This window comes from Clostridium algoriphilum (assembly GCF_020443705.1).
GTDB lineage: Bacteria > Bacillota > Clostridia > Clostridiales > Clostridiaceae > Clostridium_AD > Clostridium_AD algoriphilum.
Genome location: NZ_JAIZZK010000025.1, coordinates 1 through 57,671 on the forward strand (window position 1 = coordinate 1; position 57,671 = coordinate 57,671).

General features: G+C 31.7%; 60 protein-coding genes, 1 rRNA gene, 1 pseudogene and 1 other annotated feature (1 of these 63 running past the window's edge). Of the genes and pseudogenes, 26 read left to right on the forward strand and 36 right to left on the reverse strand.

Annotated features, from left to right (window positions below; translation table 11 throughout):
* Both LGK95_RS15995 and LGK95_RS16000 read right to left on the reverse strand, forming a co-directional pair.
* Positions 1-93, reverse strand: a 16S ribosomal RNA gene (locus tag LGK95_RS15995); the annotation flags it as partial.
* A 425-nt stretch (positions 94-518) separates the two neighbouring features.
* Positions 519-749 (reverse strand): glutaredoxin family protein, encoded by a 231-nt coding sequence (locus LGK95_RS16000; protein ID WP_226125775.1) that lies wholly within the window; start codon positions 747-749, stop codon positions 519-521.
* Positions 750-1,069: 320 nt separating this feature from the next.
* Between LGK95_RS16000 and hydE the strand changes: the two genes are divergently transcribed.
* Positions 1,070-2,110, forward strand: coding sequence for a [FeFe] hydrogenase H-cluster radical SAM maturase HydE (gene hydE / locus LGK95_RS16005; protein WP_404814465.1), 1,041 nt, complete (start codon positions 1,070-1,072; stop codon positions 2,108-2,110).
* Between the two features lie 35 nt (positions 2,111-2,145).
* On the opposite strand, the gene LGK95_RS22480 is transcribed toward hydE, so the two are convergent.
* From LGK95_RS22480 to LGK95_RS16030, 6 genes are all read right to left on the reverse strand, one after another.
* Entirely contained in the window at positions 2,146-2,280 is a 135-nt protein-coding gene (locus LGK95_RS22480; RefSeq protein WP_264174585.1) for a hypothetical protein, read from the reverse strand.
* A 147-nt stretch (positions 2,281-2,427) separates the two neighbouring features.
* Positions 2,428-3,063, reverse strand: coding sequence for a flavodoxin family protein (locus tag LGK95_RS16010; protein ID WP_226125777.1), 636 nt, complete (start codon positions 3,061-3,063; stop codon positions 2,428-2,430).
* Positions 3,064-3,114: 51 nt separating this feature from the next.
* Positions 3,115-3,399 carry a putative quinol monooxygenase gene (locus LGK95_RS16015; protein WP_226125778.1) on the reverse strand — a complete coding sequence of 95 codons (285 nt, stop codon included), beginning with the start codon at positions 3,397-3,399 and terminating at the stop codon, positions 3,115-3,117.
* A gap of 76 nt (positions 3,400-3,475) precedes the next feature.
* Positions 3,476-4,258, reverse strand: a complete 783-nt coding sequence (locus LGK95_RS16020; protein WP_226125836.1) for a Cof-type HAD-IIB family hydrolase — start codon at positions 4,256-4,258, stop codon at positions 3,476-3,478.
* Positions 4,259-4,379: 121 nt separating this feature from the next.
* Entirely contained in the window at positions 4,380-6,260 is a 1,881-nt protein-coding gene (gene htpG, locus LGK95_RS16025) for a molecular chaperone HtpG (protein WP_226125779.1), read from the reverse strand.
* Positions 6,261-6,993: 733 nt separating this feature from the next.
* Positions 6,994-8,259: an aspartate-alanine antiporter-like transporter gene (locus tag LGK95_RS16030; RefSeq protein WP_226125780.1), complete on the reverse strand. Its 1,266-nt coding sequence runs from the start codon at positions 8,257-8,259 to the stop codon at positions 6,994-6,996.
* A gap of 517 nt (positions 8,260-8,776) precedes the next feature.
* Positions 8,777-9,082: a binding site (T-box leader), on the forward strand.
* 51 nt (positions 9,083-9,133) lie between these two features.
* Between LGK95_RS16030 and trpE the strand changes: the two genes are divergently transcribed.
* The 7 genes from trpE to trpA are packed head-to-tail and all read left to right on the forward strand — an operon-like array spanning position 9,134 to position 15,449.
* Positions 9,134-10,564, forward strand: coding sequence for an anthranilate synthase component I (gene trpE / locus LGK95_RS16035; protein ID WP_226125781.1), 1,431 nt, complete (start codon positions 9,134-9,136; stop codon positions 10,562-10,564).
* Positions 10,564-11,151: an anthranilate synthase component II gene (locus LGK95_RS16040; RefSeq protein WP_226125782.1), complete on the forward strand. Its 588-nt coding sequence runs from the start codon at positions 10,564-10,566 to the stop codon at positions 11,149-11,151. The genes trpE and LGK95_RS16040 overlap by 1 nt, the downstream gene beginning before the upstream one ends.
* Positions 11,132-12,133: an anthranilate phosphoribosyltransferase gene (gene trpD, locus LGK95_RS16045; RefSeq protein ID WP_226125783.1), complete on the forward strand. Its 1,002-nt coding sequence runs from the start codon at positions 11,132-11,134 to the stop codon at positions 12,131-12,133. Before LGK95_RS16040 ends, trpD begins: the two co-directional genes overlap by 20 nt.
* Positions 12,130-12,897 carry an indole-3-glycerol phosphate synthase TrpC gene (gene trpC, locus LGK95_RS16050; protein ID WP_226125784.1) on the forward strand — a complete coding sequence of 256 codons (768 nt, stop codon included), beginning with the start codon at positions 12,130-12,132 and terminating at the stop codon, positions 12,895-12,897. The genes trpD and trpC overlap by 4 nt, the downstream gene beginning before the upstream one ends.
* The gene (locus LGK95_RS16055; protein ID WP_226125785.1) at positions 12,890-13,486 is read left to right on the forward strand and encodes a phosphoribosylanthranilate isomerase; all 597 of its coding nucleotides are present in this window, start codon (positions 12,890-12,892) and stop codon (positions 13,484-13,486) included. The genes trpC and LGK95_RS16055 overlap by 8 nt, the downstream gene beginning before the upstream one ends.
* Positions 13,486-14,661 carry a tryptophan synthase subunit beta gene (trpB, locus tag LGK95_RS16060; RefSeq protein ID WP_226125786.1) on the forward strand — a complete coding sequence of 392 codons (1,176 nt, stop codon included), beginning with the start codon at positions 13,486-13,488 and terminating at the stop codon, positions 14,659-14,661. The genes LGK95_RS16055 and trpB overlap by 1 nt, the downstream gene beginning before the upstream one ends.
* Positions 14,658-15,449 (forward strand): tryptophan synthase subunit alpha, encoded by a 792-nt coding sequence (gene trpA / locus LGK95_RS16065; protein WP_226125787.1) that lies wholly within the window; start codon positions 14,658-14,660, stop codon positions 15,447-15,449. Before trpB ends, trpA begins: the two co-directional genes overlap by 4 nt.
* 113 nt (positions 15,450-15,562) lie before the next feature.
* Here trpA and LGK95_RS16070 read toward each other — a convergent pair whose 3' ends face one another.
* The 13 genes from LGK95_RS16070 to LGK95_RS16130 all read right to left on the reverse strand — a co-directional run bounded on the left by LGK95_RS16070 (position 15,563) and on the right by LGK95_RS16130 (position 26,308).
* On the reverse strand, positions 15,563-15,835 hold the full coding sequence (locus LGK95_RS16070; RefSeq protein WP_226125788.1) for a hypothetical protein: 273 nt from the start codon (positions 15,833-15,835) through the stop codon (positions 15,563-15,565).
* A complete protein-coding gene (locus LGK95_RS16075) occupies positions 15,835-16,122 on the reverse strand; it encodes a NifU family protein (RefSeq protein ID WP_226125789.1) in 288 nt (95 codons plus the stop codon). Before LGK95_RS16075 ends, LGK95_RS16070 begins: the two co-directional genes overlap by 1 nt.
* 312 nt (positions 16,123-16,434) lie before the next feature.
* On the reverse strand, positions 16,435-16,944 hold the full coding sequence (locus LGK95_RS16080; RefSeq protein ID WP_226125790.1) for a shikimate kinase: 510 nt from the start codon (positions 16,942-16,944) through the stop codon (positions 16,435-16,437).
* Between the two features lie 3 nt (positions 16,945-16,947).
* The gene (gene aroE / locus LGK95_RS16085; protein ID WP_226125791.1) at positions 16,948-17,772 is read right to left on the reverse strand and encodes a shikimate dehydrogenase; all 825 of its coding nucleotides are present in this window, start codon (positions 17,770-17,772) and stop codon (positions 16,948-16,950) included.
* A gap of 40 nt (positions 17,773-17,812) precedes the next feature.
* Positions 17,813-18,952 (reverse strand): prephenate dehydratase, encoded by a 1,140-nt coding sequence (pheA, locus tag LGK95_RS16090; RefSeq protein WP_226125792.1) that lies wholly within the window; start codon positions 18,950-18,952, stop codon positions 17,813-17,815.
* A gap of 12 nt (positions 18,953-18,964) precedes the next feature.
* Positions 18,965-20,035, reverse strand: a complete 1,071-nt coding sequence (aroC, locus tag LGK95_RS16095) for a chorismate synthase (RefSeq protein ID WP_226125793.1) — start codon at positions 20,033-20,035, stop codon at positions 18,965-18,967.
* The gene (aroA, locus tag LGK95_RS16100; RefSeq protein ID WP_226125794.1) at positions 20,016-21,323 is read right to left on the reverse strand and encodes a 3-phosphoshikimate 1-carboxyvinyltransferase; all 1,308 of its coding nucleotides are present in this window, start codon (positions 21,321-21,323) and stop codon (positions 20,016-20,018) included. Before aroA ends, aroC begins: the two co-directional genes overlap by 20 nt.
* A gap of 28 nt (positions 21,324-21,351) precedes the next feature.
* Positions 21,352-22,428 (reverse strand): 3-dehydroquinate synthase, encoded by a 1,077-nt coding sequence (gene aroB / locus LGK95_RS16105; protein WP_226125795.1) that lies wholly within the window; start codon positions 22,426-22,428, stop codon positions 21,352-21,354.
* Positions 22,421-23,281 carry a prephenate dehydrogenase gene (locus LGK95_RS16110; protein ID WP_226125796.1) on the reverse strand — a complete coding sequence of 287 codons (861 nt, stop codon included), beginning with the start codon at positions 23,279-23,281 and terminating at the stop codon, positions 22,421-22,423. The genes aroB and LGK95_RS16110 overlap by 8 nt, the downstream gene beginning before the upstream one ends.
* Positions 23,282-23,293: 12 nt before the next feature.
* Complete coding sequence (gene aroF / locus LGK95_RS16115) at positions 23,294-24,307, reverse strand: 3-deoxy-7-phosphoheptulonate synthase (protein ID WP_226125797.1); 1,014 nt, start codon at positions 24,305-24,307, stop codon at positions 23,294-23,296.
* A 171-nt stretch (positions 24,308-24,478) separates the two neighbouring features.
* Positions 24,479-24,646 (reverse strand): hypothetical protein, encoded by a 168-nt coding sequence (locus LGK95_RS16120; RefSeq protein WP_226125798.1) that lies wholly within the window; start codon positions 24,644-24,646, stop codon positions 24,479-24,481.
* Positions 24,647-24,850: 204 nt separating this feature from the next.
* A complete protein-coding gene (gene aroD, locus LGK95_RS16125) occupies positions 24,851-25,612 on the reverse strand; it encodes a type I 3-dehydroquinate dehydratase (protein ID WP_226125799.1) in 762 nt (253 codons plus the stop codon).
* A gap of 147 nt (positions 25,613-25,759) precedes the next feature.
* A complete protein-coding gene (locus LGK95_RS16130) occupies positions 25,760-26,308 on the reverse strand; it encodes a glycerol-3-phosphate responsive antiterminator (RefSeq protein WP_226125837.1) in 549 nt (182 codons plus the stop codon).
* Between the two features lie 323 nt (positions 26,309-26,631).
* Between LGK95_RS16130 and LGK95_RS16135 the strand changes: the two genes are divergently transcribed.
* From LGK95_RS16135 to LGK95_RS16155, 5 genes are all read left to right on the forward strand, one after another.
* Positions 26,632-28,071 (forward strand): NAD(P)/FAD-dependent oxidoreductase, encoded by a 1,440-nt coding sequence (locus LGK95_RS16135; RefSeq protein ID WP_226125800.1) that lies wholly within the window; start codon positions 26,632-26,634, stop codon positions 28,069-28,071.
* Between the two features lie 15 nt (positions 28,072-28,086).
* Positions 28,087-29,346 (forward strand): NAD(P)/FAD-dependent oxidoreductase, encoded by a 1,260-nt coding sequence (locus tag LGK95_RS16140; protein ID WP_226125801.1) that lies wholly within the window; start codon positions 28,087-28,089, stop codon positions 29,344-29,346.
* A gap of 6 nt (positions 29,347-29,352) precedes the next feature.
* A complete protein-coding gene (locus LGK95_RS16145) occupies positions 29,353-29,718 on the forward strand; it encodes a DUF1667 domain-containing protein (protein ID WP_226125802.1) in 366 nt (121 codons plus the stop codon).
* A 142-nt stretch (positions 29,719-29,860) separates the two neighbouring features.
* Positions 29,861-31,354 (forward strand): glycerol kinase GlpK, encoded by a 1,494-nt coding sequence (gene glpK / locus LGK95_RS16150; protein WP_226125803.1) that lies wholly within the window; start codon positions 29,861-29,863, stop codon positions 31,352-31,354.
* Between the two features lie 80 nt (positions 31,355-31,434).
* Positions 31,435-32,142: an MIP/aquaporin family protein gene (locus tag LGK95_RS16155; protein ID WP_226125804.1), complete on the forward strand. Its 708-nt coding sequence runs from the start codon at positions 31,435-31,437 to the stop codon at positions 32,140-32,142.
* Positions 32,143-32,244: 102 nt separating this feature from the next.
* Here the strand turns inward: LGK95_RS16155 and pyk are convergent.
* Positions 32,245-33,663, reverse strand: a pseudogene (gene pyk / locus LGK95_RS16160) (pyruvate kinase).
* A gap of 378 nt (positions 33,664-34,041) precedes the next feature.
* Between pyk and LGK95_RS16165 the strand changes: the two are divergent.
* Genes LGK95_RS16165 through LGK95_RS16175 form a run of 3 tightly spaced genes read left to right on the forward strand, consistent with a single transcriptional unit; the run spans position 34,042 to position 35,152 of the window.
* Positions 34,042-34,299: a spore coat associated protein CotJA gene (locus LGK95_RS16165; RefSeq protein ID WP_226125805.1), complete on the forward strand. Its 258-nt coding sequence runs from the start codon at positions 34,042-34,044 to the stop codon at positions 34,297-34,299.
* Positions 34,289-34,567 (forward strand): spore coat protein CotJB, encoded by a 279-nt coding sequence (locus tag LGK95_RS16170; RefSeq protein ID WP_226125806.1) that lies wholly within the window; start codon positions 34,289-34,291, stop codon positions 34,565-34,567. Before LGK95_RS16165 ends, LGK95_RS16170 begins: the two co-directional genes overlap by 11 nt.
* A 3-nt stretch (positions 34,568-34,570) precedes the next feature.
* Positions 34,571-35,152, forward strand: a complete 582-nt coding sequence (locus LGK95_RS16175) for a manganese catalase family protein (RefSeq protein WP_226125807.1) — start codon at positions 34,571-34,573, stop codon at positions 35,150-35,152.
* Positions 35,153-35,288: 136 nt separating this feature from the next.
* On the opposite strand, the gene LGK95_RS16180 is transcribed toward LGK95_RS16175, so the two are convergent.
* The 11 genes from LGK95_RS16180 to LGK95_RS16230 all read right to left on the reverse strand — a co-directional run bounded on the left by LGK95_RS16180 (position 35,289) and on the right by LGK95_RS16230 (position 43,578).
* Positions 35,289-35,666: a DUF5661 family protein gene (locus LGK95_RS16180; RefSeq protein ID WP_226125808.1), complete on the reverse strand. Its 378-nt coding sequence runs from the start codon at positions 35,664-35,666 to the stop codon at positions 35,289-35,291.
* Positions 35,667-35,829: 163 nt separating this feature from the next.
* Complete coding sequence (gene hisE, locus LGK95_RS16185) at positions 35,830-36,165, reverse strand: phosphoribosyl-ATP diphosphatase (RefSeq protein ID WP_226125809.1); 336 nt, start codon at positions 36,163-36,165, stop codon at positions 35,830-35,832.
* A gap of 66 nt (positions 36,166-36,231) precedes the next feature.
* Positions 36,232-36,558 (reverse strand): phosphoribosyl-AMP cyclohydrolase, encoded by a 327-nt coding sequence (hisI, locus tag LGK95_RS16190; RefSeq protein WP_226125810.1) that lies wholly within the window; start codon positions 36,556-36,558, stop codon positions 36,232-36,234.
* Between the two features lie 18 nt (positions 36,559-36,576).
* Positions 36,577-37,338, reverse strand: coding sequence for an imidazole glycerol phosphate synthase subunit HisF (gene hisF / locus LGK95_RS16195; RefSeq protein ID WP_226125811.1), 762 nt, complete (start codon positions 37,336-37,338; stop codon positions 36,577-36,579).
* Between the two features lie 3 nt (positions 37,339-37,341).
* Positions 37,342-38,058: a 1-(5-phosphoribosyl)-5-[(5-phosphoribosylamino)methylideneamino]imidazole-4-carboxamide isomerase gene (gene hisA / locus LGK95_RS16200; RefSeq protein WP_226125812.1), complete on the reverse strand. Its 717-nt coding sequence runs from the start codon at positions 38,056-38,058 to the stop codon at positions 37,342-37,344.
* Complete coding sequence (gene hisH, locus LGK95_RS16205; protein ID WP_226125813.1) at positions 38,055-38,660, reverse strand: imidazole glycerol phosphate synthase subunit HisH; 606 nt, start codon at positions 38,658-38,660, stop codon at positions 38,055-38,057. The genes hisA and hisH overlap by 4 nt, the downstream gene beginning before the upstream one ends.
* 11 nt (positions 38,661-38,671) lie before the next feature.
* Entirely contained in the window at positions 38,672-39,262 is a 591-nt protein-coding gene (gene hisB, locus LGK95_RS16210; RefSeq protein WP_226125814.1) for an imidazoleglycerol-phosphate dehydratase HisB, read from the reverse strand.
* A gap of 44 nt (positions 39,263-39,306) precedes the next feature.
* The gene (hisC, locus tag LGK95_RS16215; protein WP_226125815.1) at positions 39,307-40,368 is read right to left on the reverse strand and encodes a histidinol-phosphate transaminase; all 1,062 of its coding nucleotides are present in this window, start codon (positions 40,366-40,368) and stop codon (positions 39,307-39,309) included.
* A complete protein-coding gene (gene hisD / locus LGK95_RS16220) occupies positions 40,368-41,660 on the reverse strand; it encodes a histidinol dehydrogenase (protein ID WP_226125816.1) in 1,293 nt (430 codons plus the stop codon). Before hisD ends, hisC begins: the two co-directional genes overlap by 1 nt.
* The gene (gene hisG, locus LGK95_RS16225; RefSeq protein ID WP_226125817.1) at positions 41,660-42,307 is read right to left on the reverse strand and encodes an ATP phosphoribosyltransferase; all 648 of its coding nucleotides are present in this window, start codon (positions 42,305-42,307) and stop codon (positions 41,660-41,662) included. The genes hisD and hisG overlap by 1 nt, the downstream gene beginning before the upstream one ends.
* Before the next feature lie 2 nt (positions 42,308-42,309).
* Positions 42,310-43,578 (reverse strand): ATP phosphoribosyltransferase regulatory subunit, encoded by a 1,269-nt coding sequence (locus LGK95_RS16230; RefSeq protein ID WP_226125818.1) that lies wholly within the window; start codon positions 43,576-43,578, stop codon positions 42,310-42,312.
* A gap of 361 nt (positions 43,579-43,939) precedes the next feature.
* Between LGK95_RS16230 and LGK95_RS16235 the strand changes: the two genes are divergently transcribed.
* The 6 genes from LGK95_RS16235 (at position 43,940) to LGK95_RS16260 (ending at position 51,687) form a co-directional block, all read left to right on the forward strand.
* Positions 43,940-45,025 carry an ABC transporter ATP-binding protein gene (locus LGK95_RS16235; RefSeq protein ID WP_226125819.1) on the forward strand — a complete coding sequence of 362 codons (1,086 nt, stop codon included), beginning with the start codon at positions 43,940-43,942 and terminating at the stop codon, positions 45,023-45,025.
* 85 nt (positions 45,026-45,110) lie between these two features.
* Positions 45,111-45,929 carry an ABC transporter permease gene (locus tag LGK95_RS16240; protein WP_226125838.1) on the forward strand — a complete coding sequence of 273 codons (819 nt, stop codon included), beginning with the start codon at positions 45,111-45,113 and terminating at the stop codon, positions 45,927-45,929.
* Between the two features lie 2 nt (positions 45,930-45,931).
* Entirely contained in the window at positions 45,932-47,767 is a 1,836-nt protein-coding gene (locus LGK95_RS16245) for an extracellular solute-binding protein (protein WP_226125820.1), read from the forward strand.
* Positions 47,768-47,921: 154 nt separating this feature from the next.
* Positions 47,922-49,409, forward strand: a complete 1,488-nt coding sequence (locus tag LGK95_RS16250) for a spore germination protein (protein ID WP_226125821.1) — start codon at positions 47,922-47,924, stop codon at positions 49,407-49,409.
* Entirely contained in the window at positions 49,402-50,502 is a 1,101-nt protein-coding gene (locus tag LGK95_RS16255; protein ID WP_226125822.1) for a GerAB/ArcD/ProY family transporter, read from the forward strand. Before LGK95_RS16250 ends, LGK95_RS16255 begins: the two co-directional genes overlap by 8 nt.
* A gap of 60 nt (positions 50,503-50,562) precedes the next feature.
* Positions 50,563-51,687, forward strand: coding sequence for a Ger(x)C family spore germination protein (locus LGK95_RS16260; protein WP_226125823.1), 1,125 nt, complete (start codon positions 50,563-50,565; stop codon positions 51,685-51,687).
* A gap of 138 nt (positions 51,688-51,825) precedes the next feature.
* Here LGK95_RS16260 and LGK95_RS16265 read toward each other — a convergent pair whose 3' ends face one another.
* Positions 51,826-52,128, reverse strand: coding sequence for a hypothetical protein (locus LGK95_RS16265; RefSeq protein WP_226125824.1), 303 nt, complete (start codon positions 52,126-52,128; stop codon positions 51,826-51,828).
* Between the two features lie 195 nt (positions 52,129-52,323).
* Here LGK95_RS16265 and LGK95_RS16270 point away from each other — a divergent pair, with 195 nt between their 5' ends.
* The 4 genes from LGK95_RS16270 (at position 52,324) to LGK95_RS16285 (ending at position 56,364) form a co-directional block, all read left to right on the forward strand.
* Positions 52,324-53,433 carry an ABC transporter ATP-binding protein gene (locus LGK95_RS16270; RefSeq protein ID WP_226125825.1) on the forward strand — a complete coding sequence of 370 codons (1,110 nt, stop codon included), beginning with the start codon at positions 52,324-52,326 and terminating at the stop codon, positions 53,431-53,433.
* 12 nt (positions 53,434-53,445) lie between these two features.
* Positions 53,446-54,390 (forward strand): PucR family transcriptional regulator, encoded by a 945-nt coding sequence (locus LGK95_RS16275; RefSeq protein ID WP_226125826.1) that lies wholly within the window; start codon positions 53,446-53,448, stop codon positions 54,388-54,390.
* 254 nt (positions 54,391-54,644) lie between these two features.
* On the forward strand, positions 54,645-55,286 hold the full coding sequence (locus LGK95_RS16280; protein ID WP_226125827.1) for a pentapeptide repeat-containing protein: 642 nt from the start codon (positions 54,645-54,647) through the stop codon (positions 55,284-55,286).
* Positions 55,287-55,341: 55 nt separating this feature from the next.
* Positions 55,342-56,364: a metal-dependent hydrolase gene (locus LGK95_RS16285; RefSeq protein ID WP_226125828.1), complete on the forward strand. Its 1,023-nt coding sequence runs from the start codon at positions 55,342-55,344 to the stop codon at positions 56,362-56,364.
* 79 nt (positions 56,365-56,443) lie between these two features.
* Here LGK95_RS16285 and LGK95_RS16290 read toward each other — a convergent pair whose 3' ends face one another.
* Positions 56,444-57,415, reverse strand: a complete 972-nt coding sequence (locus tag LGK95_RS16290; RefSeq protein ID WP_226125829.1) for a LacI family DNA-binding transcriptional regulator — start codon at positions 57,413-57,415, stop codon at positions 56,444-56,446.
* Between the two features lie 51 nt (positions 57,416-57,466).
* On the reverse strand, positions 57,467-57,671 hold the 3' portion of the coding sequence (gene gtfA / locus LGK95_RS16295) for a sucrose phosphorylase (RefSeq protein WP_226125830.1). Its footprint extends 1,265 nt past the window's final position; the window shows 205 of its 1,470 coding nt (coding positions 1,266-1,470); its start codon lies beyond the right edge, outside the window; the stop codon is at positions 57,467-57,469.

Here is a 57,671-nt window from a genome sequence, read left to right on the forward strand (position 1 = left end):
GCTAATCCACCCCGAAGGGTTTCATCGCTCGACTTGCATGTGTTAGGCACGCCGCCAGCGTTCGTCCTGAGCCAGGATCAAACTCTCAATTTAAAAGTTTACACTTTTTATATTTGAAATGAATAATCTGCGCCAACTGTTAAGTTGGTTAGCAAGCTCATTACATACTTTTTAGTCTTACGACTAAAATATTACTTTTACTAAAGTAATTAACTGGTTAAAACAAAATATTATTTTGTTTCTTTACCTATTTCTCTGTTTAATTTTCAAAGACCAAATAAATTAAATATTTGTCACCTAGTGACTACTTTTACTATTCTATCAGTTAACATTATACATGTCAATACTTTTATTTTATTTCAGTTGTTTAACGCCAATTAATAATGCCTGTGTATTCTAACCTCATATGAGAAAATGGCTACCACAATGTAAAACTAATATAACTTTCTATAATTCACACAAAGAGAAAAAAGAAGCTACTATTAGCTTCCTTTTTCTCTTTGTGTGAATTAGCTAATTTATAAACCTAATATAGAAACTACTTTTTCCTTATCGAACCCAACCATTTCTTCTCCATTAATATCTATCACTGGTACTGATCTATATCCCTTTTTTATAAGTGCTCTTTTTGCTTCCAAGTTTTCTGATATATTGTGCTCTATATATTCAATGTTGTTTTCTTCAAAAAATTCCTTAGCCAAATGACAGAATCCACATGAATTACTTGTATATATTTCAACTTTATTCATAAATAATCTCTCCTTAATTTTATTACTTAAATTCAATCGCATACAATTAAACCTCTATTTATATTAGCATCATTCTTTACCTAAGTCAATAATATGAACTGCTAATTTTTGCATAAATACTAATTTACGTTTACAATAAATATTTAACTAGTATGACTCTAAGTTTACTAATATATTAAAATATTTTTCATTTTATATTTACATATATTTTATATAATATTATGATAGTCTTAACACTATACGTTAGTGACAAAATAATTTATAATTAAATTATACTATAAATAACTAAAAGGATAAATACTAGGAGGTTCCAAATATTGATTAAGTTATTTGAAATAATAAATAGGGGAAAAACAGAACATAAATTAAGTAAACAAGAGATCATCGCTCTTTTAGAATGCAATGATATAAATCAAGAACTATTTAAAGCAGCTGATGAAGTACGAAAAAAATATGTAAGTGATGAAGTTCAACTTAGAGGGCTTATAGAATTTACTAACATATGCAAAAATAATTGTCTTTACTGCGGACTTAGGCGAGATAATAAAAATTTAGTTAAATATAGATTAACAATAGAACAAATTTTAGACTTTGCCACTAAAGCTAAGTCTTTTGGCTATAAAACCATAGTACTCCAAGGTGGTGAAGATGATTATTATACAAGAGATATACTCATTAATATAATAAAAGGTATAAAAGCTTTAGATTTAGCCCTAACTTTAAGTATAGGTGAAAAAACTTATGATGAGTATAAAGCTTATAGAGATGCAGGTGCCGATAGATATCTTCTTAGAATTGAAACAACAGATAAAACTTTATATGAATATTTAGATCCAGGTATGAGCCACAAAAACAGACTAGATTGCTTGAAAAATCTAAAGAAATTAGGTTACGAAGTTGGTACAGGTGTCATGGTTGGTCTTCCAAATCAGACTATAGAATCATATGCAAATGACATATTATTTTTCAAAGAAATAAATGCAGATATGTTAGGTATAGGACCTTTTATTCCTAATGAGGACACACCACTTGCTAACTTTAAGGGAAAGGAATTAACTATGTCCCTTAAGGTTATGGCTATAACACGTTTAATTCTACCTGACATTAACATACCTGCAACCACGGCAATGGAGTCCCTAAATGTAAATGGACGCTTAATGGCTCTTCAAAGTGGTGCTAATGTAGTTATGCCTAATGTTACAGAAGGTGAATATAGAAAATACTATGCACTATATCCAGGTAAAATATGTACTGGAGATACTCCTGTTCATTGTCGCAGCTGCATAACGGGTAAAATTAATAGTATTGGAAGAACAGTTTCAACTAATTATGGATTTAGAGGAAATAAAAACACCAAATAATTTTATAACATAAAAAAGAGCCCGAGGGCTCCTTTTTAACGAAATGTATGTTTCGCTTCCTTAATTGGTTTATTATTAACTGGTTCGCCTTCAGCATCCTTAATTCCCGGTTTATTATGTTTCTTATTTAGATCATGCTGTATATTCATTTTGGTAGCTTTATTTGGCATTAAAAACTCCCCCTTTCTAGGATTATATTATCCTAGAAAGCTAGTTTTTATTCTACACTTTTGATATTTGAAATTTCTATGTTATTAAGAAATTTATTTGTTCTGCTATATCTTGTATAGTTCTTATTCATTTAATAAAATACTATATTAGTGTATAAAGTTCATAAGTATTTTCTTTTCAATTTCTGGTGCTTTAACGTTTGCTTTTCCATTTTCAACTAATTTCATAAGCCATGCCATGTTTTTCCCAAGTACCCTCATAATTTGTACACCCTCTTTATCTTGTAAGACTTCTCCTGGGCTTGTACCATGAATAACATTCCAATAATTTGAAGTTGGAACTAGCATTTCTGAATAATTGATATAATTGTTTAGTTGATTAAATGTTGGCATTCCGCCAGTTCGTCTTACAGCAACAACAGATGCACCAACCTTATGTCTTAGTATTCCACCATTATTACCAGCAACAAAGAATGCTCTATCTAAAAATGATTTCATAGTACCTCCCATTGATGCATAATGTACAGGAGACCCTAAGATTATTCCATCTGCTTCTTTCATTTTTTGTATCCATTCGTTAACCTCATCACCTGGAAGAACACATTTTTCATCTTTGTTTTTTGCACATTGATAACAGGCAATACATCCTCTAATTGACTTGTTACCTACATGAATAATTTCTGTTTCTATTCCTTCTTTTTCAAGTTCATTCATAACCATTTTTATTGCATGATAAGTATTTCCTTCTTTATTGGGACTTCCGTTAAAAGCTACAACTTTCATTTATAAAACCTCCTCGTATATTTACTACAACAAGTTTATTATCTAATCTTGTTATAATTTTTTATATAAATTAACCTCTGACTGACTTTCTTGTAAATCTTCAAATTTGGGAACAATAGAAGTAAAATGTTTCGAATTATTATGACTCTTAATTATGTCTAGGCTTTCCCATTCTTCTATAAATGTTAATACATTCGAATTGTTAGCATCTTGATATAAATTATATGATATATTCCCTTTTTCTTTTCTACTTTCATTAATAAGTTTTTCTGTCAAAGCTTTAAATTCTTCTACTTTACCCTGCTTTATTGAATTTTTTGCAACTATAGTAATCATATATATCTCCCCTTTTAAATATTATTTAATTAAACATCACTAACTTAAACTATTGTAATTACCCACGATCTTTATTTTAAAGCGATGCTATCACATTATACACTCCATCTTCATTATTGCTTTCTGCAATAAAGTTAGCATGTTTTTTTACATCATCTGGAGCATTCTTCATTGCATAACTATAATGTGCTGCATTAAACATAGTCAAATCATTATAATAATCGCCGAAAACCATTGTGTTTTTTTTATTTATTTGAAATTTTTCTTGAAGTATTTTTATTGCGTTTCCTTTACTTATCCCCTTATTCATTATGTCTATCCACTTGTCACCAGATACAACAAATTCAAGTTTATCATTTAGTTTTTCAACTAGATAGTTTACAATAGCTGCAGTTACGCCATCAGCTATATAATAGGTGATTTTGTAAACTGGACTTCTTAATTCACTAAAAGATTCTAATCTAATTGTAGGCACATTAACAAATGAGAATTCATTTAACATACTTTCTGAAGGTTCCACTATATATGCTTCATTTTCTCCGGCTAAAAATAATTCTTCTCCGAGTTGTGGATTTAAATTTATTACATGCTCTATTTCATCCTTTGCAATACTATTTGAATAAAGCGTACGTCCGCCATTGTTATACTTAACAAGTGCCCCATTATGAGCAATAAATATCATATCCGTATTTACTTTCCGGAAATTTTTGCTCAGTTGAGAGTAAAATCTTCCACTTGCTGCTGCGAATTTTATATCCTTATCATGAAAATCATGTATTAAATTAAATATTTTTTCATTTATTATTCCCTTATCATTTAATAAGGTTCCATCCATGTCAGTTGCAATGAGTTTTATAATGAGTATTCCCCCTTTTTAGTTATAGGATATTTAACAACTAATCCTTATTACTAAAAATGAGCTATAAACGAACTAATGTCGTTTATGGCTCATAAATATATTGAAATTTTTTAATTCATTATTATATCATAACTTTGCATACATTATTTGTGAATTCTACCGGATCATTAATTGGTAATCCTTCAATAAGTAATGCTTGATTATATAATATATTAGTATATAAATTTAACTTCTCTTTGTCTTTTTCAAAAGATTCTTTAAGTACTTTAAACATATCATTATTTATATTTATTTCTAAAACTTTGTCTGCCTTTACATTTTCGTTGTTAGGCATAGAATTTAGTGTTTTCTCCATCTCTATGGTAAGTTCACCATCATTAGATAGACATACTGGATAATTTTTAAGTCGTTTTGAAGCTCGAACGTCCTTAACCTTACCAGACAAAACAGTTTTCATATGTTCAAATAATTCTTTATTATCTTTTTCATCATCGCTAGATGGATTTTCTTTTTCTGCTACGTCTATACCTAAATCACCACTTGATACGGATTTAAATTCCTTTTCTTTATATTTCATTATCATTCTTATAGCAAACTCGTCTACCTCATCTGTGAAGTATAAAATTTCATATCCTTTATCTGATACCATTTCAATTTGTGGTAATTTTTCAATTCTTTCATTTGTTTCTCCAGAAGCATAATAAATATATTTTTGATCTTCTGGCATTCTAGAAACATATTCATCTAAAGTAACAACTTTTTTCTCTTTTGAGGAATAAAACATTAATAAGTCTTGCAAAACATCTTTATTACTACCAAAATCAGCGTAAATACCATACTTTAATTGTCTTCCGAATGCTTTGTAAAATTCTTCATACTTTACTCTGTCATTTTTAAGTAAACCATCTAACTCATTTTTAATCTTCGTTTTAATGTTTTTAGCTATCAGTTTAAGTTGTCTATCATGCTGTAATACTTCTCTAGATATATTAAGCGACAAGTCCTCTGAATCAACTATTCCTTTTACAAAACTAAAATAATCAGGTAATAAATCTGCACATTTCTCCATAATTAAAACACCACTTGAATATAACTCTAAGCCTTTTTCATATTCTTTTGTATAAAAGTCATAAGGCGTTTTTTCTGGTATATACAAAATCGCATTATAACTTATAGAGCCATCAACACTGATATGTATATGCCTTGCTGGTTTATCAAAGCCATAGTGTTTTTCAGCGTAGAAATTGTTATAATCTTCATCTTTAAGTTCGCTTTTGTTTTTTCTCCATATAGGAACCATGCTATTTACGGTTTTTTCCTCAACAAAATCTTCATATTCTGTTTTGCTACCTTCTTTAAGCTTTGATTGGCTAACATTCATTTTAATTGGGTATCTAATAAAATCAGAATATTTCTTTATGATAGATTTTAGTCCATTTTCATCAATAAACTCATCAAAATTATTATCCTCTGTATTCTCTTTTATTTTAAGTGTAATTTCTGTACCAACAGAATCTTTTACGCAAGGCTCTATAGTATAACCCTCAGCACCATCTGATTCCCATTTATACGCTTTATCGCTACCAAAAACTTTACTTATAACAGTAATCTTATCAGCTACCATAAATGCAGAATAAAATCCCACTCCAAATTGCCCAATTATGTCATATCCATCTTTTATTTCATTCTCTTTCTTAAATGCCAAAGATCCACTTTTAGCTATAACTCCAAGATTATCACTAAGCTCCTCTTCTGTCATTCCAATGCCTGTATCAGAAATTTTTACTGTCCTATTTTCTTTATCGCTTGCTATTGTAATATAATAATTATCTTTTTCAAAATTTAATGTGTCATCTGCCAATGTCTTATAATAAATTTTATCAATAGCATCACTAGCATTAGAAATAAGTTCTCTTAAGAATATATCTCTGTGGGTATATATTGAATTTACCATCATATCCAAAATTCTCTTAGACTCTGTTTTAAACTGCTTTTTTTCCAATTTAAATTTCCCCTTTCATACCAATTCTTTATTTTTTTATTTTGTTAGCACTCTATTCTACTGAGTGCTAAATATAACTCTAAATTACACCTTTTTTTATGTTTTGTCAATGTGCGGAATACATAATATATAAACTTTTTATGATTATAATGAGTAAATATCTAATATTTAACAAGATATTACTTTATCGGTATAAGTAAGTCCTTTTCTATTATATGATTTACTAGCCATTCATTTAAGAATAAACATAAATTAAACTCTCTCCTTTCAATTAATATCAGTATATTATAGAGATTATAATTTATCTTACTTATTTGATTATTATTATATCTTTATCTTACTTTGTTTTAATTTAATTTACAAGAATAATCTCCATAATATTCTATACTTTCAATTTACATATTTTTATACTAAGCTTTATTCAACTAAATGTTAACTTTCATCATGTTTTTGTTTTTAAATAAGCTCTTCTTTTTCGGCACTCAATACCACGATGCTAAAGATTTCTTGTTTTATGCAAATAAAGAAACAAAAGAACCATTATACACAAATTGGTTTTTCAGAAACAATTAATTAGATTTTTTATTTTATATTTTTGAATTAAAAATGGAATAATGCATATCCTGCATTATTCCACTCTGTATAACCATATACATTCTATCTTTGTAAGAATAAATTAATTCTTAAAATTGTTAATTAATAACTTAGTAACTACTTAGACTTTCTATCCAATTTACGTAACCATATGAAGTAAGATTACAAATATTACAGTACATAAAAGACCAAATGGATAGGTTGCCCCATAACCAGATGCAACTTCATCAGTCCCTGTAGCATCAATTGCAGCTCCAAGACCTGGGGTACTTGTCATACCACCACATATAGCTCCTGCAATAATAATCCAGTTCATTTTGAATACATACCTTGCTACACAAAAACCAACCGACAGTGCAAATAAACCAACTCCAAAAGAAATTATTGCAAGTTCTGCTCCACTTCCACCAAGTGCAGCTACAGTTTCATATCCATATTTTAATCCTACAATAGCTAGGAACAGAGAAAGGGATAAATCTCTTATTGAATTAAGCACTTTGGTCTCCATTCTAAATGTTAGCGGTCCAATCTTACCTATATGACCAAGCCATAATGCCATTATAAGTACTCCACCCGTTGATCCCAAACTAAACCATTTTATAAACGGTAGATATATATTTATTGTGCCAAGACCGTATCCAAGCAAACATACTATAAGAAATGAAATTATATCCATATGCACTTCTTTTATGTCTTTTTCATTACCTTCCTTATCACTAAGCGACTTCATTTCTAACTTAAATCTTTCCCTTTCCTTTTCTAAATCCATTTTAAATATAAGAGGAAAAAAGTTCATAGCAATAATTACCACTAATACGCCTGGTGCATACCCAATAGCATGACCAAGACCAACTTGCGCTTGTGCTTCTATGCCATACTTAGCAGTTGATTCTAAAGCTGCTGCAAGCGCTGGCGAACTTGTTAAAGCTCCTGTATATACTCCCGCTACAGCGAAGTTGTTTTGTCCCGTAAATATAAGTGTAGCAATATATGTCACTAATGCGCCTGTACCTGTTATCAATCCACCAAGCAGAACAAATTTAGCCCCATATTTCTTAACAACCTTACCTATATCTTTTCCTGCAAGCAATCCAACTGCCGCAATAAAAAGAATCAGTGTAAATGTGAAAAGTGTATCACTTACTACTCCATCCTTTAAATAACCAACTGCATATTTGGGTGCCCCCTTAATTAAACCTTTTTTAGCATCACTAGGATCTATCATGAATGGAACGCAATATTTTGCATAAAGTAACCATCCGATAACTATTCCAGTAAATAAACCTCCTGATTGACCAAGACTGAATTTTCCAAATCTAACCCTACCTAGCATTAATCCAGTTACAGTTGCTAAAAACATAGGAACAAATGGATTCGTTAAAAAAGCGATTAAGTCAAATTTCATTTTTTTATGCCTCCTTAATTAAATTAGGATAGATGTTTGTTAATCAAATCAACCCAATAAAATATTATGTTATATAATTGCCAAAGATGTTAAGTATTTAACACAGTTTAGCATAACTACCCCTTTCATTTTTTTCTTTTGTTTAAAAATAGTATTAGCTTTTTTAATATCATGACTTGGGAATTATCTTCCCTCAGTTATATTTTAGCAAAAGTTGTGCCAAATCTTCAATACCTGTAAATGAGGCAATTACAGCGTCATATTTTACGTTAATTGCAATTATGCAACGTTTTTATCCGTTGTTTCTACTTCCACATTGTTGAAACGTTTACACGCCAAGATTATATTGTTAAAAAAATAACTACGCAGTTTTGCAACGCGATGCATAATTGCATCGCCATTTAATCACCTTTACTAAGAAATAGAATCTTATTTATAATATCCTTTATTAAGAACATCTATGCATAATATATTAAATAATTATTGACAAACATTAAGTAAAGATGTATCATGTTAAACAATATCAATGAACAGAAATAGTAGATAAGGGAATTTAGTTTAAGCGAACCCGGAATAGTGAAAGCTGGGTACTGTAGCCGTTATTGAATGGGTCTGTGAGATGTGATGCGAACTAGTAGTAGCATTAACCGGAGCGTCTACCGTTACATGGACAGGGCAATCGAGAAATCCGTGCCTGACAAAGATATTTATTTAGGTGGTATAACGAAATTTTGCATTTCGTCCTTTAGTAGGATGAAGTGTTTTTATTTTTTTGTAACTAAATAATTAATATGGGTGGCACCGCGGTCACTTCGTCCCATTATACGGATGAAGTGTTTTTTGTTTTACAAAAAAATAAAGAGGTGGTAATAAAATGGTTAATTTATCTGAAAAAGAATTTGCTTACAAAAAATCTTTGAATGTGATTTTTCCAGTGTTTATTAAAATTAATGGTGATGAACTTACTCCAGTAAATATTTACTACAAGTTAAAGGGAAAACATAAATTTTTACTAGAAAGTGCTCTATCTTCTAAAGAAGAATCAAGGTACTCCTTTATGGGTAGCGACCCTTATATGATATTAAGTAGTCGAGGCGAAAATATAACTATAACAGAAGGAAATGAAATTAAAGAGAAAACAGGTAAAGTATTAGATTATGCAGAAGGTCACTTACTTAATCAATATGATAGGTTAGACCTAGAGCTACCTTTTATTGGAGGGGCAATTGGATATATTGGTTATGATGTAATAAGACAATATGAAAAACTACCAGATAATAACCCTGATGAATTAAATTTACCAGAAACTTGTTTGCTTTTTTATAAAGAATTTATATGTTTTGATCATTTTAAGAATACATTAATGTTAATTCATAATGTCTTTCCAGAAGAAGATGAAGATTATAATACTGTAATAAACAAACTAAATAAGTTGAAATCAATAATTAATGAAGAACACACTAATCATAAATTTATTGAAACATCACAAAATGGAGAGGTAACCTCTAATTATACAAAAGACGATTTTTGTGAAATGGTTAAGAAAGGAAAAAATTATATAACTTCTGGCGATATTTTTCAAGTAGTATTATCTCAAAGACTTAAGATTAAAAATAGCATAAATCCTTTTGAAGTATATCGAAGGCTCAGACGTAACAATCCATCACCTTATATGTTTTATATAGATTTTGAAGGTTTCGAATTAGCGGGAGCCTCCCCTGAGAGTTTAGTTAAAGTTAAAGGAAATCAGGTAATGACTAATCCTATTGCCGGTACAAGACCCAGAGGTGAGACCGCAAAAGATGACCAAAAATTAAAAGAAGAATTATTAAATGATGAGAAAGAACTTGCAGAACATTTAATGTTAGTAGATCTAGGAAGAAATGACATAGGAAAAATAAGTGAATTTGGATCTGTAAAACTAGATAAATTTATGGAGGTAGAATTTTTTTCTCATGTAATGCACATATGTTCAAAAGTATCAGGCACACTTGCTAGTGGATTAAACTGCTTTAATGCACTTAAATCTTGTTTACCTGTAGGAACAGTATCCGGCGCCCCGAAAATAAGGGCTATGGAAATTATTGATGAATTAGAGAATACTCGGCGTGGTATATATTCAGGAGCCATTGGTTATTTTTCTTATGGTGGAGATATGGATACTTGCATAGCTATAAGAACAATAGTATTCAAAGATGATTTTGCTTATGTTCAAGGTGGTGCCGGAATAGTTTATGACTCAGTGCCAGAAGACGAATTCACAGAAACCTTAAATAAAACTATGGCATTAAGGGAGGTATTGTAATGATTTTAATAATTGATAATTACGATTCCTTTACTTATAATCTATATCAATATGTAGGTGAATTGTATAAATCCGTAAAAGTTTTAAGAAATGATGAATTCACAATTGAAGAATTGAAAAAGCTACCTTTAAAAGGCATTATTATTTCTCCTGGACCAGGAAGACCAGAAAGTGCAGGCTTAAGTATTGAAGTTATACGAGCTTTTGAAGGTAAACTTCCAATTATGGGTATATGTTTAGGGCATCAAGCTATAGGTCAGGCGTATGGTGGCAAAGTTATAAGTGCCCCAGAAATTAAACACGGAAAGACCTCTATCATTAACCATAATGGTAAAGGCTTATTTGAAAATTTAAAGGACAATTTAAAAATAATGAGATATCATTCTTTAATTGTTGAAAGATGCACACTACCAAAAGATTTAGAGATTACTGCCGAAACAAAAGACGGAATAATAATGGCAATAAAGCATAAAAAGTTCCAGACATATGGACTTCAATTTCATCCTGAATCAATATTTACTGAAGAAGGCAAAATGATAATACAAAATTTTGTGGAGGTGATTTGTAATGCTAAAGATGGTGATTAGTAAGATTATAACAAATCAGGATTTAACAGAAAAGGAAGCTTATGATTTTATGAATGGAATAATGAAGGGTGAAGTAACTGAGGCTCAAATAGGAGGTTTCCTTGTCGGTTTAAGAATGAAAGGTGAGACAATCGATGAAATAACTGGTTGTGCAAAAGCTATGAGAGATAATGCAAGACATATAAATTTAATTAGTGATTATGCAATTGATACCTGCGGCACTGGTGGTGACGGAGGGAAAACTTTTAATATATCTACAGCTTCTGCAATAATTGCATCAGCTGGTGGCGTAAAGGTGGCTAAACATGGTAATCGAGCAGTTTCTAGTCAAAGTGGAAGTGCAGATGTACTAACCGAGCTTGGGATTAATATAAATATAGAGCCGAGTATTGCTGCAAGCTTAATTGAAGAAAAAGGAATGGCTTTTCTATTTGCTCAAAGCTACCATTCAGCTATGAAAAATGCCGCAGCACCCCGGCGCGAAATAGGAACTAGAACTATTTTTAATATCTTAGGACCATTAACGAATCCAGCTTTTGTAAAGGGCCAGACACTTGGAATTTTTAGCAAAAAATTAACCAATCCAGTTGCGCAGGTTTTAGGAAGGCTAGGATCAGAGAGAGCCCTTGTTGTTCACGGCGAGGATGGATTAGATGAAATAACCACTACGAGTTTTACCTACGTCAGCGAATTAAAAGAAGGCATTGTAACTGATTATAAAATATATCCAGAAGATTACGGCATTAAAAGAACAATACTTAAAAATATATGCGGAGGCAGCGCTAAGGATAATGCAGGTATCATACTAAATATTTTAAAAGGTGAAAAAGGACCTCAAAGAGATATCGTGGTAATAAATACAGCTGCAGCTTTATATATAGGAAAAAAATGTGCAACAATAAAAGATGGAGTATTAATAGCCAACGAATTAATTGATTCAGGCAAAGCACTACATCAATTAGAGGAGCTTAGATTATCATGAATATATTAGATGAAATAGTTAAAAATAAGATACTTCAAATTGAAAAGGAAAAGATTCAAAAACCATTGGAAAGTTTAATTAATGTAGAAGCTAGGGTAGTAAGAGATTTTGAAAGATCACTTAAGAACAATGGCCTATCAATTATAGCTGAAGTAAAAAAAGCTTCTCCATCAAAAGGACTAATCGATCCAAATTTTAATCCTATTAAAACTGCTTTAAACTATGAAAAATATAGTGTAGACGCTATTTCAGTTCTAACCGAGAAAAAGTATTTCTTAGGAGATGATAAAAATATACGATTAGTTAAAGAAAATGCATCTATGCCTATTTTAAGAAAAGACTTCATTATAGATAAATATCAGATATATCAATCTTTTTTCCTTGGGGCTGATGCTATTTTGTTAATTGCAGCAGTTCTTAAGGATAAGCTAAAATCTTATTATGAACTTGCAACCTCCTTAGGTCTTCATTGCTTAGTTGAGGTACATGATAGAGCTGAAATTGAACTTTCATTAGAATGCGGCTGCAGCATAATTGGAATAAACAATAGAGATTTAAACAATTTTAATGTTGATATTCATACTACAGAAAGACTAATGAAATATATACCTACAGGCAAAATTGTAGTATCTGAAAGTGGAATAAGTTCTATTAATGATGTTAAGTATTTAAAATCAATTGGAGCGAGTGCAGTACTTATCGGTGAGTCATTTATGAGAAATCCAGATAGTGTTCGTTCCTTTCTTATGGCATGCCATGACTAAAATTAAAATTTGTGGAATTAGAAGGCTAAAAGACATTGAGTATCTTAACGAACTCCTACCAGATTATGCTGGATTCGTTTTTGCTAGTAGCAAACGGCAGGTGGATAAGGAATATGCCTACGATTTAATAAAAAATTTGCGTGAAAGCATTCAAAAAGTTGGAGTTTTTGTTGATGAAAGACCAGAAGTGGTGCTAGAAATTGCCGAAAAGTTAAAACTTCAAATTCTCCAATTTCATGGTCATGAAAACCAAGAATATATAAATAAATTTAATGGATACGAGATTTGGAAAGCGCTTAAAATTAGCAATGTTGACAGTATTTCTAAACTAACTAGTTACAAATGCTCAAAATTCCTCTTGGATAATACCACTTCTGGTTCAGGAGAAAGCTTTGATTGGAATTTAGCTCAAAAAAAAGTTGATGGGCAAAACATAATGTTAGCCGGTGGATTAAACAGTGAAAATGTGCAGCAAGGAATTAAGAGACTTAAGCCTTACGGGGTTGATGTGTCTAGCGGAGTAGAAATAGATGGTTTCAAAGATTACAATAAAATTAAAGAGTTTATTAAGAAAGTGAGGGAATTATAATGAAAGGTAGATTTGGAAATTTCGGAGGTCAATACGCACCAGAAACAGTAATGAATGCAGTTATAATACTTGAAAAGGAATATGAAAAGGCCAAAGTAGACCCTGAGTTTATAGCTAAGTATAAGTATTATCTTAAGGACTACGCCGGTCGCGAAACTCCACTTTATTATGCAGAACATCTTACAAAAAAATTAGGTGGAGCAAAAATATATTTAAAAAGAGAAGATTTAAACCATACCGGAGCTCATAAAATTAATAACGCAATAGGTCAAATACTCCTTGCAATAAGAATGGGAAAGAAAAGAATAATCGCAGAAACCGGAGCAGGTCAACATGGAGTTGCAACAGCTACTGTAGCTGCAATGTTTGGGCTTGAATGTGAAGTATTTATGGGTGAGGAAGATATAAAAAGACAATCGTTAAATGTTTTTAAAATGAAGATGTTAGGTGCTAAGGTTACCGCAGTTACTACAGGAACTGGTACCTTAAAAGATGCTGTCAATGAAGCCTTAAAAAATTGGGTCAGTAATGTGGAAGATACTTTTTACGTTATAGGCTCTACCGTAGGATTACATCCATATCCTACAATGGTTAGGGACTTTCAAAGGGTTATTGGAGATGAAGCTAGAAGGCAGATATTAGATAAAGAAGATAGATTGCCCGATTACATAATTGCTTGTGTTGGTGGTGGAAGTAATGCTATGGGCATATTCTACCCTTTCATTGAAGATAAATCCGTAAAGCTTATTGGAGTTGAGGCAGCAGGCAAAGGGTTAAATACAGACCAGCATGCTGCAACTATAACTAAGGGAAATGTCGGTATCATTCATGGTATGAAGACATATGTACTTCAAGACGATGATGGCCAAATAATGCCTGTATATTCAATATCTGCAGGTCTTGATTACCCTGGAATAGGACCTGAGCACGCTTATCTGCATGACATTAATAGAGCTCAATATGTCTGTGCTACAGATGAGGAGTCAGTAAATGCATTTATGGAACTAACAAAGATTGAGGGAATAATCCCTGCTATAGAAAGTGCTCATGCGGTTGCCTATGCTATGAAACTCGCACCAACACTCACGAAAGATAAAATAATCATTATTAATCTTTCAGGACGTGGCGACAAGGATATAAGTACTATCGCAGAATTAATGGGGGTAAAACTATGAATAGAATAGTTAAAAAATTTAATTATCTTAAATCTAGAAATGAAAAAGCCTTTATACCTTTTATAACCGGAGGAGATCCTGATTTAGATACCACCTTAGAATTAGTTCTAACTCTTGAAAAAGCTGGAGCTGATATAATAGAAATAGGTATTCCCTATTCTGATCCTATGGCGGATGGTCCTGTAATACAAGCGTCCTCTACAAGATCCCTAGCAAGTGGTACTAAAATAAGTTCTATTATGGATAAAGTTTGCGAAATAAGAGAAAAAACACAGATTCCACTAGTATATTTACTTTATTATAATTCAATATTTAAATATGGTGATGTGAAATTTTTCGAGAAATGCAAAGAAGTAGGCGTTGATGGATTGATAATTCCAGATCTTCCACTCGAAGAGAGAGCTGAGGTAATAGAAATTGCAGATAAATACGACATATGTATAATACCTATGGTTGCTCCAACATCGCATGATAGAATTAAAGCAATAACTAATCAAGGAAAGGGTTTTGTGTATTGTGTATCCGTAAATGGAGTAACGGGCACAAGGCAAAAACTTAATACAGACATTAAAGAATATATGGATTTAATTAAAAGCTATACTGATATGCCTAAGGGACTAGGTTTTGGAATTTCCAATGCTGAAATGGCAAAGGCTTATGCACCCTATTGCGAAGCTATAATTGTTGGAAGTGCAATAATAAAGTTAGTTTCTAAGGGTGGTACCCAAGACGAAATACTAAAAAGAGTATATGATTTTGCATTAGATATAAAAACTGCAATAAATTAAGCTAAAAAACAGAATTATAGAAATATCTAAGAATATTAAAAGACCCATCTGTAGCTCCAGATGGGTCTTTATCTTGGTTCAATTTAATATCTTATTAGGTGAATAATTTTTATTTAATAAGCTCTTATTTTGTCTATTAATTTAAATAATTTAATGATATCACTTTCACTAGTTATACTCACTTTTTCATATATAGCTTCCAGATTATTGTTATTACCACAAGCCTTGTTACATCCGTTTAAGATAACAATAATATCATAGATGATCCCTGGTTTTATTGATTCAACACTGTCACCTTCACAAAGGTGCTCCTTTAATCTTGAGACTACATCTGTTCTGTCATACGTTGGATTACATCCTCCACAATATTTAATTCCAATTTTCATTATCTTACCCCGCTACTTTTATTTAAAATGTTTCTAGCTTGATTTAATAACTCTTCACTTATTTCATTTATCAGTACTACCTTTTTAATGCCAGGCATCTTATCTTTAAGTGTAGCTTCAACTATATCTTCAATAGTATATTTTGCAGATAGACAACCCTTACATTGCCCTAAAAGCTTAACTTTAACTATTCCATCCTCAAAGCTAACAAGTTGAATATTTCCATAGTGATCTGCTAGTTTTGGTCTAATATCCATCTCAAAGATTTTCTCAATTTTAGCAAACATAAGGGCCCTCCATTCTTATAAATATGTAGGGGCTAACGAGCCCCTCATATATTTAGATATATTATATATTATAAATCAATAATCATTATTAGTCAATATCAACTATTTAATGCGTCTAATTTAATTAATTTAGCTTCCAAAGGGGTACTTAACTTATACACGCAAAGTGGAGTCTCACGAATCCACTTTCTTATTTAGAAAAAATAGCTGTCTCAAAATAGAAATTACTTTCTATTTTGAGACAGCCTCTATTTCTTTATTAACTTATTCGGTTAATTATTAGTCAACTATGTTCTTCTTTATAATATTGTGTTACACATTTAGCTTATTAATTTTCTTATGTATTTCTATAATGTTATTTACTATATCATCAATACTACCAGTATTCATAACCTCATAATCACAATATTTTTCATACAAAGTCCCTCTCTCCTCAAACAATTTATAAAGTTTAGATGGATTCTTTGCAAGTAATGGACGAACCTCTGCCTCTATATCTATTACTATATTATCAATAGGACGATTAATGTAGATTATTATACCATTTTTTTTAAGGTTTAAAATGTTTTCATATCTCTTAATCACTCCACCACCAGTTGAAATAACTACCGGATTTTTTTTAGATAGTTCCATAACGGCAATCGATTCTAAGTCTCTAAAGTTAGCCTCACCCTTTTCAAATATCTCAGTAATAGTAAGATTAGTACTTGCTTCAATATATTTATCTATGTCTATAAATGTCATCTCTATTTTTTCTGAAAGCATTTCTCCTATTGCACTTTTACCACAACCAGGCATCCCAATTAAAACTATATTTTTCATCTTCTAATTTTCTACTCCCTTTTCTAATTCATCATAAATTTCATCAATTATGATTTTCGGAATTTTAATATCATTCCAAATTTCCTGAGCTGCAATGCCTTGACCAACTAGCATATAAAGACCATTAACTGCTTTTAAACCTGCTTCTTCTGCATACTTCAAAAATAGAGTCTTTTTAGGGTTGTAGATCATATCCACAGCGCTTTCAAATTTACTAATATGTTTTTTCTCAATAATCGAGTTATTTAAGTTAGGATACATACCAATTGGTGTACAGTTCACTACTATATCCGACTCTTTGATACCATCAATTTCGTCATAAGAAATCAATTTACAAGAATTAAATTTACTATTTTTCTTTAGTTTTGAAACATTTCTTGTGACTACAGTAAGTTCACTAATACCACTATTTAATAGATACTGCACCATAGTTACTGCTACTCCACCATTACCAAATATTGTTGCTTTTTTATTTTCCACTCTTATGTCATTTTTATTAAAAAGCATTCCAATACCAAAGTAATCTGTATTATAACCAATAGTTTTGTTTCCTTCAAACTTTAGAGTGTTCACAGCTCCTATGTCTTTTGCTTCTTTACTAACCTCATCAAGAAACTGCATAACTTGAATTTTATAAGGAATAGTTACATTAATACCTCTTGGTTTAATAACCTTAAACCCCTCCATTGCTGCCCTTAAATCTTCGCTTTTAAGTTCGAACAAATGATAATAACCTTTCATGCTTAATTTATTAAAAAGCATTGAATGTATTTGTGGAGAAACACTATGTGATAATTTCTCTCCAAGTAAACCATATAATTCTGACATAAATTTCCCTCATTTCTTGAATTGGACTTGTAAAAAACTATTATTCAATATTGATGATTTCGCTTCTATAATTTCCAAGAATCTTAAAATAACGACTATTTTCTTTAATCAATTTAATTGCGGATACAATCTTAGCTTCCTTTATATTTCCCTGGAAATCTATGTAAAAGAAATACTCCCATGGCTTATCCTTTATTGGTCTCGATTCAATTTTCATAAGATTTATATTATTCTCTGCGAAATGTTTTAAAACATGATAGAGTGAACCTGCCTTGTGGGTGGTGGATAAAACTAAGCTTGTTTTATTGTTTTGTGCATTTGACTCCATTTCCTTACCAATTACAACAAACCTAGTCGTGTTTGTTGAATTTGAATTAACATTTGTTTGAAGTATTTCAAGGTCATATATTTCTGCTGCCTTAATGCTAGCTATCGCGGCCATTGTTTTGTCGTTTCTATTTTTAACTAATTCTGCACTTTTTGCAGTGCTTTTATATGGAATTAGCTTCCACTGCTTATATCCTTTTAAAAATTCCATGCTCTGCTCTATCCCCTGTGGATGAGAATAAACTTCTTTGATATTATCTAAGGTTGAACCTTTAATACCCATTAAGTTTTGACTTATTTTTAGATACTTTTCTCCTGTTATACAAAAATCATATTTATTGAGAAGGTCATAAACCTCAGATATCGCTCCTGTAGATGAATTTTCTATGGGTATAACACCATAATTTATTTTCCCATATTTTAATTCTAAAAATATATCTTCAAACTCACTTATTGCTTTTGTGTCCACCTTTTCTCCAAAATACTCCTTTAAAGCTTGTTCACTAAATGAACCTGTAACACCATAAAAACCAACAGTTAGCTTTTTACCTGGATCTAATATTATATCGTTATTTAAGGTTTTGTTTTGAAACCCTCTACTTATTTCCATAACTGACTTAAAAAATTCTTCTACTTCTGAAAATAAATCTTTGTTTTTAACTAATTCTAGATTCTTTTTTATAACCACTTGTTCCCTAGACTCATTTAAAATAGGCATACTGTTATTTTTTTTATATTCAGCTATCTTCAACACTACTTCCATTCGGTTTTCAAAGAGTGATACAAGACTTGTGTCAATCTTATCAATTTTATCTCTCAAATCATCAATATTAAAATCATCTAAACTACCCATTAATTTACCTCCCTAGATAAAATCTAAAATACTCATTGCAGCACATGCTTCAATAACAGGTAACGCCCTTAAAACTATGCATGGATCATGTCTACCTTTGATCATTACCTGTGAATTTTCATAACTTGCCATATCAATGGTATTTTGAAGTTTAGCGATGGAAGGTGTTGGTTTCATTGCAACTCTAAATACTATTGGCATTCCATTAGATATACCCCCATTAATTCCACCATTGTTGTTAGTTTTCGTCGATACATCTATTTTGTCAATATATGGTACGTCATTCGCCTGACTTCCACGTATTTTTGTTATTTCAAAACCCATGCCAAACTCTACACCCTTTACTGCAGGGACAGAAAATAGTAATTGAGCTAAAGTACTCTCTATAGAATCAAAAAACGGTTCTCCAAGTCCACAAGGGAGATTTAATATAGTGGCTTCAATTATACCTCCAACAGAGTCAGTTTCTTCCTTAGCCTTTAGTATAATGTTCTTCATTTCTTCACCTTTTAAATCATCAAGTACAGGAAAATCTTTCTTTAAAATATCTGTTAACGTCTTTCTATTTATATTTACCCCATCAAAGTAACTGTCATAGATATTACCAATACTTAAAATATGGCTTCCTATTTTGATTCCTTTGTCTAATAGTATTTGTTTTGCAATCGCTCCTGCAAAAACAAGTGGAGCTGTAATTCTTCCTGAGAAATGCCCTCCACCTCTATAATCGTTAAAGCCTGAATATTTAACCTTACCTGTATAATCTGCATGACCAGGTCTTGCTAAATCCTTTAACTTATCATAATCTTTTGAATTTTGATTTTCATTAAAAATCACACCGCAAAGAGGGGTTCCTGTGGTATACCCATTAAAATACCCACTTAGGATTTCGACCTTATCTCCCTCTTTTCTTTTAGTCGAAAATTCATCACGTCCGGGAGCACGTCTTTGCATTTCACTATTAATAAAATCCATATCAAGCTTTATTCCTGGCGGTAATCCATCAATAGTTATTCCTATCCCTCTTCCATGAGATTCCCCAAATATAGAATACTTTACTTTTTTACCCCATTGTCCGCTCATTAACTTTTCCTCCTAAGCTCTTAAAGTCTTCATAAAACTGTGGGTAGGATTTCTTAACTGCCCCACTATCCTCTATTTTGAGCTCCTCTATGCATCTAATTGAAGCAATTGCCATCGCCATCGCTATTCTATGGTCGTTCCAGCTGCTTACAACTCCACCTTTAAGCCATGGTTTACCATGAATTAAGAGTGAATCCTCTCTTTCAATAACCTCTGCTCCAATTTTGTTTAGTTCTGTTGTCATAGCTTTCAATCTATCAGATTCCTTAATTCTAACTCTACCTGCATTAATGATTTCTGTTGTACCATCGCTTAAAGCAGCAAGAACAGCAACTATAGGCACAAGATCAGGACATTGAGATGCGTCAATAATCGTACCTTTCAAGTCTGATTTTGAAGCCTTTAATATACCATTATCCATTGAAATCCTTCCACCCATATCTTTAATTATGTCCACTATTACTCTATCCCCTTGAAGTGATTCCATATTTAAATCAATACATTCAACATCTCCACCTAAAACGCCAGCTGCTAAGTAAAATGCAGCTTGAGAAAAATCCCCTTCAACTCTGAAGTCTCTATTCACAAAGTGTTGATTCCCTTTTATCTTAAATTCTCTATAATTATTATTTTCTACCTTCACACCAAACTTTTTTAATACATCTATTGTTAAATCTATGTACCCAATAGATTCCATTTTTGTTGTGATTTTAATTATTGAATCTCCATTTAATAAAGGTAGCGCATAAATAAGACCAGTAATAAACTGAGAGCTTACATCCCCTCTAAGTTCAAAAATTCCAGGTTTAAGACTTCCATCTATTGTTAAAGGAAGGTTACCATTAATTGTAGTGTACTTAATATTTTGTTTATCAAAAATTTCATAATAAGGTTTAAGTGTCCTTTGAACTAGTTTAGACTTACCTTTGAAAATTACTTTTGCTCCAGTAAGCATCGCTATAGGAATTAAGAAACGCAGGGTTGATCCGCTTTCATTGCATTGTAGCTCATTGCTAGCAATTATGTTACTGGCAGTTTTATCATCAATAAGCTGAGGCTTACCTTTTCCAAGTATTTTAAGTATATTGGGAAATTGGTTAATCTTAACCCCAAGTTTTTTCATTATTTCGCAAGTAGCTATTATATCCTCAGACATACTTATATTATCAATAGTGCATTCCCCATCACTTAATCCCGCAGCTATAACGGCTCTATGCGATAATGATTTTGAAGGTGGAATTTTAACTTTCCCATTTAAATTAGAAGGTTGTATTATAACTGATTTCATCACTAACACCTCAATTCTATATAATAGTTTATTTAATAACTCCGAGAAGATAATCCTTAATATTGGTCTTGTTAATTTTTTCTATAAAGCTATTTCCAATGGATTCAATTAATATAAAATTCATTGATTCACCAATGTTTTTTTTATCATGACTTATAGTTTCAATTACATCTTCACAGTTTATTTCTGGAAACATCCAAGGCAAATTATACTTAATTAAAATATCTTTTATAGCAGTAGATGTTCCTACTGTAGTCATTCCTAGTTCTTCTCCTAGTTTTGTTATAGAATACATTCCCATTGCCACTGCTTCTCCATGTGAATATTTCTTAAAATTATAAAATTGCTCAATTGCGTGACCTATGGTATGGCCATAATTTAATAACATTCGCTCTCCTGTATCCTTCTCATCAATTTCAACAATAGCAGCTTTAATGCTACAACAAGTATATATAATTTTATCTATTTCTTTTAATAGAGCTTCTTTATTTTCATACTTCATTAATTTATAAAATAATTCATTATCTTTGATAGCTCCATATTTTATAACTTCACCCATTCCATCGTTTAAAAATCTGTCACTTAGCGTCCCTAGCAGTAGCGGATCAATAAAAACTGCCTTTGGCATATAAAAACTTCCCACAAGATTCTTACCACGAGGCAAATCCACTGCAACCTTCCCTCCTACACTGCTATCTACCTGAGCTAGTAATGTAGTTGGAATTTGTATGAGAGGAATCCCTCTTAAAAAGGTGGAGGCTGCAAACCCAGCCATATCTCCTACAACTCCACCACCTAAGGCAATAATAATATCTCCTCTATTTATCTTAAAATCTAAAAGTTTGTCATACACTTCTAAAAGAGTTTCAAAGGACTTGCTCTCTTCACCTGCTTTTACAACAATCTTAATGGGTTCATATCCTGACATTTTTAATGAACTAATAATCCTTTGCCCATAAAATTCATTAACGGTGGAGTCTGTTACTATAGCTATTTTGCTTCCTTTATATATCTTCTTAACTTCGACTCCAATATCATCTAATAATCCATTTTTAATATATATTGGATAGCTTCCGCTAGAAGCTTTAACTTCTATACTATACACCTTTTCTTATCTCCTTCCGCTTCCTCGTTGCTTTCTCAAATCTTTTCTTTAAAAAAACATCATCATGATTTATTATAGCATCTTTTATTTCTTCTATATTTTGCTGAAAATCTTCTATTTTACTAATTATATTTTCTTCGTTATACATAAGTAATTCAGGCCATAATTCACCATTTATAGTAGCCACTCTAGTTGTGTCCTTGAAACTCCCGCCGATAAACTGAGATATTCCCATGATTGAGCTATTACAGTCTATTAACGAGACAGCTATAACATGTGGTAACTGGCTTGTATAAGCAATTATATCATCATGTTCCTTTGGTGTGAGGTGTGCCACTCTCTTGCACCCCAAACCCCTAGCTATTTCAGTTATTAAATTTATATTTCCCTCTTTGTTACGATTTATAGGAGTTAAAATGTAATTAGCGTTCTTAAACATATCTTTAGTTGCAGCCTTAAGCCCTGATTCTTCTTTTCCTGCCATTGGATGTCCACCTATAAAATCTAAATCTTCCCTAAGTACAGGCATAATTTCTTTTATTAAATTGCTCTTAATTCCAGCAGTGTCCGTAATAACTGCTCCACTTTTAAATAAATTCATATTGCTTTTTACAAAGTTTATAGTTTTCTGAGGGTAAACTGCAAGTATCACAATGTCCGATTTACTAAGTGGTATTTCTGGACTTGTATATCCTTTATCAATAATATTCATTTTCTCCGCTATATCTAAAGTAGCTTCATCTATATCTATAGCCCAAATATGTTTAGGGTTTAATTCTTTTAGTGCCATAGCAAAGGATCCACCTATAAGTCCTAAGCCTACAATTGTAATATTAAAGTCGCTGCAATCCAAACTTACCACCTCTTAAACTATTCTATTTTGTGTTTTTGCAATTATTCTTAGGTCATCTATAAGAGCCTTAAATTTCTCTGGTTTTAATGATTGTTGTCCATCACACAATGCATTGGTAGGATCGTTATGCACCTCAATTTCAAGACCATCTGCACCAACTGCTATAGCTGCTTTCGCAAGTGGCTCTACTAACCACCACTTACCAGCGGCATGACTTGGATCTACTATAACTGGTAAATGGCTTAATTTCTTAAGCACAGGAATTGCACTTAAATCTAAAGTGTTTCTTGTGAAAGTTTCAAATGTTCTAATCCCTCTTTCACATAAAACTACATTTTCATTACCTTCAGACATTATGTACTCCGCAGACATAAGAAGCTCTTCAATTGTTGCACTCATACCTCTTTTTAAAAGTATTGTCTTATTACATCTTCCTACTTCCTTTAAAAGGTCAAAGTTTTGCATATTTCTGGCACCAATTTGCAATACATCAGCATATTGTGATATTTTATCAACTAACTCAACACTCATAATTTCAGTTACTATAGGAAGGCCCGTTATTTTTTTTGCTTCTAATAATATTTTTAATCCTTCTTCCTCCATTCCTTGAAATGCGTATGGAGAAGTTCTAGGTTTGTAAGCTCCACCTCTTAAGAAATTAGCTCCTGCAAGCTTTACATCTTTTGCAATAGTTATTAGCTGTTCTTCACTTTCCACAGCGCAAGGCCCAGCTATTATTGCTAGTTCTTTTCCACCAATTGTTCGCCCATCTACCTTTATTATTGAATCATCTGGATGAAAAAGTCTATTACCTCTTTTGTAAGGAGCTTGAATTCTCACAACCTTATCAACAAATACCTCTGCTTCAATTTGGCCTTCGTTTATTGCACTTGTATCCCCAACAAGCCCTAAAACACAATTGTTTTCTCCCTTAGAGACATGAACAATACAACCTAACCCTTCTAATTTTTTCTTAATAACCTGAATTTGATCTTGTTTTGCATCTGATTTCATTACAATTACCATTTAAAATCCCTCCTAAAATATTATTTTTGACCACAGCTTTAATGAAGCATTTAACTTATACTTTCTTATAAATAATTATAAAAAAAGGAAGACCCCGTATAATGGGTCTTCCTTTTAAAAGAGAAGACCCCTTATAATGAGTCTTCCTTGCGTACAGACTTAGTTCACTTTCTACAAATCAGCATATGCCGGTATCATAGTTTTATTGTTCAACTCATTATTTAGAAAAATCTTATATATTTTTTTATATGCTAAAAAACCAACGCTAAAATCACAATAGCCCCAGCTAAAATAAAAATATACTTTTTTAGATATTTCCTTAATAATGATGTTTTTCATAATATACCTCACAAAGTTTCGATTAGTACCTGTAAATTCTTAATGTTTAAATACTATAACATGTTGAAGTATTTGTCAAGTATTTGCTCATTAGAAATTACCATACAATATAAAAATACCTTGTATGGTAGAGTTTTTTCTATGTCTAATTTTGGGTATATGTTACTATACGGTACTTTTAAAGTCTATTAAATCTAAATCTTTTTACATATTATGAAGTAATTGAATAGTTTCACGTAATTCTACTACAGAAATCTGTCCTGGTGCAGAAACTTTCTTTGCTGCCCCAAATGTTAATGCAGAACCAAATAATTCACCTGATAGTCTACTGATAGCACCTTTTCCTGCCATAGACATCGTAATAATAGGACCTTCAGCATATTCTTCACTCATAATACGAGTTGCATCTAAGAGTGTAATCACATCCTCTGCACAAGTAGGCATTACTGCAATTTTAGGAATATCTCCACCTAATTTTTGAGCCTTTTGCAGGCGTGATATAATTTCTTCTTTATCTGGAGTCCTTTGAAAATCATGATTAGATATAATAACCACTACCCCATTTGCATGCGCTACTTCAACTAAAGCTTTTATATCTTTTTCGTTGTTAAATAATTCAACATCTATAATTTCCACAAGATTTGTTTTAACAATTAACTTATTTAACTCAAGATAAAATGCTGTAGTAACTTCTTTGTGCCCGCCCTCTTTAGCGCTACGAAATGTAAACAAAATTGGCTTATCAAAAAGTACTTCTCTGATCTTTTGTAATGCTTGTTTAACCTTATCTATACTTTCAACGTCTTCAAAAAAATCTACACGCCATTCTATAACATCTATATCGAGCTCTTTTAATAATTTGGCTTCCTCTACAAGTTCTTGAATAGTTTCACCTACCATTGACACACATATTTTAGGTAGGCCTTCGCCAATTGAGATATCTTTTATTCTAACTACTTTTTTCATCACTATCTACCTTCCTTTATATATGTAAGTGCTAATATCAATGAACTAATAACAAATATTAAAGACTACACTAAATATTACTCAAGCGTAGTCTTTAAAACAAACAGTTATAATATTATGAATTATAATTATTATGCTTTCCCCTTGCTATTCTTCAGATAAAATCCATAATTCTTGTTTTGATGTTGAAATAGCCATTGCTCCTGCACTAATTGATTCCATTATATCCTTCTTGCTTTGAATTAGGCCACCTGCAATAATTGGTACTCGCACCGCTTTGCCCATACTTTTAATAATCTTACTTGCAACTCCAGGCATAACCTCTACCGCGTCTGGAAGTACAGATTGTATATTTTTTATTCCTGATTCTAAAGACAGTGAATCTACTGCAAATATTCTCTGTATAACACAGAAGCCTAATTTTTTCCCGTTTTTTATATTGGTTGCTCTTGTAGTTATAATTCCATCAGGCTGTCCGCATTGCTTTATAAAAAGTAGCCCTGTATGATCTCCCTTTAAACCTTCTATTAAATCCACATGAACAAATACGACTTTGCCCACATTTTTAAGCCTCTCGCATATTTCCTTCAAGTTGATTATGCTTCCATATAAGACAAACACAATAACAACATTACTAAGGATTACTTTTTCTAAATCTTCTTTATTCCTTATGGCTGCAATAACAGGGTTTTCCATTAATAGTTGTTCTAGATTATCCAATATTGTTTCCTCCAAAAGTTTATTTTAATCTGTAAAGACCAATTATAGCTTTATTATACTCATATATACCTTATTATACCCAGTTTATCACAGTCTTATTTTCCATTCAAGCAAAATTATATTATTACACCGTTATTAGAAAATTATGAAAGCGTTTAAATTTCACTTGTACTTATCTAATTATTATGTTAGTATGTAATTAAATAAGTAAGGGCGGAGAAAAGAGAGCCTTGATGTATGGGTATTTTATACCTATTTATCAAGGCTCTCTTTTTATTTGCATTTAGGAGGTAATAATAATGTATGATGTAACTATTATTGGTGCTGGTGTTATTGGCTGCTCAATATCAAGAGAGTTATCTAAATATAATTTAAAAACATGTGTAATTGAAAGATCTAGTGATGTTGCTTCTGGTACTACAAAGGCAAATAGCGCGATTGTTCATGGAGGGTTCGATGCTAACCCAAGCACTCTCAAAGGAAAATTAAACGCAAAAGGAAATGCAATGTTTACTGATCTTGCTAAGGAATTAGATTTCCCCTTTAAAAGGAATGGTTCTTTGGTTTTGTGCTTTGACAAAAAAAATATGGTAGATCTTAAACATTTACTCGAGCAAGGTGAAGAAAATGGGGTTCCTGATTTAGTTATTCTTGATGGTGATCAAGTTAGAGGAATGGAACCTAATGTAACAGAGAAATGCGTTGGTGCCTTAGATTCTCCAACAGGTGGAATAGTTTGTCCGTACGAAATGACTATAGCTATGGCTGAAAACGCATATAGCAACGGTGTTGAATTTATATTTGAAACTGAGGTGAAAAATATAGAAAAGAATCCAAGTAGTTATGTTATAAAGACTAATAAGGGTGATATTGAAACAAGACTAATAATAAATGCAGCAGGTTTATATTCAGGAGAAATTAATAATATGGTTAGCAATAACAAGATTGATATAGTTCCAAGACGAGGAGAATATGTTTTATTCGACAGAACTGCAGGAGATTTAATAAAAAAGACTATTTTTCAACTTCCAACTAAACTTGGAAAAGGAGTTCTAGTTACCCCTACTGTAGATGGTAACCTTTTGATTGGACCTAATGCTGTTGATTTAGAAGATAAAACTAATCTTTATACAACTCGCGAGGGTATTGATGATATCGTTTCAAAAGCTCAATTAAGCATTGAAATGCCATTTCCTATGAATATGGTTATAACTTCTTTCTCAGGTAATAGAGCGACAACTAAATTAGACGATTTTATTATAGAAGAAGCGAGTGACGCTAAAAACTTTATTAATGTAGCAGCAATAGCCTCTCCAGGTCTTAGCAGTGCTCCAAGTATTGCTACAATGGTAGTGGATATGGTAAATGAAAAATTAGTTCCTTCAAGGAATGAGAAATTCAACCCAATAAGAAAAGGTATAAGAAAATTCAGAGAAATGTCTAATGAAGAGCGAAAAGAAATAATTAAGGAAATCCCTGAATATGGAACAGTTATATGTAGATGTGAAACTGTAACAGAAGGTGAAATATTAGATTCTATAAGAAGACCACTTGGAGCAAAAACACTTGATGGGGTTAAGCTTCGTACAAGAGCTGGAATGGGTAGATGTCAATCTGGTTTCTGTTCAACAAGAGTTGTAGACATTCTATCAAAAGAACTTAATATACCAAGGTGTGAAGTTACAAAATCAGGTGGAAATTCTATCTTATTAACTGGTAAAAGTAAAGAATCTTTATAAATTGGAGGAATATATATGCAAGAATATGATTTAATCATAATTGGTGGAGGTCCTGCAGGACTTGCAGCTGCCGTTTCTGCAAAGGAGCAAGGAATAGACAATATTTTAATTATAGAAAGAGATAATCAATTAGGTGGTATTCTAAATCAATGTATTCATAATGGTTTTGGTTTGCATACATTTAAAGAAGAACTTACTGGTCCTGAGTATTCACAACGCTTTATTGATAAGGTTATTGATCTTAAAATTGAGTATAAGCTAAGTACAATGGTTTTAGATGTAAATGATAATAAGCAAGTTACCGCTGTAAATACAGTAGATGGAATTTTAGAACTTCATGCGAAAGCAATTATACTTGCAATGGGCTGTCGTGAAAGACCAAGAGGAGCCTTAAACATACCAGGAGCAAGATGTGCAGGTATATATACCGCAGGAACTGCTCAAAAATATGTTAATGTTGAAGGTTTAATGCCAGGCACAGAAGTTGTAATACTTGGTTCCGGAGATATCGGACTTATAATGGCAAGACGTATGACTCTTGAGGGTGCAAAGGTTAAGGCTTGTGTAGAATTGATGCCTCATTCAAGTGGACTTAAGAGAAATATTGTACAGTGCTTAGATGATTTTGATATACCTTTAAAATTAAGCACTACTATAACAAATATACATGGTCATGACAGACTTGAAGGTGTTACTATAGCTAAGGTGGACGAGCACAGAAAGCCAATTAAGGGAACTGAGGAGTATATTGCTTGTGATACATTACTTTTATCTGTTGGCCTTCTTCCTGAGAATGAACTTTCTAGGAAAGCAAATGTTACATTGAATAAAGTTACTGGTGGTCCTGTTGTAGATGAAAGTATGCAGACAAGCATCCCTGGAATATTTACATGTGGTAATGTTCTTCATGTTCATGATTTAGTAGATAACGTAACCACTGAAAGTTACACTGCTGGTAGAAATGCTGCAGATAGCATAAAGGGAATTTATCACGCTGGAAAAATTATTGATGTATTTGCAACAGCTGGAGTTAGGTATACTGTACCAAGCACTATCAATCCAGAAAACATTGGTAATGGAATAGATGTTAGGTTTAGAGTCGGGGAAGTTCATAAAGCTGCTTATATTTCTGTTTACTTCGATGACGTTCGCGAAATGCATTTAAAGAAAAAGATACTTACACCAGGTGAAATGGAAAGTATAAAGCTAACTAAAGCAATCTTTGATAAATATAATGACTGCAAGAAAATTACTATTAAAGTTGAAAAGGAGTAGTAAATTATGAGTACAAGGGAATTGACGTGCATAGGCTGTCCAATAGGTTGTGCTCTCGTAGTAGAACTTAATGGCAAAGAAGTTATAAGTGTATCCGGAAACAGTTGTAAAATTGGTGAGAACTATGGCAAGAAAGAATGTACCAATCCAACTAGAGTCGTTACTTCATCTGTTTTAGTTTCTGGTGGAGATTCTGCAGTGTGTCCTGTAAAAACTGAGCAAGATATACCAAAAAAACTAATCTATGCCTGTGTTAAAGAATTAAAAGACGTTGTAGTAAAAGCCCCTATTTCTATAGGTGATGTGATACTTAAAAATGTACTTAACACAGGAGTAAATATTATAGCTACCAAGAATGTTAACGTGGTATAATAGTAATTGCAAATCAATATACTAATTTTGATTTGGAACAATCTGATCAAGAAGAATTCACGATATTATTCAATTTAATATCGTGTTTTTATAAAAATCAAGTAAACGGTTACTAATAAAAACTATGAGGAGTGTAGAAATTATGGCTCAGTATGTTATTGCACTAGACCAAGGAACAACAAGTTCAAGATGCATTTTATTTAACAAAGATGGGTTAATTGCAAGTGTAGCTCAAAAGGAATTCACTCAAATATATCCTAAGCCAGGTTGGGTTGAGCATGACCCTATGGAAATATGGGCAACTCAATTAGGTGTAACGCAAGAAGCTATGGCCAAGATTGGTGCAACAGCACATGATATTTCGGCGATTGGTATCACTAACCAAAGAGAAACTACCGTGGTTTGGAATAAAAACACTGGAATTCCTGTATACAATGCAATTGTTTGGCAGTGCAGAAGAACAGCTGGTATGTGTGATGATTTAAAAGCTGTAGGTTTTGATAAAATAGTACGAGATAAAACCGGACTCATACTTGATGCTTATTTTTCTGGAACAAAAGTGAAATGGATACTTGATAATGTTGCTGGTGCTCGCGAAGATGCTGAAAAAGGTAATTTATTATTTGGTACTATTGATTCATGGTTAATATGGAAATTAACCAATGGAAAGGTACATGTAACTGATTATACAAATGCCTCTAGAACAATGCTATACAACATTCACGAATTAAAATGGGACGACGAAATACTTACCACTTTAGATATACCTAAATCAATGCTTGCAGATGTTAAACCATCAAGCTATTGCTATGGATATACAGATAATTCCATATTCGGGTCTCCAATAGCAATAGCTGGCGCAGCTGGAGATCAGCAAGCTGCATTGTTTGGACAAACTTGTTACCAAGCTGGAACTGCTAAAAACACTTATGGTACTGGTTGTTTCTTGTTAATGAACACTGGTGAAAAAGCAGTTGAGTCTCACAACGGTTTACTTACAACTATAGCTTATGGTATTGATGGTAAGGTTAACTACGCTCTTGAAGGAAGTGTATTTGTTGCAGGCGCTGCTATTCAATGGCTAAGAGATGAATTAAGGATGATTAAGTCTTCACCTGATTCTGAAGAATATGCTACCGCTGTCGATAGTACAGATGGTGTATATATGGTACCAGCATTCGTTGGACTTGGTGCACCATACTGGGATCCATATGCAAGGGGTACAATAGTCGGTTTAACTCGCGGGACTAAGAAAGAACACTTTATAAGGGCCGCACTTGAATCAATAGCTTATCAGACAAATGATGTATTAAAAGCTATGCAAGAAGATTCAGGTATTACACTTAAAGCCTTAAAGGTTGATGGTGGTGCATGTGCTAACGACTTCTTAATGCAGTTCCAGTCAGATATATTAGATGTTCAAGTTGACAGACCAGATGTTATTGAAACAACAGCACTCGGTGCTGCTTATTTAGCAGGCCTCGCAGTTGGATACTGGAAAGACCAAGAAGAGATTTCAAAGAATTGGGCACTATCTAGATCATTTCAATCAAAAATGGGAGAAGAAAATAGAGTTGAACTTCTAAAAGGTTGGCATAAGGCTGTTGGAAAATCAAGGGATTGGGAAGGAAAATAAGATAACTTTAAGGAATGTGTTGATATGTAAAATCAATACATTCCGTTGATAAAATATTTATTAATCAGGAGGAAAATAAAATGGATACAAAATTATTAGCTGAATTTTTTGGTACTATGATACTTATTCTTTTAGGTGACGGTGTAGTTGCTGGCGTTGTATTGAACAAAAGTAAAGCTCAAAATGGTGGATGGATGGTAATTGCATCTGGTTGGGCAATGGCAGTTATGATTCCAGCATTCATTTTTGGGGCAATGAGTGGTGCTCACTTTAATCCAGCACTTACTATAGCCTTAGCTGTAGTTGGGAAATTTCCATGGTCTGAAGTTCCTGGCTATATTATAGCTCAAATGTTAGGAGCAATGGCTGGAGCTACACTAGTATGGCTTGCATACTTAGAACACTGGAAAGTAACAGATGATAAGCCAGGAAAACTCGCAATATTTTGTACAGGACCAGCAATAAGAAAATATTCCTCCAATTTTATAACTGAGGTAATTGGAACATTTGTATTAGTTTTTGTTATTTTAGGTATAGGTGGAGTAAAAGCCGCTGATGGAATACCAACATTTGTTGTTGGCGGATTAATTTTAGCTTTAGGACTTTCTTTAGGTGGACCAACGGGATATGCTATTAACCCTGCAAGAGATTTAGGACCAAGAATTGCCCATGCAATATTACCAATAGCTGGTAAAGGTGATTCTGATTGGTCATATTCATGGATTCCAGTATTTGCACCAATAGTTGGAGGAGTATTAGCATCATTACTTTATGTAGCAATATTTTAATATAATAAATAAATTATTAATATAGGGTATTAATAAAATAAAAACATTCAATATGTATTTTAATATTGGATGTTTTTATCTTTGCAACAAAATTATCTCCACCTATACTTCTTGTATTTTCATCATATTGGTAGTACCAGACTGTCCAACAGGTATCCCTGCTGCAATTATGACAACGTCACCTTTTTTTATATATCCTGCATTTAAGCATTTTTCCACTGCATCCGCCATTAATTCATCTGTAGAAGTTAACTTTATTGAAATAATAGTCTGCAATCCAAAACTAATGGATAGACTCCTTGCAACTTATTTGCTAGGTGTTACAGCAATAATTGGACACCTTGGTCTGTATTTTGATACCATTCTAGCAGTATGACCACTTTGAGTTGCTGTTATTATTGCTGATACCTTTAATTCATCTGCTGTGGTACATGTAGCAAGACTTATAGCATTGGATATGTTACTAAGAGATCCATATCTTATTTCATTTAAAGCGGATCTAAAGTCAATATTTGACTCTGCTTCAATGGCTATCTTAGACATTGTTAAAGCAGCCTCCAATGGATAGTCACCATTAGCACTTTCACCACTAAGCATGATTGCATCAGTACCATCAAAAATAGCATTTGCTATGTCTGAAGCTTCAGCTCTAGTAGGTCTTGGATTTCTAATCATAGAATCTAACATCTGGGTTGCAGTTATAACAGGTTTACCAACCTTATTACATTTATGTATTATCATTTTTTGAACTATAGGAACCTTTTGAATTGGTATTTCAACCCCCATATCTCCTCTAGCAACCATAATACCATCAGAAACCTCTATTATAGAATCTATGTTATCTACGCCTTCTTGTGTTTCAATTTTTGATATTATCTGGATGTATTCGCCACCATTTGCATTAAGTATCTTTCTAACATCTAACACATCGTCTGCTTTTCTTATGAAAGAAGCGGCTACGATATCAACCCCTTGTTCACATCCAAATATTAAATCTAATTTGTCTTTGTCAGTTACTGCAGGAAGACCAATAGATACGTTTGGAACATTTATCCCCTTATGATTTCCTATATAACCAGAATTTACAGCTGTGCAATTTATTTCAGTGCCTTCAATTGAATTAATTTTAAATTCAAGAAGACCGTCATCCACAAGAATTGTACCATTCGCCTTAAGGTCATGGCAAAGAGATTCATAAGAAACAGAACATCTCTCTTTATTTCCTAGTATCTCTTTACTACAACTAAAGGTGAATTTCTGTCCTTTATCAATTAAGACCTTATCCCCACTAAAATTGTGAGTTCTAATTTTAGGGCCTTTAATATCAAGCATTATAGCAACGGATTTATTAAGTTCCTCCCTAAGATTTTTTATAAGATCAATTTTTATTTTATGATCCTCATGTGTACCATGTGAAAAATTAAGTCTAGTAACATTCATTCCTATATCCATGAGTTTTGTCAACATCTTTTTACTATCGCTAGCAGGGCCAATTGTGAAAATCATTTTTGTTCTTTGCATAATTAATATCCCCTTTGCTGTTTAAGTTAATTCGGAAACTCTCGTTCCTACGGATTTGAAAAGTTACTAAAATATAATAATGCATCAAAAAAACATAGTTATATGTCACATAGAAAAAGAGACTAAACTAGCTTATGCTAATAGTATTTATCTCTAGTATCTCTAGTATTTACAATTTTTCTAATTTTATTACTTTGCTACTTTACAAATCTCGATTTTATGGTTTTATAAAACTTGGTACTATTGAATTTGATGGTATCACAAAAATGTTCTTTGGTGCACGAGCAGTAAATTACATATTATTTTAAATAAAATGATCACTATCTCAACCACTCGAATATGATAACACGTAGTTAATAATATGCATGGAGGTTTGAATTGGAACAAAATGAAAACAAAAAAAAGATAGCAGAATATTCGACAATGAATAATTGTATTCCACAAGAAACTGTAATAAAAAATATCAGATTGGCTGCAGCGTATGTTCCTTACCAGAAGCTTTGCACACTTTTTGCGCCGTTAGAAGCTCTTAAAAGAGGAACTGCTTTTCCCGAGCTTTATAGTCCGTACAATGGAGAAGACAAAAATCACAGTCCATTACAATCAAGTAAAAAGGGGAGAACCTATGGAGAATAAAATGGAGCTTTTGAAACTAATTGTCGCTTCAGAGTTTATGAAAGAAGACTTGGCTTTATATCTTAATACGCATCCAATGGATCAAGAGGCTATTGCAAAGTACAATTTTTACGTAATGGAATCAAAGGGATTAAAAGAAAGCTATGAGATGAATTACGGAATGTTATCTGAACACAATTCTTTGAGCCCTTATCCATGGCAGTGGATAAATAATCCATGGCCTTGGGAAAGTGATGCTAATTTCGATTTTAAAAAGAAGGGGATGTAATATATGTGGACATACGATAAGTTCTTACAGTATCCAGTAAAAATCAAAAATCCAAATCCTGAAATGGCAAAAATTATTATTACTCAATATGGTGGACCAGATGGTGAATTAGGTGCCTCATTAAGATATCTAAGTCAACGATTTTCAATGATTACTCCTCAAGCAATATCAACATGTAATGATATTGGTACAGAAGAATTGGCTCATTTAGAAATGGTTGGCGCAATGGTAAGGCAATTGATGAAAGGTGCCAGTCTTGAAGAAATTGAAAAAGGTGGTATGGCAGGCTATTATGTAGACCATGGTAGAGGTGTATACCCTGTAAGTTCTGCAGGTGTTCCATTTAATGCTTCGTATATTCAATCAAAGGGAGATCCAATTGTAGATCTTACTGAAAATTTAGCTGCAGAACAAAAAGCGAGGGCAACGTATGAATATCTAATAAATATGGCTGATGATCCTGATGTATTAGAGCCCTTAAAATTTCTACGTGAAAGAGAAATTGTTCATTATCAAAGGTTTGGTGAATCTCTTAGAATTGTTCAGGATTACTTACAAGAACCTCACCTCTTCACAATGAAATGATAAAATAATTAATAATAACAAGTTATATTATTAATGACATAGCAAATAGCTTTAACAAATTTAAATCAAAAATAAATATAGCTGAAGATTAAAATCTTCAGCTATATTTACCGATTTTTACTCTATTTTTTAAAGTTTACTCACCCCAATATTTTTCTGCTTCCTCTTCCATTTTATCTAATCTTTTATAATAATCCGGAAATTCATTCAAATGAGCAAGAGCTATTTTACCAGTTAAAATAGGGTCATCATTTGTCACATTGGTAAATTTATCCACACTACCATGCTCTAATTCAACATCTAACCCATCTCTAAATTGTTTTACGTCAAACTTATCAAATTTAATATTTAAATATTTAGCAACGAATATTGCCTCTTCTGTAGTAAATTTTTTTTCAGAAGAACTTCTTTTGCCAAAAGATCGCGTCATATTGCTAGATATCATTTCATTGTTCATCTGCTCATATTGATATATGCTCATAATATTATAAAAATGTGGCCACCTGTAGTACATATATACCCTCCATAAAAATAAGTGTTATATTATATTATGTATAATAAATTATTTTTATACTGAGTTTCGGCCTCTTATAAAGATTATATTAGTGTATGCACTAAGTAAAATGCTTAGTGTATGCACTAAGTAAAATGCTTAGTGTATGCACTAAGTAAAATGCTTAGTGTATACCTTCAATATCTACTCTTTTTTGTTTTTTATTACATATTTTACCGCGTCTTTTTTCAAGCTCAACCACTACATCCTCTACCTTTATTCCCTTAAGCACCATAAGCACTAATGTATGATAGAATAAATCAGATATCTCTCCAACGGTTTCTTTAGAGTCATCATTCTTACTGCTAATTATGACTTCGGCACTTTCTTCTCCTACTTTTTTAAGAATTTTATCTATTCCTTCTTCAAATAAATAACTAGTATATGAACCCTCTATAGGGTTTTCTTTTCTCTCTTCGATAATTTTATAAAGTTCTTGTACTACGTTGTTTTCACTCATTTTGCCATTCTCCTTTTATATTTATTTCATCACTTTAATTGTACAAATATAGTTTTTAATTTACCTTTACTCTTTGATCTTAACTTCCCTATAAAAACAACTTTTGTTTCCTGTATGGCAAGCTGCCCCAGTTTGCTCTACTTTTAAAAGCAATGTATCACCGTCGCAATCAAATCTTATGTTTTTTACATGTTGAAAATGTCCTGATGTTTCTCCTTTATTCCATAATTTTTGTCTAGATCTACTAAAGAACCAAGTTGTTCCAGTTTCAATAGTCAGTTTAAAAGATTCCTCGTTCATATATGCAAGCATCAGTACTTCTCCACTACACTCTTCCTGAATAATTGCAGGTACTAAACCATTATTAAATTGAATTTGCTTTATGTCATCCATTATAAACACCACATTTCTTTATATTCTTATTTCTACGCCCTTATTTTTAAGGTACTCTTTTACTTCTTTAATGGATAGTTCTTTGTAATGAAACAAAGAAGCTGCAAGTGCAGCATCTGCTCCACTTTCCTCAAATACATCATAAAAGTCCTCTATTTTTCCACAGCCACCTGATGCAATTACAGGTATATTTACAATATCCGTAATTGCATTTATGAACTCTATATCATACCCTTGTTTTGTTCCATCTGCATCCATACTTGTTAAGAGTATTTCACCTGCGCCTAGATCTTCAACCTCTTTTGCCCACTTCACTGCATCAAGTCCTGTATTTATTCTTCCACCATTTATAACTACATGCCAGCCTATATTGTCCTCGTTCTTTTTACCATCTATGGCAACCACAACGCATTGGCTTCCATATTTTGATGCCGCCTCAGTTATAAGTCCCGGATTACGAATTGCAGCAGAGTTTACAGATATTTTATCTGCTCCAGCTCTAAGAATTTCTTTAAAATCCTCTATGCTCTTAACTCCTCCACCTACAGTTAAAGGGATAAACACCTTTTCAGCAGTCCTTTTTATAACATCTATCATTGTTTTTCTTCCCTCATGAGTTGCAGTTATATCTAGAAAGACAATTTCATCTGCCCCCTGATCGTTATAAAACTCTGCAATTTCTACAGGGTCTCCAACATCTGTTAAATTAACAAAGTTTATTCCTTTCATTACCCTTCCATTAGTTACATCTAGGCAGGGAATAATTCTTTTAGTAAGCATCTGTTACAACCTCCCCTGGATAATAGCTTCTTCAAGAGATATATCTCCACTATAAAGTGCTTTCCCTATAATTGCTCCATACATATTCATCTTCTTAAGTTTTTTTATATCTTCAATACACTTCATACCACCAGATGCAATAATATTACAAGTAACCAGGTCATTTAACTTTCCTGTTGCCTCAAAATTAGGCCCACTCAAAGTTCCATCACGACTTATATCTGTGTAAATAATAGTTTTTACTCCTATACTCTCCATTTGTTTTGCAAAATCTATATACTCTATTTTACTACTTGTCCGCCATCCTTCTACTGCTACAAATCCATTCCTTGCATCAATTCCAATTGCAATTTTATCTTCAAACTTCTTTACTGCTTTTTTGACTAAGGAGGGATTGTTTAAAGCTGCAGTTCCTAGTATTACCCTACTTAAGCCCTTTTCAAGTAGCATTTCAATAGTCTCTAAAGAACGTACACCACCGCCTAATTGAATAGGTATATTTAAATCCTTAATAATTTTATTTACACTTTCTAAATTTTCCATGTTTCCACTTAAGGCTCCATCTAAATCTACCATATGTAAATACTCTGCTCCCTGCTTTGCAAAGTTTAATGCTGTTTTTAACGGATCTTCTGCAACTATTTGAGATGAAGTAAATTCACCTTGATAAAGTCTAACACACTTCCCATTTTTTAAATCTATTGCCGGAAATATTTTCATTTCACTACCTCCACAAAGTTCTTAAGTAATTTCATTCCAAAATCGCCACTTTTCTCTGGATGAAACTGCATACCAAATATATTACCCTTACTTACAATTGCAGGTATCTTTTTCTCATACATACAGTATGCATTTACAATACCCTCCTCGCAATTTTCTGCATAAAAAGAATGCACAAAATAAACATACTTATTTTCTGGTATACCCTCGAGTAATGGAGTATCATTTTCAAAAGATAAACTATTCCATCCCATATGTGGAATTTTTATAGAACCCTCTAATTTCTTTACGTTTCCTTTTAATAAACCAAGTCCTGGGCATTTTTCAATCTCGTAACTTTCCTCAAAGAAAAGCTGCATACCAAGACATATGCCAAGTATTGGTTTTCCTTCCTTTGCTGCAGCTTTAACTACTTTATCTATTCCCGTTTCGTGCATATTCTTCATTGCATCCGGAAAGGCACCTACACCTGGCACAATAATGCTTCTGCATTTTGCTATTTCCTCAGCATTTGAAGATATAATTGACGGTATATTCATTGACTTAAGCGCATTTTGAACACTATTCAAATTTCCAACACCATAATCCACTATTGCTATCATAGTTGTCCTCCTTATAAAGATCCTTTTGTAGATAAAACTCCTTTTATCCTAGGGTCATAGGTTAAAGCTTCATTTAACGCTTTTCCTAAAGCTTTAAACAATGCCTCCACCATATGATGATTGTTTTTTCCATATATAACTCTTGCATGAAGCGTTATTCCACCATTTGCTGCAACAGCTCTAAAAAATTCCTCCACCATTTCTGTATCAAAACTTCCAATTTTGTCAACAGTAAAGGTTGCATCAAATACAAGGTAAGATCTTCCACTGAGATCCACAGACACTGTCGCCAAGGCTTCATCCATAGGTACAAAGCTTGTTCCATACCTTTTAATTCCCTCTTTCCCCTTTAACGCCTCTTTGATAGCACTACCGAGTACTATTCCTACATCTTCAATTGTATGATGAGAATCTACAAGTAAATCCCCTACTGCTTTAACAGATAAATCTAAAAGTCCATGTTTTGCAAAAAGACATAACATATGATCAAAAAAACCTATGCCTGTATCTCCATCATAATTTCCAGAGCCATCTAAATTTATACTTAAATCAATATTAGTCTCTTTACTTTTTCTTGATATTTTTGCTTGTCTCTCTATCATATTACACTCTCCTTTTTTCCTTGCAACATGCAATACCTGAAAACCTACATATTGTTATCATTACCCAAAGTAATATTGTTTAATAAGCAATCATTTTCTTCTCTACTTCCTATGGTTATTCTTAAACAGTTTTCTAAAACACCAGAAGTAAAACTCCGTACATTTATGCTTTGTTCTAAAAGTTGTTCTTTCACTAATTTTGCATTAAGCACCTCAACTAATATAAAATTTGCTTCTGCTTTATAAAGCTTTATGCCATCTATACAACTTAGTTTTTCCCATAAATACTTTCGCTCTATAAGTATGCGCTCCACATTTTTATATATTATTTTTGGTTCTTCTAAAACCACAGATCCGATACTTTGCGTTATTGCATTTACATTATAAGGAGGTTTTACCTTCTTAAGTTCTTCCATTAAAACATTATTTGTAATCAAAAATCCAAGTCTTATTGCTGCAAGTCCAATTTTTGAACAAGTTCTAAGCACAATTAAATTCTCGTATGTATTAATTTTGTCGACTATTGTTTCTCCATAAAATTCAAAATAAGCCTCATCAATTACTACAATGCATCTGCATCCTTCTATTATTTTAATAATATTCTCTCTTGTAATTGTACCCCCTGTAGGATTATTAGGGTTAGATAAAAATACTATTTTAACCTCTTCACGATTAGCCATTGTAATGAAACCTTCTACATCCAATTTTAAGTCTTCACTTAATGGAAATTCAATTGGTATTCCTCCTGCAACTTTTGTGTATAGCCCATACATTGAGAAATCAGGACTTTGGATTGCTACTTTAGCACCAGTATTTAGAAATGTATGTGCAATAATTTGTATACACTCATCGGAACCATTTCCAGCCATTACATTTATACTTTCGACTTTTGCATACTTTGCATAAAGATTGCATACCTGGAGAGCTCCTGCATCAGGATATCTATTATATATTGAATCTTCTATTACCATGCCAAGTTTCCTTCGCGTTGCAGCTCCTAAGTTATTAAAACTTTCATTGGCATTTAACCTAACTTTATAATCAATTTTACCTGCATTGTATGATTCAAAATCACTTAAATCTTTTCTAAAAAAATCTTGTATCATTATTTAAACCTCACTTTAATAGAATTTCCGTGAGCGGTAAGCCCTTCAACCTCACTAAGCGTTATCACATTGTCCTTAACTTCACTAAGTGCTTCCTTAGTATAGTAAATATAACTTGATTTTTTAATAAAATCATCTACAGATAGTGGTGAAAAGAATTTTGCCGTTCCACTAGTTGGAAGAACATGATTTGGACCAGCTATGTAATCCCCTAGTGGTTCTGGCGCATATTGCCCGAGAAATATTGAACCTGCGTTCTTTATATCTCCTAAATAATCAAATGGGTTCTTTATCATAACTTCAAGATGTTCGGGTGCTATTTTATTCGCAAGTTCTATTGCTTCTTTTATATTTTTGACTATTAATACAACTCCATATTTCTCTAAAGATTCCTTTATGATTTTGCATCTACTCATATCTTTTATTTGAATTTCTAACTGTTTTACTACCTTTTCTGCTAGTTCCCTTGAAGTTGTTATAAGCATTGCTGATGCAAGAACGTCATGCTCTGCTTGAGACATTAAATCTGCAGCAATAAATTTCTCATTTGCAAACTCATCTGCAAGTATCATTATTTCACTTGGCCCTGCAATCATGTCTATGGCAACATAGCCAAATACACTTTTCTTTGCCATAGCTACATAAATATTCCCAGGTCCAACTATTTTATCTACTTTAGATATTATTTTTGTTCCAAATGCGAGTCCAGCAATTGCCTGGGCACCGCCAATCTTATAGATTTTGTCAACACCTGCTATATCAGCTGCAACAAGAATATGAGGATTAATGCTTCCGTCTTTAAGTGGTGGTGTTACCATTACTAAATTCTCAACGCCTGCCACCTTTGCTGGAATCGCATTCATAATAACAGACGACGGATAGGACGCTGTGCCACCTGGTACATATATTCCTACACTTTCAAGCCCTCTTATAGTTTGACCTAAAACAACGCCCTTCTCTTTTGTCATCATCCAAGCGTTTCTCTTTTGTTTTTCATGGAATTCCTTAACATTAACTTTTGCTAGGGTTATTGCATCTAAAAAATCCTGGTCTACCATTTTATATGCAGCTTTAATTTCCTCATCTGATACAATAAGATTTTCAGCAGTAACAAATTTACTATCAAATTTCTGAGTGTACTCTATTATAGCATCATCGCCTCTAGTTCTTACATCTTCTAGTATTTTATTTACTATAATATTTACATCCTTTTGGACATCTTCCGCTCTTTTCTTTAAGGCTTCTACATGTTCTATTCCCTCGTTGCTATTTGCCTCTGTAATTTTTAGCACTATATCGTCGCCTCGCTTTTGTCTACGTATTGTTGTACCTTTACTATTAATTCACTTATCTTTTCTTTTTTCATTTTCATGCTTGCTCTATTTACAATCATTCTAGCACTTATATCACAAATCTTTTCAATAATAATTAATCCATTTTCCTTCAAAGTGTCTCCTGTTTCTACTAAATCAACAATTGCATCAGATAACTCTAATATAGGTGCAAGCTCTACTGACCCATCAAGTTTAATTATTTCAACATCTTCATCATTTTTTTTAAAATATTCTTTTGCAACTGTTGGGTACTTAGTAGCTATCTTTTTGCGATTGTATCCATCATAACTTTTAAAACTTGGTAATGCTGCCACAGCGAACATACATTTTCCAACCTTTAAATCCACTACCTCATAAAATTCTTTGTTCTGCTCCATCAAAGTGTCCTTACCCACAATCCCAATATCTGCTGCTCCATGCTCTACGTAAGTTAGAACATCGGTAGATTTGACTAAGACAAATTCTATATTGTTTTTCTCATCTCTAAGAATTAATTTTCTACCTTTATTCTTAAGCTCCGTACAATCTATTCCAATTCCTTCAAACATTGAAACAGCATATTTCTCTAGTCTTCCTTTTGTTAATGCTATTCGTATTGCTTTCATAGTTATTCCCCCATACTATTAATAAGTTCTTCTTCACTCGTCTTAAAACTCTTTTTAGTTTTAATATCTATTATTTCAACTTTTTCATCCTCAAATATGCAAATCATTTTGTCTATCTTCTTTTGCTCAGCGTATTCTAAACTCTTTTCTTTTTCTTCAAATAAACTTAACTCAGAAATAAAACCCTTGTTTCTAATTCTTTCTGCGAATTTATATGCACTTCCTATTGAAGCATTTTCAAAATGGATGAGAAATTTTTTATTATTCTTTTCACTATCATTCCCTTGTTTTTCAAGAACTGACAGGATGTTATCTACATCAATAGCAAATCCAACTGCTGGCATAGATGCACCAAACTTTGCAATTAAATTATCGTATCTGCCCCCACTAATTATTGTAGTCCCAATTTCACTACTATATCCTCTAAATGTTATACCTGTGTAATAATCAATATGTTGTACCATTCCTAAATCAATAGAAATATACTCACCTAATCCTACACTTTCTATTCTCTCATAAATTTTCTCTATAGTATCTATTGCACCAAGTGCCCTTTTATTTTGAGTTAAAGTTCTTGCCTTTGCAAGTATCTCAATGCCTCCAAATAGCTCTGGCAACTTTTTTAATGCCTCTACATTTTTCAACCCAAGGCTAATCTCTTTTTCTTCTATAAACTCTCGAAGTGCACTAAAGTTCTTGTTTTCAACAAGCCCTCTTAATCTTTCTATTTCACCTTCTGTAAGTTCTATATCCTCTATAAGGCCTTTGAAAAATTCGGCTTGACCAATTTCAAGTTCAAATTTTTGTACCCCTATAGCAAGAAGAGCCTGAATGGCAGTTATAATTACTTCTGCATCTGCTTTTGGACTTTCACTTCCTATTATCTCAACTCCGGATTGTGTCATTTCACTGACCTTTCCATTCCAGTTTTCATTTATTCTAAATATATTTCCACTATAGCATATACGCATAGGGTATGCTGAATCCCTAAGCTTTGTTGCAGTAATTCTTGCTATCGGCATTGTCATGTCTGGCCTTAACACCAATATTCTTCCCGCATTATCAAATAGCTTATACATTTTTTCCTGTTCTATAGATACATCGTCTCCCTGAAAAACATCATAAAATTCTAATGTAGGGGATAAAACCTCTAAATAACCAGCATCTATATTTAATTTCCTAAGTTGATCTATAATCTTAATTTTATTATTACAATCCTCAAATAGTATGTCTCTTGAACCTTCTGGTATATGTCTCTTCCAATTACTCAAAATTTCACTCCCTCAACTTTACTTTACTTCATCGCTTTATCACTGTGCATCATTAACTTAATAAAATATTACCATCTTTTTATATGAATGTCAATCAATTATTGTCTTGTTTATTATTGTAGTTAAATATTTTTACAGTAATTAATTAATTCAACATATAATTACTTATAAACCAATTATATCACTCAACCCTGTACACCTTCTACATAAAAAAGCTTTGAGAGAATATATATTAAAGTTATTGATATTTAAAAAATATTATGCTATCATTCTTGCAGTTATAATTATTGTAAAAGTGCATAATTATAAGTTTAAATAGATTATAATTTATAGATATTATATATAAAGGAGCTGTTACTGCGTGACAAAAAGTGTTTTTGTTCAGTTGTTAAATGTTTGGAAAAGTTTTGATGGAGATGAGCCTATAATTAAAAATTTAGACCTTGATATTAGGAAGGGTGAGTTTTTAACGCTGCTTGGCCCAAGTGGTTGTGGAAAAACTACTACGCTAAGAATGATTGCAGGTTTTGAATTACCTACAAGTGGCGGAATTGTAATTGATGGAGAAGATATGACACAAATGCCGCCATACCTTAGGTGCGTTAACACTGTATTTCAAAACTATGCCTTATTTCCTCATATGAATATCTATGATAATATAGCTTTTGGTCTTAAGATGAAACATATGACAAAAAAAGAAATCAAAGATAAGATAAATGAGATGTTAAAAATGGTTCAACTTGAAGGTTATGAAAATAGAATGCCCTCTATGCTAAGTGGTGGGCAGATGCAACGTGTTGCTATAGCACGAGCTATAGTGAATAGCCCAAAGGTTCTTCTTTTAGATGAGCCACTAGGTGCGCTTGATTTAAAACTTCGCAAGCAAATGCAACTAGAGCTTAAACATCTCCAAAAAGTTCTTGGTATTACCTTCGTCTTCGTAACTCATGATCAAGAAGAAGCTTTAACCATGTCAGATAGGATTGTAGTTATGAACAATGGTGTTATAGAGCAAACTGGAACTCCTGAAGAACTTTATGAGCACCCCAAAACTAAATTTGTAGCTGATTTTCTAGGAGAGACAAACCTACTTGAGGGCGAAGTCTTTAAGTTAAAAGAAAATGAAGTATTGCTTAAACTTTGGGATGACGAAGATATAATTAGAATACCCAACCTAAATTATGAGTTAGGCGATAAATTTATAGTTTCTGTTAGACCTGAGAGGATTACAATAAAAGATCATGTGCAAGAAGGAGATGTTTGGCTAGCATGTAAATTTAAAGAAAGTATTTATGTAGGTTCAAATATTAAAATCATTATGATTCTTAACAACCATAAAGAAATTATAGTTAATGAACCCATAGGTCAAAATTTTATATTTTCGAATGAACCAAGGAATTATTTTATAACCTGGAATCCAAGTCATACTATAGTTATTAAATCATAAAGGAAGCTGAGAAATGAAAACTAATAAATCAAGAAATTTACTGACTAAATATCTATCCTCGATTCTAAAGTATCTGACAACGATTATGCCTGCATTGCTATGGATGATTGTATTTTTTGTTATACCCCTTTTATTTATAGTTGTAGTAAGTTTTTGTACTAGAGGAGAAGTTGGCAATATAGTATATAAGTTTACTTTGTCTAACTACACTAAACTAATAAATCCTTTATACATTAATATTTTTATTAAATCAATTCTAATTGCCATTTATACTACGCTATTATGTTTGCTACTAGGATATCCCTTTGCGTTTATAATAGCAAATGTAGCTAAAAAATATAAACCGTTATTACTTTTACTAATAATACTTCCATTTTGGACTAACTCTTTGGTTAGAACCTATGCAATGATAATATTACTTAAAACAGAAGGAATAATAAATACGCTACTATTATACTTTAATATAATAAATGTACCTCTTAATTTAATGTATAACAATACTGCAGTTATGATTGGTATGTTATATATGATGTTTCCTTTTATGGTACTTCCTCTTTATACCTCTATTGAAAAACTTGATAAGAGAGTACTCGATGCTGCATCTGATTTAGGAGCAGGACCTGTAAATAAGTTTTTAAAGATTATCCTCCCACTAACAAAGGGTGGAATTGTATCAGGTTCTATTTTAGTTTTTATTCCTACCCTAGGACTTTTCTTTGTAACTGACCTTATGGGGGGAAGCAAAGTAATCCTTATGAGTAATCTTATAAAAAATCAGTTCCTCACTGCAAGAGATTGGCCCTTTGGTTCAGCGATATCAGTTGTTTTAATAATTGTTATGCTCTCGGTGATCATTTTTAATTCAAGGATACCCGGAAATAAAAGCACTAAGGAGGTATTATAAGTATGGGCAGAAAAAAAACAGGATTTGCGAAAATCACATATTTACTTTTAGTATTTATGTTTTTATATATACCCATTATGGTACTTATAGTATTTTCCTTTAACCAGTCAAAATTAAATGTAGTTTGGACAGGCTTCACCTTTAAGTGGTATCAAAGCCTTCTCCATAATGCAGGAATTCTAGATGCTGTTAAAAACTCCTTTATTATAGCTATAATAAGTACAATCCTATCAGTAATTATAGGAACATTGGCCGCCATTGGAATGTATAGATATAAATTCCGTGGAAAAAGAATTGTTGACACTATACTTTATGTGCCACTAGTTATTCCTGAAATAGTTATGGGTATATCACTACTTGCCTTCTTTTCCATTGTGAAAATCCCTTTAGGAAAGGTATCTTTAATTATTGCACATGTAACTTTCAGTATAGCTTATGTTGTTGCCGTAGTTAAAACTAGACTTGACGGATTTGATAAATCAGTTGAAGAAGTAGCTATGGATCTTGGTGCAACCCCCTTAAAGACCTTTTTCTACGTGACACTACCTATTATTATGCCAGGGGTTATTGCAGGTGCTCTACTTGCTTTTACATTATCACTTGATGATGTAATAATCAGTTTTTTTGTAGCTGGACCCGGAAGTGTAACCTTGCCACTTAAAGTTTTCTCCATGGTAAAATTCGGTGTTACACCTGAAATTAACGCTCTTTCAACCCTTCTAATATTATTAACCGTTATAGTAATTTGTTTTGCACTTTTAATTAGAAATGTAAATATTAATATAAAAAAGATTGTAATTATACTAACCTCAATTTTACTTGTATTCGGAGGTATAGGTGGAGGAATATTTTCCTATGCTAATAAAAATGCACAACCTAAGGAAGTTTTAAATGTTTTTAACTGGTCAGAGTATTTACCTCAATCTGTTATAGATAAATTTGAACAAACCTATAATATTAAGGTAAATTATAGTACTTTTTCCTCAAACGAAGAGATGCTAGCAAAACTCATGGCTGGTGGTGGAAATTATGATCTAACTGTTGCCAGCGATTTTATGGTTGAAGTACTAAGTAAACAGGGTCTAATTCAGCAACTAGATAAAAATGATCTGTCAAACTTAGGCAACATAGGCCCTCAGTACCTAAACCTACCTTTTGATAAAGGCAATAAATATAGTACACCTTATATGTGGCTTGCAGGTGTAATATCCTATGATAGTACAAAAATTCCCGAAGGCACAATAAAGGGATATAAAGATCTTTGGAAACCTGAGCTTAAAAACTCTTTAACCGTCCTTGATGACGAAAGAGTTATAATTGGAATGACACTTAAAATGTTAGGCTATCCCCTAAATGAAACTAGACCTGAAGCTCTTCAAAAAGCAAAAGAAGCACTAATAAAACTCCAACCTAACATTAAATCTTATGATAGTGATAGTCCTAAGACAAGTCTTATAAATGGAGAATCAAAAGCGATATTTGCCTGGGGAGCGGAAGGAAGCCTAGCTAGCCGTGAAAATTCAAATATAAAATATGTAATACCAGAAGAAGGTCTATTTCTTCAGCAAGACAACTTTGTAATTCCAAAAGCCGCAAAAAATACTAAGGCTGCAGAACTTTTTATGAACTTTATAATGCAACCAGAAATAAGTGCTGAAATTTCTAAGAAGTTTCCTTATGGGAATCCCAATACCGCAGCTTATAAATATATAAACAAGAAAATACTTGATGATAAGGCAGTTTATCCACCAGAAGACGCCGTAAAAAAAGGTGAGTATTTAAAAGATATAGGAAACTCAGTAACAGAACTAGATAAGATATGGACAGAAGTTAAATAAAAGAGTGGCTAGGATTTTATAAATCCCAAAATGAATTTCTACTATAAGAGAAATATAAGAAAAAAATGTATGTAGATATAATAAATATCTACATACATTTTTTTTAAAAGGGCACACTATTAACATCGAAAAATATACCATAAAGGTGATAGATATGAAAATTGAAAGTATCGAATCTAAAATAAATAATATTAGGGATGTCTTAGGACCATCGGCTCCTATTAAAGTTAAGAATATATCAATTGGTAAAGATCCATCAATACAAGGTGCTATTATATATATTGATGGGCTAGTAGATAAAAATATTATTAATAGGGATATTCTTAATCCTTTAATGATTCAAATACCAAGTTTCATAGCACTAAATAGCAACACCCCCGGTTTTCTGTGTAGTAATTACATAACTGCCGAAAGTTCAGTTATTAAAGGTAATACTGAGGAAGTTTCTAAAGAGATTAAAAATGGCAATACTTTATTTATAATTGAAAATATAGAAGATTATGTAATTATCGATACTAATGGTGGTGAAATTAGAAAAATATCCGACCCAACCAATGAAATCTCACTGAGAGGCTCCAGAGATGGTTTTGTGGAAAACTTAGAAGTTAATATAAGTCTGCTTCGGAGGAAAATAAAAGATTCCAACCTTTCCATTGAAAAACTTGTTGTTGGAAGACGGACACAAACAGATTTAGCCTTAGTTTATATTAAAGATTTAGTTGATACTGAGGTTCTTGATGAGCTAAGGGAAAGAATAAATGCAATAGACGTAGATTCTATTACTGGCATAGGGATATTACTTGAATTTATAGATGAAAATCCCTACAGTATTTTTCCTATGTCCTTGGCCACAGAGAGGCCAGATAGAGCAACCGCAAATATTATGGAAGGAAGAATAGTTTTAATTTTAAATGGTACCCCATTTGTAGTTTCAGTCCCCTCTCTATTTATTGAATTTTTTCATACTGTTGAAGATTATAATGAAAAAACATTATCTGCAAATTTTATAAGGCTTCTTAGAATTTTAACAGTTTTATTAGTAATTACACTTCCATCAGTTTATTTAACATTAATTAAATATAATGCTGAACTCATACCTGTTCAATTTGTTATTCCTATAGTACAATCACGAATAGGAATATCTCTTACCCCTTTTATGGAAATACTTATACTAGAACTACTAATGGAAATTTTAAGAGAAGGAGGATTAAGACTTCCCTCAAAAATAGCACAAACTGTAAGTATAGTTGGAGGCATTATTATAGGAAATGCTATAGTAGAATCAAAAATGGTAAGTCCTACTACTCTGCTTGTAATTGGTATCACTGTTGTTGCTTCCTTTGTGGTGCCCGCTGTCGATATGTCTCTTTCTATAAGGCTGTTAAGATTTCCAATGTTATTTTTAGCAAATACCTTGGGTATAATGGGGATTGCTACAGGCTTTACTTTTCTTATCATTCATTTATCCTCCCTGGAGAATTTTGGGGTTCCATATATGGACTTTAAAAAGGATGATTTAAAGGATACATTTACTAGAGCACCATTATGGAAAATGAATACTCGTCCGTCAATAGTTTCAGACCAGAATAATAAAAAACAAAATAATTTTAGGGATAAATTTAGGAGAAAGAAAGATGAATAAAAAAAATAAGCTAATAACGTCTACTGAACTTTTTTTTATCTTGGTTGGCTGTATCATAGGTATGGGTTTCACTGCTCTCCCTGTGGATGTGGTAAGTATTGCAAAACAGGATGGGTGGATTTCTACCATTATAGGTGGAATATATCCATTATATATTGTTCTAATCGGAGGAGTAATAATAAAAAAATATCCTGATAGTAATATAATGAATTTAAGCAGAGCATACTTTGGAAAAATAATAGGCAATACTTTAAATATGTTGTTTATGCTCCAGTTTTTATTCTATGCAGTATTAGTCATTTCTGGTTCAAGCAATCAATTAAGAGCCTATAGTGTATATTTTATTCCTCATTTTAAGATGGTTATGCTTTTCGCAACTATTGCTTGTTATGCTTCAATTAAAGGCTTAAAGGTATTAGGTAGATTTACTAGTATTACATTTTTTTTATTATGTCTTATAATTGTGGCATCAACAGTAACCTTTAAGTCCTCCAGTATTTTAAATGTGAAACCTTTTTTAGGAGCAGGAGTCCCAAAAATTTTAGAAGGAAGCTTAAAATCTGCCTTTGCTTATGCAAATATGGAATTACTATTAATAATATATCCATATGTAAAGCAAAAAAAAGATATATTAAAAGTTGCTTTAATAAGTACACTTGTGATAATTTTCTTTCATACCTGGGTAGTTTTTACATCTATTTATTTTTCTGGACCGGATTTAATACCAAAACAAATATGGCCTTTCTCCTTCGTAGCTGAATCATTTAAAATACCTGTGATAAATAATTTTAGATATGTAGACATTATTGTATTGACTATTCTGGCTTATAAAACCATATCTATTGAATTTTATGCCTCAAGTAAAATATTAAATAATATTACTAAAATAAAAAGAAAAACAATTTGCTTTTTATTATTTCCAATTATTTTTATTTGCCCAATGTTAATTGGAAATGAAGTAATCAGGAGAGAAATTCTAGGCAAGGCTATGCCTTGGATAACCTTATTTAATATTGCTTATGTAACCTTAATTGCATTATTGACGCTTTTGATAGATAAAAAAAGACTTAGGCATATTGAAAAGATTAACTAGTCAGTATACTAGTCTCTTTGCATGATATGCCTTATTAATAAAAAGGAGCGAAGCTTATAAATGAAGAGATATAGTTTACTTATAATATCTATTTCATGTATAATTATATATATTATATTTAATTCAAGCGAAGGCAGTGTTCCTATAGAAGACATCGGTATTTCCTCAGGAATATCTTTGGACCTCATTACAAATCGTCCTTTGAATCAATATAGCATTGTTTCAAGTATATATAATTTCAATAAAAAAGATGAAATTTCAAGTGAAATATTAGAAGGCATTGGTAAAACTATTCCTGATACCAGATCAAACAGGCAAACTATCAGCGGCAAATTATACTTTCTTGGATTGCAGAAAGTGTTTATTTTCAGTGAATATTTTGCTACTTCTGGTATCAACCACCTTATTGATATATTGATGACGAATCAAGAAATGAATGATGCTGCATGGCTCGTTGTCTGTAAGGACAAGGCCGTTGATATGTTGAAATTTAAGGTTAATGATGCTCCCACTGCAGCAGATCATATTAACGATATGATAGAAAGCTCTAAAAACCAGAATTTCATGTCTAAAGACTATAAAGTCATAGATATGTATGTAAGGGTAAATTCAGAAGGACGAGATCTAGTTATTCCTTACTTGGAAATATTAAATAAAAAAATCACAATAAGCAGCATGGCTGTTTTTAATAAAGATATAATGGCTGCAAAAATACCAATGAAAGAAGCCAGGTACATGAATTTTTTAAGGAATAATAAAGTTAAAGGAATTCTAACACTTCAAAAGGATCCATCTCACTGGATATCAACTTATGGAGAAGTTAAAAGGAAGGTACACTGTGAAAAAATCAATAATAAATATAAATTTAATATTGATATAGAGTTTAAAGGTAAAGTAGCAAATAATACTCTGTATAATGATTTTATGAATGATCCAAAAACGATAGAAAAATACAGTCATGAATTAGGAGAAGAAACCCAAAAAATGTGCAATGAATTTATATATAAAATGCAAAACACTTATAAAACAGACTGCCTAGAACTTGGTCGTGATGCTGCAGCTACTTTTGGACGAAATCCTAAAACTGATTGGAATAACATTGTTTGTAATGCAGATATTATAGTTAATGTAAAGGTAAAGGTTGATAGTCTTGGAAGAGGTCAATTTTTATTTGAACCCAAATAAAATTATATAAAAAAATTTAATGATAAAAAAAATTATTGTAATTAAAGGTCAGTAGCTGCATAAAGTCACTGACCTTTAATTACAATAATTCGCTGATATATCGTACGCCCTTTTCTCACATTATTAAATCAGCTATATCTATTCATATTTAAATTTTATTATAATCTCTTTTATTTCACCCTTACTATTTTTTCTTATTTTGAAATCTCTAATATCCTTAAATTCATTCTTAAGTTGATAACTAAGCTCATTAATTGTAGCTTTAGCTTTTTTAGTTAGTTCTCCATCTTGTATTACTACAAATCGGGTTTTCCTAGTAACAATTTCCTTTTGTTCCTCGACTAAAACAACGTAATACTTATCCCCTTCTTCTACAACGCTATATACTCCACCAAATGTTAAATCTGAACATAATTCATTATCAATACATTTCACCTTCATAAAATACCCTCCTTATTATTATTTATAGCTTTATTATATATTAATGGACCTTAATATACGAATAAAAATGATGGTGATTTATTAAATTTGTATTTTAATACAAATTTAACTAGTTATTTTTGTGACTTCTCCAAATAGCCAAAACATCTATAATATATTAAACTTAAATCATAATAGTTTTAGGAGGGATTTGTAATGGCAAATTTATCATTAAGGCACATGTATAAAATTTACGAAGGAGACGTTACTGCAGTAAAGGATTTCAATCTTGAAATAGAGGACAAGGAATTTGTAGTTTTTGTTGGACCTTCTGGTTGTGGTAAATCTACTGTATTGAGAATGATAGCAGGACTAGAAGAAATTTCAAAAGGAGAATTATACATAGATGGAGAACTTGAAAATAATGTACCTCCTAAAAACAGGGACATTGCAATGGTTTTTCAAAACTATGCACTATATCCTCATATGACAGTATATGATAATATGGCATTTGGACTAAAACTAAGAAAAATTCCAAAGAAGGACATAGCTGCAAAAGTTAAAGAGGCTGCGCAAATTCTTGATATTGAACATTTATTAGATAGAAAGCCTAAAGCTTTATCCGGTGGTCAAAGACAAAGAGTTGCTATGGGAAGAGCTATCGTTAGATCGCCAAAAGTATTCTTAATGGATGAACCTTTATCAAATCTTGATGCAAAGCTTAGAGTTCAGATGAGAGCCGAAATATCTAAACTTTATAATAGATTACAAACAACATTTGTTTATGTTACACACGATCAGACAGAGGCTATGACTCTTGGTACAAAAATAGTAGTTATGAAAGAAGGTATTATTCAACAGATTGATACGCCTCAAAATTTATACGAACATCCTAAAAACGTATTTGTTGCTGGATTTATCGGAAGCCCTCAGATGAATTTTATCAATAGCAAAATTGTAGAACAAGATGGCAAAGTAGTTATAAATTTTGAAGATGTTGTCATTCCTTTGACTCCTGAAAATAGTGCTATAATAAGAAAACAAGGTTACATTGGGAAAGATGTTATAATTGGTATTAGACCAGAGAATATAAATGATGATCCAGCGTTTATAGAAAAGAATAAAGAAGCTATTATTGATGCTAACGTTGAGATAACAGAACTTTTAGGAGCTGAATCTTATCTTCATTTGAGTAAAGGCAATAGTCTTCTAACTGCCAGGGTAAACGGAACCTCAAAGGCAAAATCTGGTGATTGTATAAAAATCGCTTTAAATATTAATAAACTTCATATTTTTGATAAAGATTCTCAAAAGCCTATAATTTAGGGGGATACATTTATGGATGATATCAACAATTTTCTACAAAAATTAAGCATTAGTTCTAATATAGATTTTTGTGTAAATTTCGAAAATGGAGAAAATATATTTACAAGTAGATGTTTTGTAGAAAGTTCTGATATTATTCATATACCATTATTTTTAGGTGAAACTAATTTTCTACTTAGAATAGATAAAAAATTTAAACCTTTCTCAAAATTGTTAAAGTTCACTATTGAAAATAAATATGTTGATTTACTTTCTACAAAGGAGCAGTATATAGTTTCTATATTGGATGGCAAAGATGTTTCAAATGATACAACCTTTGAAGATATGCAATTTTTATCAGAAGGATATGGTCTTATTTATATAAATCTTGATGGAAGTTTACACGAAGCTTTGAATATAACTAAGCAAGCTTATAGCAATGAAAATGTATTCAGCATACTCTATAAAGGAAATATTTTAGTTATGGGAGTTTTTGAAAATATAGCAGACCATGCCATAGGTATAAGAGAATCTATAATTTCTAATTTATTTTGCAAATGTTATGTTAGCTTTAGCCGTATCGTAAATGCAAAAAGTGAGTTTGTAAATATTTTTAACGAATGTGAAATTAGTATGTTACTCGGTAAAAAGTTCAAAATAAAAACTGATATATTTGATTATAATAAGTTGTTTCTTGAAAGATTAATTTATAGCTTGAATTCTAAATGTAAACAACATATGTTATTTACATTTAAAGAAAAATTAGATGCCCTTGATAATGAAATGATAAATACTATTGAAGATTTTTTTAATTCTGATCTTAACATAAGTGATTCTGCAAAAAATTTATATATTCATAGAAATACACTACTCTATAGATTAGACAAAATAAAAAGAGAAACTGGTTTTGATATAAAAGATTTCAATGAAGCCATGACTTTTAAAATAATTTTTCTTATTTGGCTAGAAATCAAATAATAAGTTAAATAAACTTATATATTAATTAAAGAAAATCAATATAATTAAAGGTCAGTATCTACATATAGATGCTGACCTTTAATTATAATAATTCAATATCTTCCCCAATAAATCATTGACTTTTATTGAAATAATGTATAGTATTTATAATGAGATATAAAAACTTCTAGCCACTTTTCAAAATTGGTTAGGAGTTTTTTTTATGGTATACTAATATAAAAAGGCAAACAAGTGTATTTGCCATGGAGGTAAAAATGGGTAAGAATCAAAGTGTTAAGGGTAATTTTATCTACAATAATATAGAAAAAATAGGTAAGAATTTTATGTATAAAAATCTCGAGCGAAGCAATTGCTATAATTGTGACTTTTCAAACTCGAATTTTAATTTTGTAAACTTTAGAGGTGCGCATTTTAAATCATGTGTGTTTTTTCAATGTACCTTTAAGTGGGCTGAATTCATTGGAACAAATTTAAAAGGCAGTGATTTCAAAAATACTATATTTGAGAATACTATATTTGATTCTGTGAATTTAGACGGCGTTGATTTTAAAGATGCAGAATTTAATAACACTATATTTCTATCAACTGATGTTACAAAAGCTAAGAATCTTAGCATTAAAAACTCAGATATCAAAATTTTTGATGAAATGCCTCAATTTGAAGTTAGTGAGAATCTTAAAATAGCTATTCAAAATGCGATGAAAAATAAATATGTAAAAGCTGCAAGGGTTCTTGATACAAAAGATGGTGGCATTAATATAATAAATTTAATGATATTACTCGAAAATTTTGATGAAGAAACCTTAATTAAAGGATTATATATTATTAAAGATGAATTGAATTGTGATTTTCACACACTAAGTTATATAATTAAATTTTTAAAAAATAATATGTAATTAGTTTTGTTCATAATTTTTACAATGACATTAAAGTAAGTTAGGAGTACATAAGATGAATGGGAGCTCACATCAAAAAATAGCAATGTTATCATATGCTATAGTAGCGACAATACCTATAATTAATTCTATGCCAATATTCAGCAATAAATATATACATGTTCCAATGGGAATAAGCCTTATAGGCCTTGGAACTGCTGCTCTTGCAGGATTAATTGTTGATGCAGATAGTCAAAACAGTAAGATAAGCCGCATGAACCCACTTACAGGTACAAGTAATAAAATAATAAGTAATATTGATAATTCATTAAAGTTATTGTTAAGATTATTGTTAGGAGTTGGATTTGGTGCACTAATCTTATGGTATTCAAAAACTATTATAGGGTCGTTAATAAAGATAAAATATATAGGTAAGTACGCTGAGATGTGTACATATTTTATGTCTTTCATTTTTATAGTTTTAGGAGTAATTAATGAAAAGAGTTTTAAAAAGATTCCTATAATTGGGTTCGTTTATAAGAAATTATCGTCTACTATAAGTGTAGGGTCAAATAATTTCAAAAGAATAGCTATGTTTTTAACTTATATTGGTTCAAGTATAATTTTAGCAATCTATAACTTTACTAATTTAAACGATGCATTTATCTATCTTATTTGTATTTTGTTGATCTGTATAGCAACATTCCCTCATAGAACATTTTTACACTCAATAGAAGGAGTTACTATTTTTACTATTTCAGCTTCATATGTATTTAATAAATTAGGTTACGAATATTTAACAGGATGTTTTTTTGTTGGATATGTAAGTCATATTTATTGGGCTGATATATTTACAAAGGAGGGAGTACCAATACTTTCAATGCCAAGGTTTATTGCGGAATTATTGAAAAGATTAGGCCTCCATAATAAATTTGTTAATATATTAGAAAAAATAGGTAGGTTTAAACTTAAATTACCGCCACATATTACCACAGGCTCTGATACAGGTAATTTATTTGAAGTAATATATATTATAGCCTTATTTATAGTAGCAGTAATAGGTTTCAGTGTTTATGGTGGAGGATTTAGAGTAATTTAAATAAAACATTTATATTTAATAAAGAACTAGTATCAGTAATAAACAGCTGACGACTAGTTCTTTATGATTTTTTGTATTTCTAGGTGGTGTTCCTCTCTATAAGAGTTATTGGTAGAACATTTTCTATATTTATTGGTTTCTTTTCCATCTGATTCAGTAAAACTTCTATTGTCAATTTTGCCATAGCATCAATGGGTTGCCTTATTGTAGTCAGCGAAGGTACTATTAAGGATGCGATGCTAATGTCATCATATCCAACTATTTTTAAATCCTTTGTTATTTTTTTGCCAAGATTATCAGCAATATTAATGATTGAAGCTGCTATAATATCACTGCTTGCAAATACCCCATCGATATTAGGATGTTCCTTAAATAATTTATACACTAATTTTTTATAGCCTTCAAATGTATCTAATTTCCCTTGTATAATAACGTTATCAATATTTTTTTCATTTGTAACATCTACAAAAGCTTGATAACGTTTATTGGCTGGTGTATTTATCTCTAAAGGGCCGCTTATATGTGCTAATTTTCTACAGCCTTTATCAATTAAAAGTTTAGTAGCTAATACCCCTCCATGATAGTTATCAGATGTAATAAATGGAATATTCTCCGAAATATTTCTATCAATTGCAACTATGGGCAAGTCCGTATTCATATACTCTGCGGTTTCTAAAGTATGACTTCCCATTATTATACCATCAACTTGATGTCTTCTTAACATTTCTATATAATCCTTTTCCTTAGCACTATCCTGATAGGAATTACATAGTAAAATCTTATATCCTTCCTTATGGGCATAATATTCAATATAATTAGTTAATTCAGCAAAAAAAGGATTAGCTACATTGGGAATTATAAGTCCTATTATATTAGATTTCTTTCTAAACAAAGCTCGTGCTATTTCATTAGGCTTATAATTTAATTCCTCAATGGCATCATTTACCTTTTTTCTTGTAATATCACTTATATACCCTCTATTATTTAATACTCTTGATACAGTTGTTACAGTAATTCCCGCTACTCTAGCTACATCCTTAATCGTTGCCATACAAAAACACCCTTTATAATATGAATTCTTCTTTAATTTATATTTCTAATGTTAAATCTTATATATTAATAAATTGTTGAAATCGTCAATATATTCAATTACTGACTTATTATTTTTTAAATCTATTTTCAATGTACAAATTTTATCATCCTTTTGCCACGAAAGATTAATCTCATGTTCAGATGAAGCCAAAACCTTGAATTTACCGTTAAAAGCGGGATATTCATTTCTAAATCGGATAAGTTGTAGCAATCTT

Bases quoted from the DNA above. Each gene is read 5' to 3' on its own strand.
- LGK95_RS16000 (WP_226125775.1), bottom strand. From the start codon at position 749: ATGAATAAAGTTGAAATATATACAAGTAATTCATGTGGATTCTGTCAT.
- LGK95_RS22480 (WP_264174585.1), bottom strand. From the start codon at position 2,280: ATGCCAAATAAAGCTACCAAAATGAATATACAGCATGATCTAAATAAG.
- LGK95_RS16010 (WP_226125777.1), bottom strand. From the start codon at position 3,063: ATGAAAGTTGTAGCTTTTAACGGAAGTCCCAATAAAGAAGGAAATACT.
- LGK95_RS16015 (WP_226125778.1), bottom strand. From the start codon at position 3,399: ATGATTACTATAGTTGCAAAAAATTCAATAAAGCAGGGTAAAGTAGAA.
- LGK95_RS16030 (WP_226125780.1), bottom strand. From the start codon at position 8,259: ATGAAATTTGACTTAATCGCTTTTTTAACGAATCCATTTGTTCCTATG.
- trpE (WP_226125781.1), top strand. From the start codon at position 9,134: ATGGTTAATTTATCTGAAAAAGAATTTGCTTACAAAAAATCTTTGAAT.
- LGK95_RS16040 (WP_226125782.1), top strand. From the start codon at position 10,564: ATGATTTTAATAATTGATAATTACGATTCCTTTACTTATAATCTATAT.
- trpD (WP_226125783.1), top strand. From the start codon at position 11,132: ATGCTAAAGATGGTGATTAGTAAGATTATAACAAATCAGGATTTAACA.
- trpC (WP_226125784.1), top strand. From the start codon at position 12,130: ATGAATATATTAGATGAAATAGTTAAAAATAAGATACTTCAAATTGAA.
- LGK95_RS16055 (WP_226125785.1), top strand. From the start codon at position 12,890: ATGACTAAAATTAAAATTTGTGGAATTAGAAGGCTAAAAGACATTGAG.
- trpB (WP_226125786.1), top strand. From the start codon at position 13,486: ATGAAAGGTAGATTTGGAAATTTCGGAGGTCAATACGCACCAGAAACA.
- trpA (WP_226125787.1), top strand. From the start codon at position 14,658: ATGAATAGAATAGTTAAAAAATTTAATTATCTTAAATCTAGAAATGAA.
- LGK95_RS16070 (WP_226125788.1), bottom strand. From the start codon at position 15,835: ATGAAAATTGGAATTAAATATTGTGGAGGATGTAATCCAACGTATGAC.
- LGK95_RS16075 (WP_226125789.1), bottom strand. From the start codon at position 16,122: ATGTTTGCTAAAATTGAGAAAATCTTTGAGATGGATATTAGACCAAAA.
- LGK95_RS16080 (WP_226125790.1), bottom strand. From the start codon at position 16,944: ATGAAAAATATAGTTTTAATTGGGATGCCTGGTTGTGGTAAAAGTGCA.
- aroE (WP_226125791.1), bottom strand. From the start codon at position 17,772: ATGTCAGAATTATATGGTTTACTTGGAGAGAAATTATCACATAGTGTT.
- pheA (WP_226125792.1), bottom strand. From the start codon at position 18,952: ATGGGTAGTTTAGATGATTTTAATATTGATGATTTGAGAGATAAAATT.
- aroC (WP_226125793.1), bottom strand. From the start codon at position 20,035: ATGAGCGGACAATGGGGTAAAAAAGTAAAGTATTCTATATTTGGGGAA.
- aroA (WP_226125794.1), bottom strand. From the start codon at position 21,323: ATGAAATCAGTTATAATACAACCTTCTAATTTAAATGGGAAAGTTAAA.
- aroF (WP_226125797.1), bottom strand. From the start codon at position 24,307: ATGGTAATTGTAATGAAATCAGATGCAAAACAAGATCAAATTCAGGTT.
- LGK95_RS16120 (WP_226125798.1), bottom strand. From the start codon at position 24,646: ATGAAAAACATCATTATTAAGGAAATATCTAAAAAAGTATATTTTTAT.
- aroD (WP_226125799.1), bottom strand. From the start codon at position 25,612: ATGAAAAAAGTAGTTAGAATAAAAGATATCTCAATTGGCGAAGGCCTA.
- LGK95_RS16130 (WP_226125837.1), bottom strand. From the start codon at position 26,308: ATGGAAAACCCTGTTATTGCAGCCATAAGGAATAAAGAAGATTTAGAA.
- LGK95_RS16135 (WP_226125800.1), top strand. From the start codon at position 26,632: ATGTATGATGTAACTATTATTGGTGCTGGTGTTATTGGCTGCTCAATA.
- LGK95_RS16140 (WP_226125801.1), top strand. From the start codon at position 28,087: ATGCAAGAATATGATTTAATCATAATTGGTGGAGGTCCTGCAGGACTT.
- LGK95_RS16145 (WP_226125802.1), top strand. From the start codon at position 29,353: ATGAGTACAAGGGAATTGACGTGCATAGGCTGTCCAATAGGTTGTGCT.
- glpK (WP_226125803.1), top strand. From the start codon at position 29,861: ATGGCTCAGTATGTTATTGCACTAGACCAAGGAACAACAAGTTCAAGA.
- LGK95_RS16155 (WP_226125804.1), top strand. From the start codon at position 31,435: ATGGATACAAAATTATTAGCTGAATTTTTTGGTACTATGATACTTATT.
- LGK95_RS16170 (WP_226125806.1), top strand. From the start codon at position 34,289: ATGGAGAATAAAATGGAGCTTTTGAAACTAATTGTCGCTTCAGAGTTT.
- LGK95_RS16175 (WP_226125807.1), top strand. From the start codon at position 34,571: ATGTGGACATACGATAAGTTCTTACAGTATCCAGTAAAAATCAAAAAT.
- LGK95_RS16180 (WP_226125808.1), bottom strand. From the start codon at position 35,666: ATGTACTACAGGTGGCCACATTTTTATAATATTATGAGCATATATCAA.
- hisE (WP_226125809.1), bottom strand. From the start codon at position 36,165: ATGAGTGAAAACAACGTAGTACAAGAACTTTATAAAATTATCGAAGAG.
- hisI (WP_226125810.1), bottom strand. From the start codon at position 36,558: ATGGATGACATAAAGCAAATTCAATTTAATAATGGTTTAGTACCTGCA.
- hisF (WP_226125811.1), bottom strand. From the start codon at position 37,338: ATGCTTACTAAAAGAATTATTCCCTGCCTAGATGTAACTAATGGAAGG.
- hisA (WP_226125812.1), bottom strand. From the start codon at position 38,058: ATGAAAATATTTCCGGCAATAGATTTAAAAAATGGGAAGTGTGTTAGA.
- hisH (WP_226125813.1), bottom strand. From the start codon at position 38,660: ATGATAGCAATAGTGGATTATGGTGTTGGAAATTTGAATAGTGTTCAA.
- hisB (WP_226125814.1), bottom strand. From the start codon at position 39,262: ATGATAGAGAGACAAGCAAAAATATCAAGAAAAAGTAAAGAGACTAAT.
- hisC (WP_226125815.1), bottom strand. From the start codon at position 40,368: ATGATACAAGATTTTTTTAGAAAAGATTTAAGTGATTTTGAATCATAC.
- hisG (WP_226125817.1), bottom strand. From the start codon at position 42,307: ATGAAAGCAATACGAATAGCATTAACAAAAGGAAGACTAGAGAAATAT.
- LGK95_RS16240 (WP_226125838.1), top strand. From the start codon at position 45,111: ATGCCTGCATTGCTATGGATGATTGTATTTTTTGTTATACCCCTTTTA.
- LGK95_RS16245 (WP_226125820.1), top strand. From the start codon at position 45,932: ATGGGCAGAAAAAAAACAGGATTTGCGAAAATCACATATTTACTTTTA.
- LGK95_RS16250 (WP_226125821.1), top strand. From the start codon at position 47,922: ATGAAAATTGAAAGTATCGAATCTAAAATAAATAATATTAGGGATGTC.
- LGK95_RS16255 (WP_226125822.1), top strand. From the start codon at position 49,402: ATGAATAAAAAAAATAAGCTAATAACGTCTACTGAACTTTTTTTTATC.
- LGK95_RS16260 (WP_226125823.1), top strand. From the start codon at position 50,563: ATGAAGAGATATAGTTTACTTATAATATCTATTTCATGTATAATTATA.
- LGK95_RS16265 (WP_226125824.1), bottom strand. From the start codon at position 52,128: ATGAAGGTGAAATGTATTGATAATGAATTATGTTCAGATTTAACATTT.
- LGK95_RS16270 (WP_226125825.1), top strand. From the start codon at position 52,324: ATGGCAAATTTATCATTAAGGCACATGTATAAAATTTACGAAGGAGAC.
- LGK95_RS16275 (WP_226125826.1), top strand. From the start codon at position 53,446: ATGGATGATATCAACAATTTTCTACAAAAATTAAGCATTAGTTCTAAT.
- LGK95_RS16280 (WP_226125827.1), top strand. From the start codon at position 54,645: ATGGGTAAGAATCAAAGTGTTAAGGGTAATTTTATCTACAATAATATA.
- LGK95_RS16285 (WP_226125828.1), top strand. From the start codon at position 55,342: ATGAATGGGAGCTCACATCAAAAAATAGCAATGTTATCATATGCTATA.
- LGK95_RS16290 (WP_226125829.1), bottom strand. From the start codon at position 57,415: ATGGCAACGATTAAGGATGTAGCTAGAGTAGCGGGAATTACTGTAACA.